The sequence below is a fragment of the Bacillus sp. EB106-06-01-XG163 genome, from assembly GCF_058791615.1.
Genome location: NZ_JBYTDS010000001.1, coordinates 403,701 through 461,371, shown reverse-complemented (window position 1 = coordinate 461,371; position 57,671 = coordinate 403,701). Strand labels below are relative to the sequence as shown.

General features: G+C 46.7%; 56 protein-coding genes, 1 riboswitch and 1 other annotated feature (2 of these 58 cut by a window edge). Of the genes, 51 read left to right on the top strand and 5 right to left on the bottom strand.

The annotated features are described in order from the left end of the window. A protein-coding gene (gene pyc / locus AC3WTF_RS01855; RefSeq protein WP_007409683.1) for a pyruvate carboxylase crosses the window boundary here: on the top strand, nt 1-1,900 show its 3' portion. Its footprint begins 1,547 nt before the window's first position; only the last 1,900 of its 3,447 coding nucleotides appear in the window; its start codon lies off the left edge, out of view; its stop codon occupies nt 1,898-1,900. A gap of 98 nt (nt 1,901-1,998) precedes the next feature. Here pyc and ctaA read toward each other — a convergent pair whose 3' ends face one another. Further along, a complete protein-coding gene (ctaA, locus tag AC3WTF_RS01850) occupies nt 1,999-2,925 on the bottom strand; it encodes a heme A synthase CtaA (protein WP_007409684.1) in 927 nt (308 codons plus the stop codon). A gap of 343 nt (nt 2,926-3,268) precedes the next feature. Between ctaA and cyoE the strand changes: the two genes are divergently transcribed. From cyoE to ctaG, 6 genes are all read left to right on the top strand, one after another. Then, complete coding sequence (gene cyoE / locus AC3WTF_RS01845) at nt 3,269-4,186, top strand: heme o synthase (protein ID WP_003154486.1); 918 nt, start codon at nt 3,269-3,271, stop codon at nt 4,184-4,186. Between the two features lie 217 nt (nt 4,187-4,403). Next, nucleotides 4,404-5,474 (top strand): cytochrome c oxidase subunit II, encoded by a 1,071-nt coding sequence (coxB, locus tag AC3WTF_RS01840; protein WP_327992457.1) that lies wholly within the window; start codon nt 4,404-4,406, stop codon nt 5,472-5,474. A gap of 31 nt (nt 5,475-5,505) precedes the next feature. Further along, nucleotides 5,506-7,374 (top strand): cytochrome c oxidase subunit I, encoded by a 1,869-nt coding sequence (ctaD, locus tag AC3WTF_RS01835; RefSeq protein WP_007611227.1) that lies wholly within the window; start codon nt 5,506-5,508, stop codon nt 7,372-7,374. Beyond that, on the top strand, nt 7,374-7,997 hold the full coding sequence (gene ctaE / locus AC3WTF_RS01830; RefSeq protein WP_003154482.1) for a cytochrome c oxidase subunit III: 624 nt from the start codon (nt 7,374-7,376) through the stop codon (nt 7,995-7,997). The genes ctaD and ctaE overlap by 1 nt, the downstream gene beginning before the upstream one ends. 2 nt (nt 7,998-7,999) lie before the next feature. After that, nucleotides 8,000-8,332, top strand: a complete 333-nt coding sequence (gene ctaF, locus AC3WTF_RS01825) for a cytochrome c oxidase subunit IVB (RefSeq protein ID WP_007409686.1) — start codon at nt 8,000-8,002, stop codon at nt 8,330-8,332. A 24-nt stretch (nt 8,333-8,356) separates the two neighbouring features. Next, nucleotides 8,357-9,241, top strand: a complete 885-nt coding sequence (gene ctaG, locus AC3WTF_RS01820) for a cytochrome c oxidase assembly factor CtaG (RefSeq protein WP_492314165.1) — start codon at nt 8,357-8,359, stop codon at nt 9,239-9,241. A gap of 33 nt (nt 9,242-9,274) precedes the next feature. Here ctaG and AC3WTF_RS01815 read toward each other — a convergent pair whose 3' ends face one another. After that, entirely contained in the window at nt 9,275-9,634 is a 360-nt protein-coding gene (locus AC3WTF_RS01815; RefSeq protein WP_047935686.1) for a YugN family protein, read from the bottom strand. A 140-nt stretch (nt 9,635-9,774) separates the two neighbouring features. On the opposite strand from AC3WTF_RS01815, the gene AC3WTF_RS01810 reads away from it, so the two are divergent. From AC3WTF_RS01810 to coaD, 9 genes are all read left to right on the top strand, one after another. Further along, the gene (locus AC3WTF_RS01810) at nt 9,775-10,218 is read left to right on the top strand and encodes a CBS domain-containing protein (RefSeq protein WP_017417724.1); all 444 of its coding nucleotides are present in this window, start codon (nt 9,775-9,777) and stop codon (nt 10,216-10,218) included. Nucleotides 10,219-10,302: 84 nt separating this feature from the next. Continuing rightward, nucleotides 10,303-11,343: a CAP domain-containing protein gene (locus AC3WTF_RS01805; RefSeq protein ID WP_007409690.1), complete on the top strand. Its 1,041-nt coding sequence runs from the start codon at nt 10,303-10,305 to the stop codon at nt 11,341-11,343. A gap of 164 nt (nt 11,344-11,507) precedes the next feature. Continuing rightward, complete coding sequence (locus tag AC3WTF_RS01800; protein WP_007409691.1) at nt 11,508-11,918, top strand: YlbD family protein; 411 nt, start codon at nt 11,508-11,510, stop codon at nt 11,916-11,918. A gap of 15 nt (nt 11,919-11,933) precedes the next feature. After that, a complete protein-coding gene (locus AC3WTF_RS01795; RefSeq protein ID WP_003154475.1) occupies nt 11,934-12,173 on the top strand; it encodes a YlbE-like family protein in 240 nt (79 codons plus the stop codon). 70 nt (nt 12,174-12,243) lie between these two features. After that, nucleotides 12,244-12,693, top strand: a complete 450-nt coding sequence (ricF, locus tag AC3WTF_RS01790; protein WP_003154472.1) for a regulatory iron-sulfur-containing complex subunit RicF — start codon at nt 12,244-12,246, stop codon at nt 12,691-12,693. A 58-nt stretch (nt 12,694-12,751) separates the two neighbouring features. Next, entirely contained in the window at nt 12,752-13,024 is a 273-nt protein-coding gene (locus tag AC3WTF_RS01785; RefSeq protein WP_003154470.1) for a YlbG family protein, read from the top strand. Between the two features lie 90 nt (nt 13,025-13,114). After that, nucleotides 13,115-13,324, top strand: coding sequence for a hypothetical protein (locus tag AC3WTF_RS01780; RefSeq protein ID WP_007409692.1), 210 nt, complete (start codon nt 13,115-13,117; stop codon nt 13,322-13,324). After that, the gene (rsmD, locus tag AC3WTF_RS01775; protein WP_007409693.1) at nt 13,324-13,878 is read left to right on the top strand and encodes a 16S rRNA (guanine(966)-N(2))-methyltransferase RsmD; all 555 of its coding nucleotides are present in this window, start codon (nt 13,324-13,326) and stop codon (nt 13,876-13,878) included. Before AC3WTF_RS01780 ends, rsmD begins: the two co-directional genes overlap by 1 nt. Nucleotides 13,879-13,882: 4 nt before the next feature. Beyond that, entirely contained in the window at nt 13,883-14,365 is a 483-nt protein-coding gene (gene coaD / locus AC3WTF_RS01770; protein ID WP_007409694.1) for a pantetheine-phosphate adenylyltransferase, read from the top strand. Between the two features lie 18 nt (nt 14,366-14,383). Here coaD and ylbJ read toward each other — a convergent pair whose 3' ends face one another. Beyond that, nucleotides 14,384-15,610, bottom strand: coding sequence for a sporulation integral membrane protein YlbJ (ylbJ, locus tag AC3WTF_RS01765; protein WP_003154466.1), 1,227 nt, complete (start codon nt 15,608-15,610; stop codon nt 14,384-14,386). Nucleotides 15,611-15,789: 179 nt separating this feature from the next. Here ylbJ and AC3WTF_RS01760 point away from each other — a divergent pair, with 179 nt between their 5' ends. Next, on the top strand, nt 15,790-16,569 hold the full coding sequence (locus AC3WTF_RS01760; protein ID WP_014304961.1) for a patatin family protein: 780 nt from the start codon (nt 15,790-15,792) through the stop codon (nt 16,567-16,569). A gap of 5 nt (nt 16,570-16,574) precedes the next feature. Then, entirely contained in the window at nt 16,575-17,597 is a 1,023-nt protein-coding gene (locus AC3WTF_RS01755; protein ID WP_007409697.1) for a SepM family pheromone-processing serine protease, read from the top strand. 18 nt (nt 17,598-17,615) lie between these two features. Here the strand turns inward: AC3WTF_RS01755 and AC3WTF_RS01750 are convergent, their stop codons facing one another. Next, nucleotides 17,616-18,863, bottom strand: a complete 1,248-nt coding sequence (locus AC3WTF_RS01750; RefSeq protein WP_007409698.1) for a nucleotidyltransferase — start codon at nt 18,861-18,863, stop codon at nt 17,616-17,618. Nucleotides 18,864-19,071: 208 nt separating this feature from the next. Here AC3WTF_RS01750 and AC3WTF_RS01745 point away from each other — a divergent pair, with 208 nt between their 5' ends. The 3 genes from AC3WTF_RS01745 to gerR all read left to right on the top strand — a co-directional run bounded on the left by AC3WTF_RS01745 (nt 19,072) and on the right by gerR (nt 20,524). Beyond that, nucleotides 19,072-19,590: a YceD family protein gene (locus AC3WTF_RS01745; protein WP_007409699.1), complete on the top strand. Its 519-nt coding sequence runs from the start codon at nt 19,072-19,074 to the stop codon at nt 19,588-19,590. A gap of 21 nt (nt 19,591-19,611) precedes the next feature. After that, on the top strand, nt 19,612-19,791 hold the full coding sequence (gene rpmF, locus AC3WTF_RS01740) for a 50S ribosomal protein L32 (RefSeq protein ID WP_003154457.1): 180 nt from the start codon (nt 19,612-19,614) through the stop codon (nt 19,789-19,791). 157 nt (nt 19,792-19,948) lie between these two features. Then, nucleotides 19,949-20,524, top strand: a complete 576-nt coding sequence (gene gerR, locus AC3WTF_RS01735; RefSeq protein WP_003154450.1) for a sporulation-specific transcriptional regulator GerR — start codon at nt 19,949-19,951, stop codon at nt 20,522-20,524. 39 nt (nt 20,525-20,563) lie between these two features. On the opposite strand, the gene AC3WTF_RS01730 is transcribed toward gerR, so the two are convergent. Next, on the bottom strand, nt 20,564-21,046 hold the full coding sequence (locus tag AC3WTF_RS01730) for an N-acetyltransferase (RefSeq protein WP_007409700.1): 483 nt from the start codon (nt 21,044-21,046) through the stop codon (nt 20,564-20,566). Between the two features lie 162 nt (nt 21,047-21,208). On the opposite strand from AC3WTF_RS01730, the gene AC3WTF_RS01725 reads away from it, so the two are divergent. The 30 genes from AC3WTF_RS01725 to ileS all read left to right on the top strand — a co-directional run. Next, complete coding sequence (locus AC3WTF_RS01725; protein WP_032866078.1) at nt 21,209-22,090, top strand: 2-dehydropantoate 2-reductase; 882 nt, start codon at nt 21,209-21,211, stop codon at nt 22,088-22,090. Between the two features lie 86 nt (nt 22,091-22,176). Then, the gene (gene bshC / locus AC3WTF_RS01720) at nt 22,177-23,796 is read left to right on the top strand and encodes a bacillithiol biosynthesis cysteine-adding enzyme BshC (protein WP_492314164.1); all 1,620 of its coding nucleotides are present in this window, start codon (nt 22,177-22,179) and stop codon (nt 23,794-23,796) included. Between the two features lie 125 nt (nt 23,797-23,921). Further along, on the top strand, nt 23,922-24,353 hold the full coding sequence (mraZ, locus tag AC3WTF_RS01715) for a division/cell wall cluster transcriptional repressor MraZ (RefSeq protein WP_007409703.1): 432 nt from the start codon (nt 23,922-23,924) through the stop codon (nt 24,351-24,353). A gap of 69 nt (nt 24,354-24,422) precedes the next feature. Then, a complete protein-coding gene (gene rsmH, locus AC3WTF_RS01710) occupies nt 24,423-25,358 on the top strand; it encodes a 16S rRNA (cytosine(1402)-N(4))-methyltransferase RsmH (RefSeq protein WP_020955783.1) in 936 nt (311 codons plus the stop codon). 39 nt (nt 25,359-25,397) lie between these two features. Further along, nucleotides 25,398-25,751, top strand: a complete 354-nt coding sequence (gene ftsL, locus AC3WTF_RS01705; RefSeq protein ID WP_003154442.1) for a cell division protein FtsL — start codon at nt 25,398-25,400, stop codon at nt 25,749-25,751. A gap of 6 nt (nt 25,752-25,757) precedes the next feature. Beyond that, a complete protein-coding gene (gene pbpB, locus AC3WTF_RS01700) occupies nt 25,758-27,902 on the top strand; it encodes a penicillin-binding protein 2B (RefSeq protein ID WP_492314163.1) in 2,145 nt (714 codons plus the stop codon). Nucleotides 27,903-28,015: 113 nt separating this feature from the next. Beyond that, nucleotides 28,016-29,935: a stage V sporulation protein D gene (locus AC3WTF_RS01695; RefSeq protein ID WP_007409706.1), complete on the top strand. Its 1,920-nt coding sequence runs from the start codon at nt 28,016-28,018 to the stop codon at nt 29,933-29,935. Nucleotides 29,936-30,130: 195 nt separating this feature from the next. Continuing rightward, on the top strand, nt 30,131-31,603 hold the full coding sequence (locus AC3WTF_RS01690) for a UDP-N-acetylmuramoyl-L-alanyl-D-glutamate--2,6-diaminopimelate ligase (protein ID WP_003154436.1): 1,473 nt from the start codon (nt 30,131-30,133) through the stop codon (nt 31,601-31,603). A 107-nt stretch (nt 31,604-31,710) separates the two neighbouring features. After that, nucleotides 31,711-32,685: a phospho-N-acetylmuramoyl-pentapeptide-transferase gene (gene mraY / locus AC3WTF_RS01685; protein WP_007409707.1), complete on the top strand. Its 975-nt coding sequence runs from the start codon at nt 31,711-31,713 to the stop codon at nt 32,683-32,685. Continuing rightward, nucleotides 32,686-34,041, top strand: coding sequence for a UDP-N-acetylmuramoyl-L-alanine--D-glutamate ligase (murD, locus tag AC3WTF_RS01680; protein ID WP_015417422.1), 1,356 nt, complete (start codon nt 32,686-32,688; stop codon nt 34,039-34,041). A 58-nt stretch (nt 34,042-34,099) separates the two neighbouring features. Further along, nucleotides 34,100-35,200, top strand: coding sequence for a stage V sporulation protein E (spoVE, locus tag AC3WTF_RS01675; protein ID WP_041482433.1), 1,101 nt, complete (start codon nt 34,100-34,102; stop codon nt 35,198-35,200). 116 nt (nt 35,201-35,316) lie between these two features. Continuing rightward, the gene (gene murG, locus AC3WTF_RS01670) at nt 35,317-36,408 is read left to right on the top strand and encodes an undecaprenyldiphospho-muramoylpentapeptide beta-N-acetylglucosaminyltransferase (protein ID WP_020955787.1); all 1,092 of its coding nucleotides are present in this window, start codon (nt 35,317-35,319) and stop codon (nt 36,406-36,408) included. 25 nt (nt 36,409-36,433) lie between these two features. Further along, the gene (gene murB, locus AC3WTF_RS01665; RefSeq protein WP_007409709.1) at nt 36,434-37,345 is read left to right on the top strand and encodes a UDP-N-acetylmuramate dehydrogenase; all 912 of its coding nucleotides are present in this window, start codon (nt 36,434-36,436) and stop codon (nt 37,343-37,345) included. Between the two features lie 128 nt (nt 37,346-37,473). After that, a complete protein-coding gene (locus AC3WTF_RS01660; protein ID WP_020955788.1) occupies nt 37,474-38,262 on the top strand; it encodes a cell division protein FtsQ/DivIB in 789 nt (262 codons plus the stop codon). Between the two features lie 549 nt (nt 38,263-38,811). Then, a complete protein-coding gene (gene ftsA / locus AC3WTF_RS01655) occupies nt 38,812-40,125 on the top strand; it encodes a cell division protein FtsA (protein ID WP_003154425.1) in 1,314 nt (437 codons plus the stop codon). A gap of 35 nt (nt 40,126-40,160) precedes the next feature. Next, a complete protein-coding gene (gene ftsZ / locus AC3WTF_RS01650; RefSeq protein WP_003154424.1) occupies nt 40,161-41,309 on the top strand; it encodes a cell division protein FtsZ in 1,149 nt (382 codons plus the stop codon). A 271-nt stretch (nt 41,310-41,580) separates the two neighbouring features. Further along, the gene (locus AC3WTF_RS01645) at nt 41,581-45,876 is read left to right on the top strand and encodes a S8 family peptidase (protein ID WP_020955789.1); all 4,296 of its coding nucleotides are present in this window, start codon (nt 41,581-41,583) and stop codon (nt 45,874-45,876) included. A gap of 216 nt (nt 45,877-46,092) precedes the next feature. Then, complete coding sequence (spoIIGA, locus tag AC3WTF_RS01640; protein ID WP_007409713.1) at nt 46,093-47,022, top strand: sigma-E processing peptidase SpoIIGA; 930 nt, start codon at nt 46,093-46,095, stop codon at nt 47,020-47,022. 57 nt (nt 47,023-47,079) lie between these two features. Then, nucleotides 47,080-47,799, top strand: coding sequence for an RNA polymerase sporulation sigma factor SigE (gene sigE / locus AC3WTF_RS01635; protein ID WP_007409714.1), 720 nt, complete (start codon nt 47,080-47,082; stop codon nt 47,797-47,799). A gap of 140 nt (nt 47,800-47,939) precedes the next feature. Next, nucleotides 47,940-48,722 carry an RNA polymerase sporulation sigma factor SigG gene (gene sigG, locus AC3WTF_RS01630; RefSeq protein ID WP_003154420.1) on the top strand — a complete coding sequence of 261 codons (783 nt, stop codon included), beginning with the start codon at nt 47,940-47,942 and terminating at the stop codon, nt 48,720-48,722. Between the two features lie 128 nt (nt 48,723-48,850). Beyond that, nucleotides 48,851-49,648, top strand: a complete 798-nt coding sequence (locus tag AC3WTF_RS01625) for an ABC transporter ATP-binding protein (RefSeq protein ID WP_007611292.1) — start codon at nt 48,851-48,853, stop codon at nt 49,646-49,648. A 4-nt stretch (nt 49,649-49,652) separates the two neighbouring features. Continuing rightward, nucleotides 49,653-49,757, top strand: a riboswitch (TPP riboswitch). Between the two features lie 76 nt (nt 49,758-49,833). Next, nucleotides 49,834-51,114: an acetylornithine deacetylase gene (locus AC3WTF_RS01620; protein ID WP_492314162.1), complete on the top strand. Its 1,281-nt coding sequence runs from the start codon at nt 49,834-49,836 to the stop codon at nt 51,112-51,114. 60 nt (nt 51,115-51,174) lie between these two features. Beyond that, nucleotides 51,175-51,426 (top strand): YlmC/YmxH family sporulation protein, encoded by a 252-nt coding sequence (locus AC3WTF_RS01615; RefSeq protein ID WP_003154415.1) that lies wholly within the window; start codon nt 51,175-51,177, stop codon nt 51,424-51,426. Nucleotides 51,427-51,580: 154 nt separating this feature from the next. After that, a complete protein-coding gene (gene pgeF, locus AC3WTF_RS01610) occupies nt 51,581-52,417 on the top strand; it encodes a peptidoglycan editing factor PgeF (protein ID WP_014304972.1) in 837 nt (278 codons plus the stop codon). 4 nt (nt 52,418-52,421) lie between these two features. Then, nucleotides 52,422-53,114 (top strand): YggS family pyridoxal phosphate-dependent enzyme, encoded by a 693-nt coding sequence (locus AC3WTF_RS01605; protein WP_012117511.1) that lies wholly within the window; start codon nt 52,422-52,424, stop codon nt 53,112-53,114. After that, the gene (gene sepF / locus AC3WTF_RS01600; protein ID WP_007409719.1) at nt 53,111-53,569 is read left to right on the top strand and encodes a cell division protein SepF; all 459 of its coding nucleotides are present in this window, start codon (nt 53,111-53,113) and stop codon (nt 53,567-53,569) included. The genes AC3WTF_RS01605 and sepF overlap by 4 nt, the downstream gene beginning before the upstream one ends. 6 nt (nt 53,570-53,575) lie before the next feature. Then, nucleotides 53,576-53,854, top strand: coding sequence for a YggT family protein (locus AC3WTF_RS01595; RefSeq protein ID WP_003154408.1), 279 nt, complete (start codon nt 53,576-53,578; stop codon nt 53,852-53,854). A gap of 61 nt (nt 53,855-53,915) precedes the next feature. Continuing rightward, nucleotides 53,916-54,686 carry a YlmH family RNA-binding protein gene (locus AC3WTF_RS01590; RefSeq protein WP_007409722.1) on the top strand — a complete coding sequence of 257 codons (771 nt, stop codon included), beginning with the start codon at nt 53,916-53,918 and terminating at the stop codon, nt 54,684-54,686. Between the two features lie 94 nt (nt 54,687-54,780). Continuing rightward, complete coding sequence (gene divIVA, locus AC3WTF_RS01585; RefSeq protein ID WP_003154406.1) at nt 54,781-55,275, top strand: septum site-determining protein DivIVA; 495 nt, start codon at nt 54,781-54,783, stop codon at nt 55,273-55,275. A 61-nt stretch (nt 55,276-55,336) separates the two neighbouring features. Further along, nucleotides 55,337-55,565 (top strand) — a binding site (T-box leader). A 51-nt stretch (nt 55,566-55,616) separates the two neighbouring features. After that, a protein-coding gene (gene ileS, locus AC3WTF_RS01580) for an isoleucine--tRNA ligase (protein ID WP_020955792.1) crosses the window boundary here: on the top strand, nt 55,617-57,671 show its 5' portion. The gene runs 711 nt beyond the window's last position; only the first 2,055 of its 2,766 coding nucleotides appear in the window; it begins with the start codon at nt 55,617-55,619; the stop codon falls past the right edge of the window.

The window sequence follows — 57,671 nt, the reverse complement described above, 5'->3', positions numbered from 1 at the left end:
TGATGAAAGAGGCGCTGAGGGGCTTGCAGACTGGGTGAAAGAGCAAAAATCCGTGCTCCTGACCGATACAACGTTCAGGGATGCCCATCAGTCCCTGCTTGCAACCCGGATCAGATCCAATGATTTGAAAAAAATCGCGAATCCTACGGCTGCCCTGTGGCCTGAACTGTTCAGCCTTGAAATGTGGGGAGGCGCGACATTTGATGTAGCGTACCGTTTCTTAAAAGAAGACCCTTGGAAGCGCCTTGAAGATCTTCGCAAGGAAGTGCCGAACACATTGTTCCAGATGCTGCTTCGTTCATCAAATGCCGTCGGTTATACAAACTATCCGGACAATGTCATCCAAAAATTTGTCCGGCAGTCAGCGGAGTCAGGTATTGACGTATTCCGGATCTTTGACAGCCTGAACTGGGTAAAAGGGATGACGCTGGCCATCGATGCCGTCCGTGAAACCGGAAAAGTGGCGGAGGCTGCGATTTGTTACACGGGAGATATTCTTGATAAGACCCGGACGAAATATGATTTGCAATATTATCTTTCTATGGCGAAAGAGCTTGAGGCGTCTGGTGCGCACATTCTCGGCATTAAAGACATGGCTGGTCTTTTGAAACCTCAAGCCGCATACGAACTTGTCTCAGCGCTGAAGGAAACGATTGATATTCCCGTTCATCTTCACACGCATGATACGAGCGGCAATGGCGTCTTTCTCTATGCCAAAGCTGTTGAAGCGGGTGTGGACATCGTGGATGTCGCCGTCAGCTCAATGGCGGGTCTGACTTCACAGCCGAGCGCAAGCGGATTTTATCATGCCCTTGAAGGAAACAGCCGCCGTCCTGAAATGGATGTCCGGCAGGTGGAAAGACTGTCGCAATACTGGGAATCCGTCCGTCAGTATTACAGTGAATTTGAAAGCGGGATGAAGTCTCCGCATACTGAGATTTATAATCATGAAATGCCGGGCGGCCAGTACAGCAATCTGCAGCAGCAGGCAAAAGGAGTCGGCCTCGGTGATCGCTGGAATGAGGTGAAAGACATGTACAGCGTCGTCAACCGCATGTTCGGCGACGTCGTGAAAGTAACACCTTCTTCCAAAGTCGTCGGAGATATGGCGCTTTACATGGTGCAAAACAATTTAACAGAACAAGATGTTTATGATAAAGGCGAAACGCTTGATTTTCCGGATTCAGTCGTTGAGCTCTTTAAAGGGCAGATCGGCCAGCCGCACGGCGGATTTCCGGAAAAACTGCAAAAGCTCGTTCTGAAAGGGCAGACGCCGATCACGGTAAGACCGGGTGAGCTGCTTGAACCGGTATCTTTTGAAGGCATTAAAGAAGAATGGAAAGAAACACATCATATGGAATTGAGTGATCAGGACGCAATCGCGTATGCTCTTTATCCGAAGGTGTTTACTGAATATGTTAAAACGGCGGAACGCTTCGGTGATATTTCCGTATTAGACACACCGACTTTCTTCTACGGCATGACACTCGGTGAAGAAATCGAAGTGGAAATCGAGCGCGGAAAAACGCTGATCGTGAAGCTTGTATCTATCGGTGAACCGCAGCCAGATGCGACACGTGTCGTTTATTTCGAATTGAACGGCCAGCCGCGCGAGGTGGTCATTAAAGATGAAAGCATTAAATCATCCGTACAGGAAAAATTAAAAGCAGATCGGACAAACCCAAGCCACATTGCGGCATCCATGCCGGGAACCGTCATTAAATTGTTAACGGAAACCGGGGCAAAGGTGAATAAAGGCGATCATCTGATGATTAATGAAGCGATGAAAATGGAGACGACGGTACAGGCGCCGTTCTCCGGGACGATACAGCAGATTCATGTGAAAAACGGTGAACCGATTCAGACAGGCGATTTACTGATCGAAATTGAAAAAGCGTAAAAAATGAACATAAAAAAACCTGATCCGCCCTCGTGTGCGATCAGGTTTTTTAGATGTAAAAAGGCCGAAGCTCTAATGCTTCGGCCTTTTCATGTGCCTCAGATGTACCGCTGTTTTGATTCATAGCGGAAGCGGGCGATTAATAATAAGAAATAGCATAAGACGCCGAACAGGCCGGCAATAAAGAGCGAATGGGCAAGTGCAAAGCCGGTGGCCATTTCTGAATAAACAACCATGATTCCGGAGAGCGCCTGTAATACAACAAAGGCAAGAGCCGCTATCCAGCCCCCAAGAATCTGTTTTTGGTCTTTGTAGGAGCGCACCGCATGTGCAAAAGCGACAAGAATCCATACGAACAGAAGCAGCGCTGCCGTTCTGTGGCCCATCTGCACCCATTCCTGAAAATGGGACGGAAGCCCGTGATTCAGCCTGCTGCAAAGCGGAACGTCAGGGCAGGCAAGGCTTGATTTCGTATGGCGCACATAAGCTCCCGTATAAACGACGATATACGTGTAAATCGAAAGGCCGATCATATGAAACTGCATTTTCCTGCCGATTCTGAGCGGCTTGACGAGCTTTTTGTCTGATTTATCAGCTTCGAATATGAGCAGCGTCAAAATCAGAACAGAAGCGAAAGAAATCAGCGATATGCCGAAATGAAGCGCCATAACGAGCGCATTTGATCCGAAAACAACCGCTAATGCGCCGAGAAGCGCCTGTAAAAATAAAAAGATAATGGACATAATGGCGAGAAAGGTTGTTTCACGGAAAACAGGCGTGACTTTTCTCCATGCCCAAAAAGCGAGACTCAGCACGAGAACGATTGAGACACCGCTTGCGAGTCTGTGGCTCCATTCAATGATAGAAGCGGCGTTAAGCTCCGGGAAAAACCGGCCGTGGCAAAGCGGCCACTGCCTTCCGCATCCGAGACCCGATCCTGTCTTTGTGACAAGAGCGCCGCCGATCAGCACGACGAGCATAACGAATGTCGTCAGCACGCCGAGCGCTTTCAAAGCTTTATTCATTTTACATTCACCTTCTTAACAAACTGGACAAAATGATATACGTACCAAGTGTAAGCGAATATGTGTTTTGTGGCAATTCTCAATTCTGTTTGTTCACAAAAATATAATAGAATCAGGACTTCTTAGATAATGGGGTTGATTATTCCAGATGGGTCTGATAGAAATAAAGTAACCGCTTTATTATGAAACCGGCGGATTTGGTAAAATTCATAAAAAGTTCACAAATAAATTCCTGTTTCTCGTTTAATATTTAAGAGGATGTTTTTTTACAGGTCATTATCTTGTATGATAGAGTTGCAGGTCTTAAAAAACCTGCTTTAGGTTTGTAAGGGAGGTTTACGTTATGGCTAATTCCAGAATTTTAAACGATACAGCTATAGACGGACAGATTGAAGAGACGACGGCATGGAAGGATTTCCTTTCGCTTATCAAAATAGGAATCGTCAATTCGAATTTAATTACGACTTTTACCGGCATGTGGCTTGCGTTACATATATCCGGTCTGAGTTTTTTAGGCAATTTAAACACCGTGCTTCTTACATTAATAGGATCTTCTTTGATCATCGCCGGTTCTTGTGCGGTTAACAACTATTACGACCGTGATATTGATCATTTAATGGAACGCACGAAAGTAAGACCGACGGTAACCGGAAAGATTCAGCCGAATCAAGCGCTGTGGTCAGGAATTTTACTCATTGCTTTAGGACTTATCATGCTTTTGATGACCACCGTGATGGCAGCAGTCATCGGTTTTATCGGCGTGTTTACGTACGTTGTTCTTTATACAATGTGGACGAAACGCCGTTATACGATTAATACGGTTGTCGGAAGTGTATCAGGCGCCGTGCCGCCGTTAATCGGCTGGACAGCGGTTGAAGGGCACATCGGTGTTGTCGCGTGGGTTTTATTCATGATTTTATTCATCTGGCAGATTCCGCACTTTTTAGCGCTTGCGATTAAAAAGACGGAAGATTACCGAGCTGCGAATATTCCGATGCTTCCGGTAGTGCACGGCTTTGAAGTGACGAAAAGACAGATTATCGTCTGGGTCGCATGCCTGCTGCCGCTTCCGTTTTTCCTCGGCAGTCTCGGTCTTCCGATCGTCATTCTCGGCACTTTGCTGAATGTCGGATGGCTTGTTCTCGGACTGATGGGATTCCGCATGAAAAACATCATGAAGTGGGCAACTCTTATGTTTGTCTATTCGCTTAATTACATGACCATTTATTTTGTAGCGATGGTGGTCTTTACGCTGTTTTAATTGAATAATGAGCTTGTTTGATCGCCAAAACAAACAATGACAACTAGTAAACGCCGCCTTGACCTTTTGTTTAATCAGGCGGCTTTGCTTTTATACATAGATGGAATTTTAAGTAAAAAATCTCATATTTTAAGAAATGAGGAAAAGAAGTATTTCGGCTGGAAGCAGATTTACTGCTTGTGCATCTCGTACTGATTCAAAAAAGGGGTTGGGTGAAATGTTAAAGCGTTGGCGTCTTTTATCATTATTAGCCTTAGTGCCGCTTTTATTGAGCGGCTGTGGAAAACCGTTTCTGTCCACACTCAAGCCTGCCGGCGAAGTGGCTGATAAACAATATGATCTGACGGTGCTCAGCACACTTATCATGGTTGTCGTCGTTGCGGTCGTAGCAGTTATTTTCTTTTACGTCATTGTGAGATTCAGACGGTCGCGTATAGGGGAAGACACGATACCGAAACAGGTGGAGGGGAACCGTTTTTTAGAAATCACCTGGACCGTTATTCCGATCCTGCTTCTGATTATTCTTGTCATTCCGGTTGTCATCGATACATTGGCGCTGGCGGATACGTCGCCGATGGATAAGAAAAACCGTAAAGCAGAGGATGCGCTCGTGATTAATGTAAGGGCGAATTTATACTGGTGGGAATTCGAGTATCCTGATTACGGGTTTGTGACAAGTCAGGAGCTGATCGTTCCCACAGATGAACGCGTCTATTTCAAGCTGAAGTCCTCAGATGTGAAACACTCTTTCTGGATTCCGTCAGCCGGGGGAAAAATCGATACGAATACGGATAATGACAATACTTTCTTTCTGACCTTCGATTCTAAACGCAGCAAAGAAGCGGGAGAATATTTCTTCGGGAAATGCGCAGAGCTGTGCGGACCTTCACATGCGCTGATGGATTTCAAAGTGAAACCGCTGCCGTCAAAAGAATTTAAACAATGGACGAAAGCGATGAAAAATTATAAGCATACAACAGATTCCGGTTTAGCCGCGCAAGGAGAAGAGCTGTTTAAGGAAAAAAACTGCCTGAGCTGTCATGCGGTTGAGCCCAATGATAAACGGGCTGAAGCGGCAAGAACGGCTCCGAACCTCGCTACCTTCGGTGAACGGGTCAAAGTGGCCGGCATTAAGGATGCGGATAAAGAGAATATAAAAGCCTGGCTGAAAAATCCGGACAGCATTAAACCGGGCAATAAAATGACAGGCACTTATCCGAAGCTCTCGGACGCTGAAACGGATGCGCTGTATGAATATTTAAAAGGGCTGAAAGCGGAGAACAAGTGAGGACAGGGAGATATCAGGGGGGAGGTCGTAAATGATGAATACGCTTACAGGACAGCAAAGAAAAAGCTCTTTGCTTTGGGATTATTTGACGACGGTTGACCATAAGAAAATCGCGATTTTATATATGATCGCCGGGGGATTTTTCTTCGTCGTCGGCGGACTTGAGGCCATGCTTATCAGGATTCAGCTCTTGAGGCCGGGGAACGATTTTATGGGTGCTCAGCAGTTTAATGAAATTATGACGATGCACGGCACGACAATGATCTTCCTGGCGGCGATGCCGCTGTTATTCGGGCTGATGAACGCGGTTGTGCCGCTTCAGATCGGGGCGCGTGACGTATCGTTCCCATTTTTGAATGCGCTCGGATTTTGGCTGTTTTTCTTCGGAGGCATCTTTTTGAATCTGAGCTGGTTTTTAGGAGGCGCTCCTGATGCAGGATGGACGTCGTACGCGTCGCTTGCGCTGAATTCGAAAGGGCACGGCATAGACTTTTTCGTGCTCGGCCTACAAATATCAGGCTTAGGTACGCTGATTGCGGGGATCAATTTTCTCGCCACGATTATTAATATGAGGGCGCCGGGTTTGACGTATATGAGACTGCCGCTGTTTACGTGGACGACATTTGTGGCGTCGGCACTCATTTTATTCGCATTTCCTCCGCTCACCGTCGGTTTGGCGCTGATGATGCTGGATCGTTTGTTCGGAACGAATTTCTTTAATCCTGAATTGGGCGGCAATACGATAATCTGGGAGCATCTGTTTTGGATTTTCGGGCATCCGGAAGTATACATTTTGATTCTTCCAGCCTTTGGGATTTTTTCAGAAATCATTCCCGTATTTGCGAGGAAACGTCTGTTCGGTTATTCGTCTATGGTCTTTGCGATCGTGCTGATCGGCTTTCTCGGGTTCATGGTTTGGGTTCACCATATGTTTACGACGGGACTCGGACCGATCGCTAATGCGATATTTGCGGTTGCGACGATGGCGATCGCGGTGCCTACGGGCATTAAAATTTTCAACTGGCTTTTGACCATCTGGGGAGGAAATGTCAAATTCACGACGCCTATGCTGTATGCCGTCGCCTTTATTCCTTCTTTCGTACTCGGAGGAGTCACGGGTGTCATGCTGGCGGCCGCAGCGGCAGATTATCAGTTCCACGATACGTATTTTGTCGTAGCGCATTTCCACTATGTCATTATCGGCGGCGTTGTGTTCGGCATCCTGGCGGGCGTGCATTTCTGGTGGCCGAAAATGTTCGGGAAGGTGCTTCATGAAACGATGGGGAAAATTTCGTTCGTCTTATTTTTTATCGGGTTTCATCTTACCTTCTTCATTCAGCATTTCCTCGGTTTGATGGGAATGCCGCGGCGCGTTTACACATATCTGCCCGGCCAGGGGCTTGATACCGGCAACCTGATCAGTTCAATCGGCGCGTTTTTCATGGCGGGCGCGGCTGCTTTACTCGTCGTCAATATTATTTATACCTCAATAAAGGGGAAATACGTCGGGAACGACCCGTGGCTGGACGGTCGTACGCTTGAATGGGCGGTCTCTTCGCCGCCGCCGGAATATAATTTTAAACAGCTTCCGTTTGTCCGGGGACTTGACCCGCTGTGGATTGAAAAGCAGGCCGGAAATGAAGGGATGGCGCCTGCAGAGCCTGTAGAGGACATTCATATGCCGAACGGCTCCATCATGCCGTTTATCATATCTTTCGGGCTGTTTGTCGCAGCGTTCGGGTTTTTATACCACTCCGATTATTCATGGGGGCTTCCGGTTATCTTCATAGGGCTCGGCATCACATTCTTTACCATGCTGCTTCGCTCTGTGGTCGATGATTACGGCTATCATATTCACAAAGAAGATCTGCCGAATGATGATAAAGGGGTGAAGGCGTAATGCAGCTGCAGGAAAAAATGACGGCTGAAACCTTTCCGGCTTCTCCTGAAAAAGCAACGCTGGAGGGGAAAAATAAGTTTTTGGGATTTTGGCTGTTTCTCGGCGGGGAAACGGTTCTGTTCGCCTCGCTATTTGCAACATTCCTTGCTTTACGGGAATCTAAAGCCGGAGGGCCGTCAACGGCTGAGATGTTTGAGCTGCCGATCGTATTTATCGCGACGATGCTTCTTTTAACGAGCAGCTTAACGAGTGTGTATGCGATGTATCATATGAAAAATTTCTCCTTTAAAAAAATGCAGGTGTGGCTTTTGGTTACCGTTTTATTGGGAGCAGGATTTTTAGGGGTAGAAATCTATGAATTTATGCATTACACTCACGAATTCGGCTTTACCATTACAAGCTCTGCGCTCGGCTCAGCGTTTTACACGCTCGTCGGCACACACGGAGCACACGTGGCGTTCGGGCTGTTGTGGATCAGCGCGCTCATGATCCGGAATGCAAAAAGAGGGCTCAGCCTTTATAATGCGCCGAAATATTATGTGGCCAGCTTATATTGGCATTTTATCGATGTCGTGTGGGTCTTTATCTTTACCGTTGTATATTTGATGGGGATGGTGGGATAACGATGGACGATAACAAAAACAGAGGGACTGTCAGTACGGATCTCGAATATCGAAAAAAGAAAAATGCCGAGGAGATGAAATATCAGGTCATATCCTTCGGTTTGATGATCGGCCTTACGCTTGTCGCGTTTTTGACGGTGGCTGCTGACGGCATTGCCGGATGGTTTACGATGCCGTTTCTGATCCTGCTTGCGGTCATCCAGGTCATCTTTCAGCTGTTTTACTTTATGCATATGAGCCAGAAGGGGCATGAAGCGCCGTCATTATTTCTGTATTCGGGAATATTTGTCGCGTTTATCACCGTGCTTGCATTTGTCACGATTATTTGGTGGTAATCGGGACGGCGGGGAGTGAGAGATTTGATTAATTTGGAAATGTTCGGGTTTCGCGCAATGTGGAGCCCGTATCTGTTTTGTATAACTGCCGTGATAACAGGTGTTTACTTTTACTGGTGCAGCCGGCATAAAGGACGTGTGTCCGCTAAGGAGAAGGTGCTGTTTGTGCTTTCCGCGCTATTTTTTTACGCGGCTGCGGGAAGTCCGGTTGATTTATTGGGCCATGTGATGTTCAGCGCCCATATGGCGCAGATGGCGGTTCTGTTTTTAGTCGTACCGCCGCTGTTGATTTCCGGAATTCCCGGCTGGGCATGGAAAAAACTGATCTTCCGTCCTGTCGTAAAGCCGCTGTTTTCGTTCTTTTCAATGCCGCTTATCGCATTAGTGCTGTTTAACGGTATTTTTTCAATGTATCACATTCCGTTTATATTTGATTTCGTCAAAACGGATTCGCTGTATCACACGCTGATGAACGGACTCATCTTTGTAACGGCGTTTTTTATGTGGTGGCCGCTTGTGCATAAGGTGGACGGTCTGCCCCGTCTCAGCGGTTTAATGAAGCTGGGGTATATTATGGGAGACGGGATTTTGTTAACGCCGGCCTGCGCGCTCATTATGTTCAGCGGGGCGCCCATGTATGCCACGTATACAGATCCGGCGGCTTGGGCCGAAGCAATGAAGCTTTGCGTTCCTTTAGATTTGCTGGAGGAGATCCCTTTATCCGGGCCGGAGATGTTTAACACGCTACCTCCTTTGGAAGATCAGCAGCTTGGGGCAGTGCTGATGAAAATCATTCAAGAGGCGGTCTACGGAACATATTTGGCTGTCATCTTTTTTCAGTGGGTCAGAACGGAACGGGAAAAAGATACGCTGTCAGAGCCGCCGTATATCGAGCATACCGTCTCATAAAAAAAGTACAGCAGAATATGCTGTACTTTTTTATTACATTTGCACTGTTTTTAATGACTCTTCCAATTCAAGCAGTAAAGCTTTGCTTTCAGCGACGACATGTTCCGGAAATTCTTCAGCGCTGCCGTATTCTACGCCGTGCGGATAATAATGCTTTCCTAAAAGAGGGGCCTTCAGCTGAATCACGGCCCGGCTGCCGCCGACATCGCCCTCTTTTGCCGTTCCTTGAATCCGCAGATAAAATGTCCCCTCAGGTACTGAAAACTTTTTGTCGTAAGTCACTCTTTCATAATCCCATTGTCCAGCCAGAATGACCCCTTTACCTTCCATCAGATCATTCAAGCGGCTGAGCTCCGCTGTTACCCCTTCAAGACCGCTGTTTTCAAACTTCAAACCTTCCCCCTCCTTTTAAAAATGCCCTTTCCTGACAATCATAGTATGAAAGCGTTACACTTTCAATGATTCATACGGTGAAAGTATGCAAAAAGAAAAATTTGACGACAATAGTAGCAGAAAAAAGGAGGAATTCCGCAATGACAAAGATCAATAAGCTCATGACGTCAGACTTGCAATATTGTACAGTATTAGATAATGTATATGAAGCTGCGGTGAAGATGAAAGACGCAGATGTCGGCGCCATTCCGATAGTGGATGAAGACGGCGCCACACTTGTCGGGATCGTGACAGACAGAGATCTCGTATTACGGGGAATTGCTTCAAAAAAGCCGAACTCTCAAAAAATAACCGACGCAATGACAGAGCGGGTTATCAGTGCAGAAGAAGACGCCTCTGTGGAGGAGGTGCTCCATTTGATGGCTGAACATCAGCTCAGAAGAATTCCCGTCACAAAGGATAAAAAACTGGTCGGCATTGTTACGCTCGGCGATCTTTCGTTGGCCGAGCAATCAAATGAGCAAGCAGGCCGAGTGCTGTCTGACATTTCTGAAGACGGCGGTCCGGAGGGGTTTATCCATTAAACATAAATCACGGACGATGCAAATAGGCTGTACTGTATAAGAGTAAACAAAAACAGAACGGTTTGAACATATGGGGGTGAGAGGTTGAAAAATATCGCAAGGGCTCTCGTTATCCTTTTGCTTATTTACGGAGCGTATGTTCTGTTTATACAATATGGATCGGCTCCTCAGAAAAAGACGGATCAGGAGGAGCCTCAGGTTTCCAATGAAGAAGAGAGCGGAAAACGGCTGAAAATGCCGTCATCCGGACTGCTTTCTCTCATGGGGAAATCTGCCGCCGATGTGAAAAAGAAACTTGGGGAACCGTCCCGGAAAGATCCTTCTGCCTACGATTACGAGTGGTGGGTGTACAACCAGGGGAAAGACCAATACGTACAAGTCGGTATTTTGAATGATAAAGCCGTGACTTTATACGCTTCGGGAAGCGGCATCAACGCAAAACCGTTTAAGATCGGCGAATCGACTGGCGAAGTTTTTAAAACGACGCAGGTTTCTCCTTTTGTCAATGTGACTGACAAGGGAAACACGTATCGGTTCGAGTTTTCTGAAGAAGATATCAATACCCGTCCCACCGTTAAGATAGGCGGAATGTATGTTCAGCTGTACATGGACAAATTTGACGGGAATCTGTCAAGCATCAGGGCATTTGATGCGGAAACACTTGTGAAACAAAGGCCGTATGAGGTCATGTACAGAGGAAAGCTGACAGAACCCGAGCCTGTTTCTGATAAAAAATGGAACGACATTGAACGAGCGAGTGAGCAGCAGATTCTCGATATTACAAATGTCATCCGCGTAAAACACGGACTTGCAAGGCTGAAATGGGACGAAGGCGCCGCAAAAGTGGCATTCGGTCACAGCAAGGACATGAAGGATAACAAGTATTTCTCTCACGTCTCAAAGAAATACGGGACTCTGAAGGACCGCTTGGAAAAAGGCGATGTGAAATACCGGGAGGCCGGTGAAAATATTGCCTACAACTATGTGGACGGTCCTGCAGCCGTTGAGGGCTGGCTGAACAGCGAAGGCCACAGAAAGGCGCTGTTAAGCCCGGATTATACGCACCTCGGTGTCGGCGTTGATCAGAAGTATTATACGCAAAACTTCATTAAGCCTTGGCAGTAAAAAACCGCAGAGGGGCGCGTCCCCCGCGGTTTTTTTATGTTTTTTCGCGAGCGGCGCTCCTGTTGAAAAAAATATACCTGCTTTTTTTCGCAATTTAGGCGAACATTAAGGCGCATGAACCGATACATTATAGCAGGCAAAACTTTTCGGAGGGGGTGAGAATTGTGGCGAATCAGCAATCACGGCAATCAATCGATGATTTTAAACAATTCGTAAAAAAGCATCCCAAACTGATCCAAAATGTTCGCAAGGAACAAAGAAGCTGGCAGGAAGTCTATGAAAACTGGGTTCTTCTGGGCGAGGATGATCCGATATGGGACCCTTTTAAAGACGAGGCCGTTCAGCCTTCTTCCGACGCGGAAACCAAACAGGAACCAGCTGAAAAAAACGATTTCGTTTCAAAAATGGTCACTGCCGTCAAAAAGATGGATATCAACCAAATGAATGAGCAGATCAATAAAATGAGCCAATCCATTTCATCATTGCAAAGCCTTTTAAGCCAATTTTCGGGGAGCAGCACGAAGCAGCCCCGGCAAGGCTCCGGACAACATCCTTTTTCGTTCAGAAAGGATTAAAGAAGGGGATCGTGTATGCGAAAAGAGGTTCAGGAATTCATATCCGCAGATGAGGAACGGAAACGGTTTATACGGCAGCGTCCCGTCTGGTACCGCAGACTTGCGAGAAAACCGGACGATCTCAATTCCTTTCAGCTTGACATGATGAATTTTTATGAAAAGACGATACCGCATCGGGTAAGCCAATTCTCAAACGGGATTCAAATGGCGCAGATGATGATGCAGATGGTTCACGCCATGCGTTCACAGGATTAAAAAGCGTTTAAACGCCGCATTTTCCAATTGGGTGGTTTCATGGTAAACTAGCAACTGGAGGTGCGTATTTATGTATGCAACAATTGAGTCCGTCAAGCTTCAAAGTGAAGCGGAGCAGCTTGCCGGCATGATTCTGCAGTCTGAGACGGCTGAAAATTACCGCGATTGTTACAAGCGTCTCCGTGAAGATGAAGAGGCAGGGCGGATCATTCGTTCTTTTATGAGCGTTAAAGAGCAGTATGAGGATGTGCAGCGCTTTGGCAAATACCATCCTGATTATAGAGAGATTTCCCGCAAAATGAGAGAAATGAAACGGGAACTGGATTTAAACGATAAGGTGGCCGAATTTAAAAAAGCGGAGACTGAGCTTCAGTCGCTGCTTGACGAGATCAGCATTGAACTCGGAACGGCCGTCTCGGAGCATGTAAAAGTTCCGACGGGGAATCCTTATTTTGACGGCCTGTCATCCTGCGGCGGCGGGTGCGGTTCCGGCGGCGGCTGCGGATGCAAAGTTTCCTGACGAGACGGCCGTCTCGTCTTTTACATAAAATGAACAGAAAGTCAGGCGGGTGATCATGATGGAAAATAAGCGCCAAGGCATAATCGTATATCTGCATTCCTTAAAACACAGCAAAATGCTGAGAAAATTCGGCAACGTTCATTATGTTTCCAAGCGGCTGAAATACGTTGTGCTGTATTGCGATATGGACCTAATCGAAAAAACAATGGAAAAGATTTCTTCTTATTCATATGTGAAGAAGGTAGAGCCTTCTTATAAACCTTTTTTAAAGCTGGAATTTGAATCAAAGCTTGATAAGGCGAAAGAGTACGATTATAAAGTCGGTATATAAAAAAATCCCCGCAGATACCTGCGGGGTCCTTCTATTCCTTAACAAGTTAAGGAGAAGGAAAAGGGAGAGGAGAAACCGGAGGAAGAACTTATGGGGAAACGTAAGTCTTCTCCGCGGTTGGCAACAACATCATTCATTGATGCTGTTACACGTAGTCTTGACAGGAATGTGAATATGTATACACGTTTTTCACGTTCATTGTTTGAAAGAATGCTTTATGATAAGATAGGGATTGTTTTGATACATAACGGCTCAGCCGATGAGAAACATCAAAGTTTTCAGAAAAAGTGGTGTGAATAATGAGAGTAATTTCCGGTTCAAGAAAAGGACGAGCCTTAAAGGCTGTGCCGGGCACATCAACAAGGCCGACGACGGATAAAGTAAAAGAGTCTATTTTTAATATGATCGGCCCGTATTTTGACGGAGGAACGGGGCTTGATTTGTTTGCGGGGAGCGGCGGTCTCGGGATTGAAGCGCTGTCGCGCGGATTTGACCGCTGTATCTTTGTGGATCGTGATTTCAAAGCCATCCAAACGGTAAAAGCGAATATCAAAGCGCTTGATCTGCTGTCTTCAGCGGAAGTATACCGCAATGATGCAGAGCGGGCCCTCTATGCCGCGGCGAAACGGGAAAAAGGTTTTGACGGAATTTTCTTAGATCCTCCGTATAAGGAACAAAAGCTGAAAGCGCTTATCGAAATGATTGATGAGCAGAACATGCTGAATGAAGACGGTTTTGTCGTAGCCGAGCATGATAAAGCCGTTGCGCTTCCTGAAGCCGTCGGCGCGCTTTCTGTAACAAGAAGGGAAATTTACGGGCTTACAGGAGTGACGATATACCGAAATAGGGGGTAATGATGTGGCAAGTATAGCTGTATGTCCCGGAAGTTTTGATCCCGTCACCTACGGACATCTGGACATTATCAGACGGGGGGCAAACGTGTTTGAGCAGGTGTACGTATGCGTGCTCAATAATTCTTCTAAGCAGCCGCTGTTTACAGTAGAGGAACGATGTGAGCTGTTAAGAGAAGTGACAAAAGACATACCGAATGTTACGGTCGAGACGTCACAGGGACTGTTAATCGACTATGCGAAAAAAAAGCGGGCGAAGGCGATTATCAGGGGGCTCAGAGCCGTTTCTGACTTCGAATATGAGATGCAGGGGACTTCCGTCAACCGCGTGCTCGACGAATCAATAGAAACTTTTTTTATGATGACGAACAATCAGTACTCTTTTTTAAGTTCAAGCATCGTAAAAGAAGTCGCAAAATATAACGGGCCTGTTTCAGAGTTTGTTCCTCCGGAAGTTGAACAGGCGCTGATGCAGAAATTTAAAGGATGAGAAGCGCTGATTGGCGTCTCATCCTTTTTTTGTCCGTGCTGACAGCCTGTAACAATAAATCAATGCGTATACGGCGAGAGCTGTCAGCGTGATGGCGGGACCGGTTTCAACAAGTGTATTCCATCCGCTGACGGCAGCAGATCCTGCGTCCTGATCGCGGAAAGGGAGGAATACGGACTGGTAAGGTTCGTCCAACGCAAGGTAAAGCGGCTTCCACAGTAAGAGAATAAAGAGTGCGGCATAAATGCCCTGAAGGATACGCGCCGCGAAAAACGGTTTAAAGCGGATATCTGTTTCCGATAAAATGCCGGCTACCTGGGCCTGTACGGAAAGGCCGCTGAACCCGAGAATAAAACTCACAATCATGGCTTTCGGCAGCAAGGCGGCATCAGCTTCACTGACCAGCTTGCTCCCAAGTGTAATTTCAAACATTCCGCTGATAAGAGGGATGTCCAGATTTGCCGGAAGATGAAAAAGCGAAAGCAGCGCGTTTGTAAATACAGAAAGCACATCCATGACTTGTACGATTGATAATAACCGGCTGAACACCGAAAACAATATAATAAAACCGCCCACCATCAGCAAGGTTTGTACAGAAGAGGTGACGGCGTCGCCCAAAATTTTTCCGAGCGGCCGCTTTTCCGAAAGCCGCGCCTTGTGGAGGGCCAGAAATGCTTCCTTCAGAGAAGGGAGAGCGATCGTCTTTTTACCGGTATACGCCGCTTCTTCTTTCCGTCCGTATGAACGCATCGTCAGGCCGACGGCGATGTTTCCGAGATAGTGAGCCGATGCCAGCAGAATGCCGAGAGACGCGTTATGAAAAAAGCCGACTGCCACAGCCGCAAATATAAATAACGGATTGGATGAATTGGTAAAAGAGACGAGGCGTTCAGCCTCTACTCTGGAGATTTGTTTATCCTGGCGCAGCCGTGCAGTCAGCTTCGCGCCGGCCGGATTGCCTGAAGCCATGCCCATAGCCAGTACAAATCCGCCGACTCCCGGCACTCTGAAAATGGGACGCATAAAGGGTTCGAGTAAAAGGCCGACAAATTTGACAATGCCGAATCCGATTAAAAGCTCAGATAGAATAAAAAACGGAAGCAATGAAGGAAAAACTACCTCCCACCACATGGAAAGACCGGTTTTGGAGGCTTCGAATGAGGCCTGAGGGTGTGAAATAACCGTAGCCGTCAAAAAAATGAAAAACAATGAAATCAAAAATGTATGAAACTTAGACAAATTCATTCTTACCTCCCCGATGCTAAAATTGCACACTGACATTTATATCATGATAAAATATAGAACAGACCTTAAAGGCGGCCGGGCAAGTACCTATTTGTCATCCTGTACTAATATACGAGCATAGGGGTTCAATTTAGACCATAGAATTCATGTATAGGATGTCTATTAGGGGGTTCGTCGCGTTGGCCAAACCTACAATCGGGTTAGCGTTAGGTTCGGGAGGGGCAAGAGGCATCGCTCATCTCGGAGTGTTATCCAGTTTACATAAGCATCAGATTCCAATTGATATGATTGCCGGCAGCAGCATGGGAGCGTTAGTCGGGAGCTTTTATGCGGCCGGGCATGACGTGGCCACGATGAAAAAAGTCGCCAAAGCATTTAAGCGGCGGCTGTACGCGGATTATACGATGCCGAGGCTCGGATTTTTAAAAGGAGACCGCATCAGGCAGCTCGTTCATGCCTATACGTACGGCAAGCCGATAGAAGAACTGCGGATCCCGCTCGGCATCGTGGCCTGCGACCTTCAGACCGGCGAAAAACTCGTTTTTACGAAAGGTTCAGTGTCCGAAGCCGTCCGCGCGAGCATCAGCATACCGGGCGTTTTCGTCCCGCAAAAAATGAACGGACGTATGTTAGTCGACGGCGCGGTGGTCGACAGAATCCCGGTTTCCGCCGTAAAAGATATGGGTGCTGATATCGTCATCGCCTCTGACGTATCCCGGGTGAAAAAAACGGAAAAGGCGGCACATATTTTTGATGTAATCATGCAAAGTATGGATATACTGCAAAATGAATTGGTCCGTCACCAGACCATTGCCGCAGACGTCATGATCCGCCCTTCTCTTGAATCATTCAGCTCAAGTTCTTTTGCCAACATTGATCATATGATCACAGCGGGCGAAGAAGCCGCAGACCGGATGATCGGCCGGATTAAACAAGAAATAGAGAACTGGGAGGGCTAACTCATATGAAAGCAAAACATTTTCGCTGGGTGTTTATCATCCTGATCTTATTAATCGCTGTTACATTTATTAAGCTTCCGTATTACATCACACAGCCGGGAGAAGCATCAGAGCTGAGACCGCTGATTAAGGTGGACGGAGGCTATCCTGAAAAAGGAAGCCTTTCCTTGATGACTGTCAAAGTAGGCCCCGCCAATCCGTATACATATCTTTGGGCGAAAGTGCATCCTTACGAAGAAATCGTCCCTGATGAAAGCATAAAAGAAGAGGGCGAATCGGACTCGGATTATATGAAGCGCCAGCTGCAAATGATGAAAAGCTCCCAAGAAAACGCGGTCATTGCCGCTTATCAAAAAGCCGGGAAACAGGTGAAATACTCATTTAACGGCATTTATGCCAGCTCAGTCGTCTCTGACATGCCGGCAAAAGGAAAAATAGAGGTCGGTGATAAAATCATCAGCGCGGACGGGAAAACATACGAATCCGCTGAAAAGCTGATTGATTATATCAGCAGCAAAAAAGCGGGGGAAAAAGTAACGTTTCACATTGAACGGGACACGAAAGAAAAGACCGTTGACATTGTGCTGAAATCATTCCCGGACGACCCGAAAAGAGCGGGAATCGGTGTCGCATTATATACGGACCGGAACGTGAAAGTGAAGCCGGATCTTCATTTCAGCATTGAAAACATCGGCGGGCCTTCTGCGGGTCTCATGATGTCTTTAGAAATTTACAACCAGCTGACAAAACCTGACGAAACAAAAGGCTATAATATAGCCGGAACGGGGACAATCGACGTGGACGGCAAAGTCGGACCGATCGGCGGAATCGATCAGAAAGTCGTCGCCGCAGACAAAGCGGGAAAAGATATTTTCTTTGCGCCGAATCAAAACGGAGCTGAAAATTCTGATTACAAAAATGCGGTAAAAACGGCGAAAGCAATCAAGTCCGATATGAAAATCGTCCCTGTCGACACCATGCAGGACGCACTTGACTATTTGGATCAGCTGAAAGTAAAAAGCACCTGATACAGACAGGTGCTTTTTTTACGCATTCAAAAAACACTTTTCGTCTTCATCATAGCGGATCGGCGCTTGTGAAAATTCCTGTTTCTCAAACAATGTGCGTTCAGGTTCGTTTATCGGCAGGCTGTAAACCCGTCCCGCCAGTATGTCCAGATCCAGAGCGGGATGAGAGAAAGAAGAGAGCTTGCTGACGAGAGGTGCGGTAAGCTCTTTTTTCTTTGCCGACAGGTACGCCTGTCCTTTTTTCGTCATTCCGAGAAGACGGATATAAGGAGCGCTTGAAGGCTGCAAGAGCCGATGCATGTCTTCTTTTTTCGTCCGTGTCAGAATGTGCGTGTTCATCCGCTGCAGCCTCGTCCACGTGTATCGTTTTGTTTTCAATCGTTCCATCATTTCGCGATAGGATCGGGCTTGTCTGATGGTGCGCAGAATTCTGTGCTCAAGGCCTTCTTCCACTTCATAGATTCGGCTCAATTCTTCAGCGGAAAGAGTGCTGAGGCTGTATTTTACATATGAAAAATAGTCTTCCGTGCTGTGCCATATTCCGTATGATTTTCTGTATGCCTCCAGCTCACGCGCAGACGCTTCCGGGAGAAAGCTCCTTGCGGCCGCCGTTCCTTTTTCTATCAGCGCTTTCCGGATGCTTGTTGCGCTGGCTATCCGGCTGTTATCTCCGGGAAGCTCGGCGTCATGATATTGGGAAGCGATTCTGGCTGTCGTATAAGGCTTCATAGCGGAACCGGAGGTGTGTATCGCTCTAACATAGTGAAAACCGAGAATATTGTTCGGCTTGGACAAATCGAGCATGTCCCGCCCTTTGAATATGTGTGAAAAAGCTTTTGAGGCGGCGGCCGGATAGCTGAGACCCTTTTTCAGCTCCTCTTTCAGAATCAGGCTGCAGTCATCTTCCTTTCGGCTGAACGCTTCAGACGCTTCAAGAAAGGATTCGATCCGCCCGTTTTCGCTGCCGAAAAACAAGCTGCTGCATCCTAAATGATGAAGAAGCGAAACGCTGCCGCGCGCGAATAATTCCGCTTTTTGTACGGCATATATATAAGGGAGCTCAATGACGATATCCACGCCGTTTTCCAGCGCCATTTTTGTCCGGGCCCACTTTGAGACGGCGGCCGGTTCCCCGCGCTGCAAAAAAGGGCCGCTCATCACCGCCGCCGCGACGCTGCTGTCCGTTTTGATTTTTGCTTGTTCCGCATGATAGCGGTGTCCATTATGAAAGGGATTATATTCAACAACCAGGCCGACTGCTTTCATATTTGTCCCGCCTTTCTTGCTATGTTTTGCTTCGTGTGGTACATTTGCAAATGAAGTGCATATTTTAGTCCGTTTCGTTTAGTGTATGCATAGCCTATCCGGCTGTCAACGATTGCATGACGGCGGCATTATGCTGTAAAGAAAAAATATTGACAAAAACATTCTGAAAAGCTATAATCATGTTTGTTGCTTTCCTGAGGTGATACAAATGAAATGGACGATTTATCAGCTTCATCAAATGGCGAAAAAGAGCTTTGAATTTGATGAAACAGTTGAGTTAAATGAGCTGACAAAATTGAATTCTGACATCCGCCGCATTTCTCCCGTCCGGGTGAAGGGCCGCGCGGAGATTGAATCCAAGCAAGTTTCGTTTGACTTTACGATTTCAGGCGAAATGGTTTTGCCGTGCTCAAGAACTTTAGTTGATGTGCCGTATCCATTTACAATCGCGACAAAAGAACTGTTTAGATTTCATAAGTCGGATGATATAGAAGATGAGGACGTTCATTTTGCTGAAGACGATACCGTCGACTTAACTCCGATCATAAAAGAAGAGATTCTTTTAGAAATTCCTATGCAAGTCTTTTGTGAAACTGAACAAAAAGAAGGAGCCGCTCCCCAAGTGGGGAAGGATTGGCAAGTGATTTCTGAGGAAGACAAGAAAAATCAAATCGACCCCAGACTTGCGGATCTGAAAAAGCTCTTAACACAAGATGATGAATCTTAACTCTTTAAGGAGGTGGGAATAATGGCTGTACCTTTTAGAAGAACTTCTAAAATGAAAAAAAGATTGCGCCGTACACATTTCAAACTAAATGTACCTGGTATGACAGAATGCCCGTCATGCGGAGAGATGAAATTGTCTCACCGTGTATGTAAAGCATGCGGATCATACAACGGCAAAGACATAAATGTTAAAAGCAATTAATGTATGAAGAAAAGCGCGGGAATCTTGGTTCCTGCGCTTTTCTTTTTTTTGCCCCTCCAGCCTGCTCCCGCCGAAAAAATTGTGAGCCCCAGTAGTCTATCTAATCTATCAGCGGCATATGTATGAGGTAAATGAGCAAATATGGAGGGAGATACGATTGACGATAACGAGACAAGACGCGTGGACGCAAGATGAAGATTTGCTGCTGGCAGAAGTGGTGCTCAGGCATATTCGGGAAGGCGGGACCCAGCTTTCCGCTTTTGAAGAAGTCGGCAGAGCGCTGACGAGAACGGCTGCCGCCTGCGGGTTCAGATGGAATTCTTATGTCAGAAAACAATATCAGTCAGGGATAGAACTGGCGAAAAAACAGCGGAAGGAATTAAGAAAGCAGATCGGGGTGCATTCCGCCAATCTGCCGGGAACCGTCAAACAGCCTCCGATCCGCAGGGCGGAAGGAGAAAAAGAGCTATCCATTGATGATGTCATTTTGTTTCTGCAGCAATTTAAAGAGTCGCCAGCCGCAGCGGATGTGCGTCATGAAAAAGAAAAACTCACAGAACAGCTGACCGCGCTGCAAAAAGAAGTCGAGGATCTGCGTGAGGAAAATGAAAGCTTGAGAAACAAGCTGGAGATGACGGAAGAAGATTATAAAGCGTTAATTGACATTATGGACAGAGCGAGAAGGATGGTCAATTCAAAAGAAGACGACAGAAAATCGGCGCAGAGCCTGTAAAATGAACCGGCCTGGGGGCGGCGCCCCGCCGGTTTTTTATTATGCCGTTTCTCCGGATGTCATTTCACCGTCCATATCGGGATGCCAAATATAAGGATTTTCTCCTTTATCACGCGCCATATCATATTTAACGGGCTCAAAATTCATCTTATCCCAGAAATCTGCTGATTTCATGCGTGAATTTGTCCTGATCGGCATTCTGAAGGATTTTGCAAAATCAACAAGCGCTTTTCCGTATCCGTTGTTTTGATAGCCCGGAAGAACCTCAAGCTTCCAAAGTTCCAAAAAGTCCTGACGGTGATCAAAATACGGATTCGCGCCTCCGTTTACCTGATATAAACTCATTCTCGCCACTAGTTTATCCCCGAAGTAAATCCCGTAAAAAGGCGAGGTGCTGTCATTTTCAATGATATTATCCTGAAGATCTTCAAGCATCGACAGCTCCTGCATCCCGTATTCCTTAAACCTTTTAAATTCTTCGAGTGTCTTAAAGTTGATGAGCAGTCGCTCTATTTTCAACACAAACTCCCCCTTTGTTGTGTTCTACCATTATTGTAAACGCTTTAATTGAAAATTCCAACTATAATATGCTTGCCAGTCTTTTTGCTCAAAACGAAATTGAAGTAATTTGCGGCGGCTTCTGCTATGATAATATGGAAAAATGCAGATATAGGGTGTGACAGTGTGAAAATCGGAATTATCGGCGGCGGAGCGGTAGGCCTTTTATGTGCTTACTACTTATCGTCCCGCCATCAGGTAACGGTCATTACGCGGCGGACGGAGCAGGCTGATGCGATTAACTCAGGCGGTATACGGCTTTTGAAAGACGGAATAGAATGTACGGCGGCATGCAGAGCGCAAACAGGCATCATTTCCGGATTCGACCTCTTAATCGCAGCCGTTAAACAGCACCAGCTAAGTGCTGTGTTGCGGGATCTTGAGACGATAAAAGGGACGAATGTGCTGTTTTTGCAAAACGGCATGGGACACATACACGACATTAAAGATTGGCATACGGATCATTCGCTTTATGTCGGCACTGTTGAGCACGGAGCAAAAAAGATATCAGATCATGCCGTTGAACATACGGGAGCGGGAGCCGTAAGATGGAGTGTATTCAGCGCATCCCGGCCGGAAACGCTCAAAAGCATCTTTTCCGGCATGCACCGGGATTTTCCCGTATATGATGAAAACGACTGGTATCGGCTTTTAACGGGAAAACTGATCATAAATGTATGCATCAACCCGTTAACTGCATTGCTGCGCGTGAAAAACGGAGAGCTGTTAAGAAATGACGCTTACAAAAAGTATATGAGAAACGTGTTTGAAGAAGCGGAGACAATACTTGGCCTCGCCGATAGAGAAAAAGCGTGGAACAAGGTTTGCGAAGTTTGCAGACTGACGGAAAAAAATCATTCTTCCATGCTCGTCGATATCATGGCAGGCAGGCGGACAGAGGCCGATGCGATTATCGGCTACCTTGTAAAAGAAGCGGAAAGCCGCGGATTGCCGGCCGTTCATCTCACGTTTTTACACCGCAGCATAAAAGCGTTAGAAAGAAACTGAAACAAAGTCTTTTGAGGTTTTCCGGTAACATGCTATACTCATTTCGGAAACCTAACTATTTATTGGAGAAAGGAAGTTCCAGACAGATGCAGCTAACTGAACTTTCCATCAAAAGTCAAAATAAGTTTGTGCAGCACTATATAGATGGAGAAAACATGTCTTCATTTTTTGATTATGATATTCATTCAGAGGACGTATGGCAAAAGCGGCTTCATGACCTGTCTTCGCGGCCGTTTGCCAGAGAGGAATTAGCGGATTATTTATCCTCCTATCACGAAAAATTTTACTCCGCCGCCATGCAGGCCTCCATCGAAAAACTGAGAGATCCAAAAAGCGCAGCGGTAGTAGGCGGCCAGCAGGCCGGTCTTTTAACGGGGCCTCTTTACACCATACATAAAATTATCTCCATTATCGTACTTGCCAGACAGCAGGAAGAGGCGTTGCAGATTCCTGTTGTTCCGATTTTCTGGGTGGCGGGTGAAGATCACGATCTGGAAGAAATCAATTTTGTGCATACGTCAACAGAGAATAAAGGTCCGGTGAAACAGAAACTGCCGCAGTCGTACTGGAAAAAAACATCGGCGGCTAAAACCGAGCTTGATCAGGAAAAATGCGCGGCTTGGATTGATGAAGTGTTCGCTGCTTTTGAGGAGACGGATCACACAAACACACTCCTTCAAAACGTGAAGCGATGTTTACGCTCATCAGAGACATTCACGGACTTTTTTGAGCTGTTGATCGCCGACTTGTTTCAAGAAGAAGGCCTTATTCTGATGAATTCGGGAGATCCGGGGATTAAAAAGCTGGAAACGGGTATGTTTCAGCAGATTTTAAAACACAATCATGAGCTTGCCAAAGCCGTGTCAGACCAGCAGCGTTTTATGCGGGAAGCCGGTTATCACCCGATTATTGAATCGGACAAAGATCAGGCCAATCTGTTTTACGAACATGAGGGAGAGCGTTTCTTAATTGAAAAAGAAAACGGCGTTTTTGTCATTAAGGAGCTTGACCTGAAGTGGACGAACGACGAGCTTCATACCCATATGGAAGAAAAACCGGAATGTTTCAGCAATAACGTTGTGACAAGGCCGCTTATGCAGGAGTTTCTCATCCCGACTCTGGCGTTTATCGCGGGACCGGGGGAGATCAATTATTGGGGTGAGCTGAAGCGGGCTTTCTCATTAATGGGCTTTCGCATGACTCCGGTAGTGCCGAGACTGAACATTACGATTCTTGAGCGCCATATTGAAAAGAAGCTTTCAGAACGGAATATCCCGCTTCAGGAAGCGATCGAACACGGCACCGGACACCTGAAAGACACTTATTTTGAAGAGCAGATTCCGGAAGAGTTTTCTTCTGTAATGGAACAGGCGAAGTCGCAGATTGAAGCTGTCCATAAACGCGCAAGGGACGAAGCGCTGAAGGTCGATTCAAGCCTTGAGCCGCTCTTACAGAAGAATGCCGCCTTCATTCAAGATCAGATCTTGTTTTTAGAACGGACGGTAACGAAAAGAATTGAAGAAAAAGAAGGCTTTGTGCTGCGTGACTATGAAAGAATCCAAAACAGCATCAGACCGCTCGGCGCTCCGCAGGAACGGATTTGGAATGTGATGTATTATCTGAACCGCTACGGTCCAAAATTCTTCACAACCTTCAAACATCTGCCATTTTCTTTTCAAAACCAACATCAGATTGTCAAACTTTGAAATAAAGTTTTAAAGAACCCTGAATAGTTCAGGGTTTTTTTTTATGTGTAAACAGTGTAAAATGAGGTTGTGGAGAGAAGTGGCGGATAGTGGTGAGTTTAGGGGAGAAAGTGGGGGTCCTTATCATGTTTATGGGTGAATACCGGCATACTGTTGATGCAAAGGGCCGCATGATCGTACCCGCAAAATTCAGAGAAGGCCTTGGTGAGCAATTTGTGCTGACCAGAGGACTGGACCAATGCCTTTTCGGCTATCCGATGAATGAATGGAAGCTGATTGAAGAAAAGCTGAAGGCTCTGCCGCTCACCAAAAAAGACGCCCGCGCATTTACCCGATTCTTTTTTTCCGGTGCGACCGAATGCGAACTGGACAAGCAGGGAAGGGTTAATATTGCGTCATCTCTTCTGAATTACGCAAAACTGGAAAAAGAATGTGTTGTCATCGGGGTTTCCAATCGAATTGAATTGTGGAGTAAGGTAATATGGGAACAATACACAGAAGAGCAAGAAGATTCATTCGCTGAAATTGCTGAAAACATGATTGGATTTGATATATAATGGATCTTCGTGCATCACAACAACAACTGACAATTCAATTCATTCCTGATAAAGGTGGGACCGACACAAATGTTTCAGCATAAGACAGTACTTCTTCGTGAAACCGTCGACGGTTTAAATATCAAACCGGACGGAACCTATGTGGACTGCACCCTTGGCGGCGCCGGGCACAGTACATATTTATTGCAGCAATTATCGGAAAAAGGACGCTTGATCGCCTTTGATCAAGATGACACGGCACTTGAAAACGCAAAGAAAACATTGTCCGAATACAAAGGACAGCTCATTCTGGTGAAAAGCAACTTTCGTTATTTAAAAGAGTGTTTACATGAACACGGCATTACGAGTGTCGACGGAATTTTATTTGATTTAGGAGTATCCTCTCCGCAGCTTGATACACCGGAACGGGGATTCAGCTATCATCATGACGCACCGCTGGACATGAGGATGGACCAGTCGGCCGCCCTTACGGCGAAAGAAGTCGTAAATGAATGGCGGTATGAGGACCTTGTGAGGATTTTCTTTAAATACGGAGAAGAAAAATTCAGCAAGCAGATCGCCCGAAAAATTGAAGAGGCAAGAGAAAAAACGCCTATTCAAACAACCGGCCAACTGGTCGATCTAATAAAGGACGCGATACCGGCTCCGGCAAGAAGAAGCGGAGGTCATCCGGCCAAACGTGTATTCCAAGCCATACGAATCGCCGTAAACGACGAGCTTCAAGTATTTGAAGAGGCCCTCTTGCAAGCGATAGAGGTGCTGAAGCCGGGCGGAAGGGTGTCTGTGATCACTTTTCACTCGCTGGAAGACAGAATGTGCAAGACGACATTCAAGGAAAAATCATCACTTCCCGAACTGCCTCCGGGTCTTCCTGTGATACCGGAAGAATTTGAACCGGAATTAAAGCTGATTACAAGAAAGCCCATTACGGCATCAAAAGAGGAGCTTGAAGAAAATAACCGCGCCCGGTCAGCGAAGCTCCGCATTGCGGAGAAACGAAAATAACGGGCAGCAAATGACAACATTAAAGGAGGTCATCAGCCTATGAGCAACTTAGCTTACCAGCAGGAAAAACAACAACGGCCAGTGATAAGTCCCGAAAAAAAGGTGATTGTCAAAAAGAGGGCTTCCATTACACTCGGGGAAAAGGTGCTGCTCGTCCTGTTTGCCATTGCCGTTCTCTCCACATCAATGTTTATCGTATCAAAGGCATACGCGGCGTACCAATCCAATATTGAGGTGCAAAAACTGGAGGAGAAAGTATCTGAGAAGAATAAGCAGATCGGTGATCTCGAAAAGACGGCTGCTGACTTAAGCCAGCCGCAGCGCCTGATGGATATCGCTAAAAAGCACGGTTTGAATCTGAAAGATAAAAAAGTGAAAAACATACAGGAATGATAGCCCATGCCGAAAAAAAATAAGTTTATGAACAGAGGAGCAGCGATACTCAGTATTTGTTTCGCTCTCTTTTTCTTTGTCATTCTCGGGAGAATGGCGTACATTCAATTAACCGGTAAAGCAAACGGTGTAGAACTTGCAACAAAAGCGACCGAGCAGCACGAAAAAAAGCGGACGATAGAAGCGAGCCGCGGCTCTATTCTTGACCGGAACGGCAAAGTGCTTGCAGAGGACACGGCGACATATAAGCTCATTGCCGTGCTTGATAAAAAAATGACGAGTGATCCGAAGCATCCTCAGCATGTCAAAGACAAAGAGAAAACGGCGGAAAAACTGGCGACCGTTATCAATCTTGATAAAAGCGAGATTCTGGACATCTTAAACAGGGATGGCGCGAAGCAGGTGGAATTCGGTTCAGCCGGCCGCGATATCTCTTATGCGAAAAAACAAAAGATCGAAAAAATGAATCTTCCGGGTATTTCTTTCTTAAGAGATACGAAGCGCTATTATCCGAACGGTGTATTTTTGTCAAATGTTCTCGGCTATGCCGATGTGAATGAAAAAACAAACGAGATACAAGGCTCTTTAGGGCTTGAAAAAATACTGAATAACTATCTGACGGAACGCGACGGATCCGTCACTTACGAAAGTGATAAATCCGGCTGGAAACTTCCGAACAGCAAAGAAAAAATCACCGCACCTAAAAACGGTGACAATGTATATTTAACCATTGATCAGAAAATTCAAACCTTTTTAGAAGACAGCATGACGAAAGTAGCGGAAAAATATAAACCGAAAAAAATTATGGCGGCTGTCGTAGAACCGAAAACAGGCAAAGTGCTTGCGATGGGGCAGCGTCCGAGTTTCGACCCGAATATCAGAAACGTCACCAATTATTACAACGACTTAGTGTCGTACGCGTATGAACCGGGATCGACGATGAAGATCTTTACGCTTGCTGCGGCGATTCAGGAAAATGTGTTTTCCGCAAACGAGAAATATAAATCAGGAACATATAAAGTGGGAGGCGGACCTGTTAAAGATTGGAACGATGGCGCCGGCTGGGGCATGACAAGCTTCCATGACGGCCTTATGAGGTCATCCAATGTTGCTTTTGCCAAACTGGCCAACGAAAAACTGGGGTTTGACCGGTTTAATGAGTACCTGCACAAATTCGGGCTCTATCAAAAAACAGGGGTTGATCTGCCCGGTGAAGTATCAAGTAAAATTAACTACAAATATGATTTTGACAAAGCGTCTACGGCTTACGGCCAAGCATCGGCGATAACGCCGATCCAGCAGCTTCAGGCCGTCACGGCGATTGCCAATAACGGCAAAATGATGAAACCTTACGTCATTGATCATATTGTCGACCCCGATACGAAAAAAGTCGTCAAGCAGACAAAACCAGAGCAAGTAGGCACGCCGATTTCAGCCGATACGGCGAAAAAAGTCCGGAATCTGCTCGGAGAAGTCGTGACGTCAGACATCGGAACGGGAAAACCTTATAAAATTGAAGGATTTGACGTCGCGGGTAAAACGGGAACCGCGCAAATCGCCGGGACGGGCGGATATTTAAAGGGAACGAGCAACTATGTGTTTTCATTCATGGGCATGGCGCCGAAAAATGATCCTAAGCTCGTCATCTATGTAGCCGTGCAGCAGCCGCAATTAAAAGCGGGGCAAAGCAGCTCTGATCCTGTCGCGGAAATCTTTAACCCGACGATGAAAAACAGCCTCCACTACATGAATATCGAACCGACGGAAAAAACAGATTCCGGTCAGGAAGAAACGAAAAGCCAAAAGATGCCTGACCTGACAGATAAGACGGTCAAGAGCGCTGAGAAGGAAGCGAAAAATGAACATCTCACACCGATTGTCATCGGCAGCGATGTTGCCGTAAAAGAGCAGTATCCGACAGCCGGAGAAGATGTGATCACCAATCAGAAAATCTTCTTAAAAACAGACGGAAAGATGACGATGCCGGATATGTCCGGATGGTCGAGACGGGAAGTGCTTCAATTCAGCAAAGTATCAGGCATTCACATCGATGTGAGCGGTGAAGGTTACGCTTCAAGCCAAAGTGTGAAAAAAGGCAAAGAACTGAAAGAAAATACCGTGATCAAGGTGAAATTTAAAAATCCTGATTAACGGGACAGAGAAGTCCGCGGATGCCCGCGGGCTTCTTTTTTATGCGCCGCCGTTCTATGTGTCCAAGCTGAGGCATAAATTGAAACAAGCCTAAATAAGGAGTGGACGGTCCCTTGCGCGTTTCAAATGTAACGGTTCGAAAACGTTTATTACTGGTTTTGCTTATTGGCGTAATCATTTTTTTGATCATTGACAGCAGATTAGGCTATGTCCAATTTGTGATGGGAGAAAAGCTGACTTCACTGGCTAAGGATTCCTGGAGCCGGAATTTGCCGTTTGAGCCTGAGCGGGGAGAGATTCTTGACCGAAACGGCGTGAAGCTGGCTACTAATAAAAGCGCGCCGACCGTCTTTGTCGTACCGCGCCAGATCCAAAATCCCATCAAAACGGGCAAGCTTCTCGCGTCAGTTTTAAATATGTCGGAAGAGAAGGTCTACAAACACATTACTAAGAAAACCTCCATAGAAAAAATCTCACCCGAGGGGCGGAAAATTTCCAATAAAAAAGCGAAAGAAATCAAAGCGCTCGACTTAAAAGGGGTTTATGTGGCTGAAGACAGCATCCGCCATTATCCGTACGGAAGCTTTTTGTCCCATGTTCTCGGTTTTGCCGGTATTGATAACCAGGGCCTTCTCGGTTTGGAGGCTTATTATGATGATGACTTAAAAGGTGTCAAGGGATCCGTAAAATTTTATACGGATGCCAAGGGGAAGAAAATGCCTGATGAAGCGGATGATTACACCCCTCCGAAAGACGGACTTGATATGAAACTGACGATTGACGCCAAGGTTCAGACGATTATAGAAAGAGAGCTCGACAATGCAGCGGCGAAATATAACCCGGACGGAATGATTGCGGTCGCAATGAATCCGAAAAACGGGGAAGTGCTCGGCATGTCAAGCCGTCCTGATTTTGATCCGGCTGACTATCAATCGGTGGATCCGTCTGTTTACAACCGGAACCTGCCGGTATGGAGCACATATGAACCGGGTTCGACCTTTAAGATTATTACGCTTGCGGCGGCTCTTCAAGAGCAAAAAGTAAACTTGCAAAGAGACCACTTTTATGACAAAGGATTTGCCGAGGTCGACGGCGCCCGCCTCCGATGCTGGAAAAAGGGCGGGCACGGTTCGCAATCTTATCTTGAAGTCGTTCAAAATTCCTGCAACCCCGGGTTTGTACAGCTGGGGGAACGGCTCGGAAAACAAAAGCTGTTTCAATATATTAAGGACTTCGGTTTTGGAAAGAAAACAGGCATTGATCTGCAAGGGGAAGGAACGGGGATCTTATTCCCGCTTGACAGAGTCGGCCCGGTCGAACAGGCGACAACCGCTTTCGGACAAGGGGTTTCCGTCACGCCGATTCAGCAGGTGGCAGCCGTTTCCGCAGCAATAAACGGCGGAACGCTTTATACTCCGTTTATCGCCAAAGAGTGGGTTGATCCCGTTACGAAAAAAACCGTTAAGAAACAATCGCCGATTGCGAAAAGGCAAGTTATTTCCCAGGAAACGTCAAAGCAGATCAGATATGCTTTAGAAAGCGTCGTCGCTCAGGGAACGGGGCGGAATGCCTTTGTGGAAGGATATCGCGTCGGCGGAAAAACTGGAACGGCACAAAAGGTAAAAGACGGCAAATATCTCGAAAACAACCATATCGTCTCCTTTATCGGTTTTGCGCCGGCTGATGACCCGAGCCTTGTCGTGTATGTCGCGGTTGATAATCCGAAAGGCACGATTCAATTCGGGGGAACCGTCGCCGCGCCGATTGTCGGAAATATGATGAGAGACAGTCTGCCTGAGCTCGGCGTGAAACCGCGAAAAAATCAAATCGAGAAAAAATATCAATGGAACGACACAAAAACAATAGAGGTTCCGAATGTTGTAGGGATGTCTGTCTCTGATCTTGAGTCGCTGCTTGTCAATTTGAATATTGACTCCTCAGGAAAAGGAAGCAAAATTGTGAAACAATCACCTGCAGCCGGAACGAAAGTAAAAGAAGGCTCAAAGATCCGTGTTTACTTGAGTGAAGAATGAGTCTTTTTGAGGCAGCCGATTGTTTTCGGCTGCCTCTTATCATAAAGAGAAAAAAAGAAGATAACTTTTAAGATTAACTGGATGTATCCTTTTATTTACGCTAAAATATGAACTGTATGTTTAAAAGCCATTCTGACTTTTATAAACGGTTATCATGATAAAAGAATGAATAGAATTTCTGAGAGGTTTGATACAATGAAACTTACAAAGCTGCTTACATATTTAATGGCCGAACCTGTTCAAAATGACTTTCATGACCCTGACATAACTTCAATTGAGATGGACTCCAGGGAAGTGAGAAAAGGGAGTCTTTTTGTGTGTATAAAAGGGTATACGGTAGACGGACATGATTTTGCCCAAAAAGCCGCAGAAAACGGCGCAGCGGCCATCGTTGCCGAGAAAGAGCTTGACGTCGATGTTCCTGTCATTATCGTCCGCCGGTCACAGCGGGCGCTCAGCGTTCTTTCTGACGCGTTTTACGGGCAGCCGACAAAGCAGCTTCAGCTTATCGGCATCACCGGCACAAACGGCAAAACATCAACGACGCACATGGTTGATGAGATTTTCAAAAAAGCGGGAAGACAGACCGGTTTAATCGGAACGATGTACATTAAAATCGGGGATGAGACATTCCCGGTCAAAAATACAACGCCCGAAAGCGTCACACTGCAAAAAACGTTCAAGAAAATGAATGATGAGCATGTTGACACAGCTATTATGGAAGTGTCTTCTCACGCTCTGTCACTCGGCAGGGTTCACGGCTGCGATTATGATATCGCCGTATTCACGAACCTGACGCAGGACCATTTAGATTATCACAAGACGATGGAAGACTACAGACAGGCTAAAAGCCTCCTGTTTTCCCAGCTGGGCGGCTCCTTTAACCACGAAAAGCCGAAGCGGGCCGTTTTAAACGCAGATGACAAAGCCAGTGCTTATTTTGAAAAAGTGACGGCGGCGCACATCCTTACATACGGAATCGAGAATGATGCCGATGTCATGGCGAAACAAATCGAGATCTCTGCGCAAGGCACAAGCTTTGAACTCGTTACGCCAAAAGGAACAAAGCAGATCACAGTTTCACTCGTCGGCCGCTTCAACGTGTATAACGTACTGGCTGCAGCGGCGACAGCGATCGCAGCGGGTCTGCCGTTTGATACGATCACAAGCGCTCTTGAAGAGCTGCAAGGTGTCAGAGGCCGGTTTGAACTGGTGAATCACAATCAGCCGTTTCCTGTGGTTGTCGATTACGCGCACACGCCTGACAGTCTGGAAAACGTCCTGAATACATGCAAAGACATGACAGAGGGCAAGCTTTTCGTCGTCGTCGGCTGCGGCGGAGACCGGGACAAAACGAAACGCCCGAAAATGGCGGAAATTGCGGTGCGGATTGCCGACGAACCGATTTTCACTTCAGATAACCCGAGAAGCGAGGACCCGCTGGCCATATTAAGAGATATGGAAAGAGGGGTAGAAGGCACTTACTATCACAGTATCGCAAACCGCGAGCAGGCTATCTTTTTTGCCATTGCCAACGCGAAAAAGGGAGATGTGGTTCTGATTGCCGGGAAAGGGCATGAAACCTATCAGCAGATCGGCAATGAAACATTCGACTTTGATGACGCCGAAGTAGCGGGAAGAGCTATTGTTGAGCTGAATAAAAAGTAAAACAGGAAAGAGTGTTAGAATGAGGGAAATGAAAAGAATTACGGGGACACAATGTGAATATGATAAATACGTATGTCGTTTGAACGAAACGGGAGGAGAAAAGAGCAATGCTTGAGCAAGTGATTTTATTTACAATAATAATGGGATTTTTAATCAGTGTTCTGATATCTCCGATTCTTATCCCGTTTTTAAGACGTTTAAAATTCGGCCAAAGTATCAGGGAAGAGGGGCCGAAATCACATATGAAAAAATCAGGGACGCCGACGATGGGCGGGGTCATGATTATTGTATCCATCGCCATTACGGCGATTGTCATGACGCAGAAATTTTCGCATCTGAGCGCGGAAATGTTTCTTCTGCTGTTTGTCACGATCGGATACGGCCTGCTCGGCTTTCTGGATGACTATATTAAAGTAGTAATGAAACGGAATCTCGGATTGACGTCGAAGCAGAAATTGATCGGCCAGATCATTATTGCCATTGTATTTTACGGAGTATATCATTATTGCCATTTTTCAACCGGCATCAGGGTGCCGGGCACACATCTGTCAATCGATCTCGGCTGGGGATACTTTATCCTCGTTCTCTTTATGCTTGTCGGAGGTTCAAATGCCGTCAACCTGACAGACGGTCTGGACGGTCTCTTGTCCGGTACCGCGGCTATCGCATTCGGCGCTTTCGCCATCCTTGCGTGGAACCAGTCACAATATGACGTTGCGATTTTCTCGGTTGCCGTTGTCGGCGCCGTTCTCGGTTTTCTTGTATTCAACGCCCATCCCGCCAAGGTATTTATGGGGGATACCGGTTCGCTTGCGCTCGGAGGAGCGATCGTGACCGTTGCCATTCTGACGAAGCTTGAAATTCTGCTCGTCATTATCGGCGGAGTATTTGTTATTGAGACCTTATCTGTTATCTTACAAGTCATCAGCTTTAAAACGACAGGAAAACGAATCTTTAAGATGAGTCCGCTTCACCACCATTACGAATTGGTCGGATGGTCTGAATGGAGAGTTGTCGTCACATTCTGGACTGCGGGACTGCTGCTTGCCGTTTTAGGAATTTACATCGAGGTGTGGTTATAAGTGGAAAACGAACTTTTTTTGCAAAAACAAAACTTTCTAGTCCTCGGACTGGCGAAAAGCGGATATGCGGCTGCGTCGATTCTTCATGAAAAAGGCATTAACGTCGTCGTGAATGATCAAAAAGCCTTTGAAGAGAACGAACCTGCCCAAAGGCTTGCAGAAAGAGGAATTGAAGTCATCTGCGGTGAGCATCCGACGTCACTTTTTGATCAGCATCACATTACCATTCTGATCAAAAATCCCGGAATCCCGTATGAAAATATCATGGTGGAGGAAGCGCAAAGAAGAGGCATCCCGGTCTGGACGGAAATCGAGCTTGCGTATTATATCACCAATGCAAAATTCATCGGCATTACAGGTTCAAACGGGAAAACAACAACGACGACCCTGATTTATGAAATGCTGAAAGCTGACTCGATAAAGGCGCTGATCGCAGGGAATATCGGCACTGTCGCCAGTGAAGTGGCTTATCATGCTGACGGTGATGAATGGATCGTCACAGAGCTTTCTTCGTTCCAGCTTATGGGGACTCATGCGTTCAGACCTGAAATCGGCCTGATTTTAAATGTGTTCGACGCTCATTTGGATTACCATCACAGCCGTGAAAACTATGAAAAAGCCAAGCAGAACGTGTATCTTCATCAGCTTGAGAGTGATACGGCCATCGTCAATCAAAGCGATGAAACAGTCGTGCGGCTTGCCGAAAGCGGAAAAGCCGGCACCGTTCCGTTTTCAGTTCACCAGGAACTGTCAAGCGGCGCATTCATTAAAGATGGAATGCTGATGTTCGGCGATGAAGCGATTCTGCCTGTTGATGACATCGTACTGCCGGGCGCGCACAATTTAGAAAATATATTGGCCGCTGTAGCCGCGGCAAAAACGGCGGGCGCGTCTAATAAAGCGATTCAGAAGGTGCTGACAAGCTTTACCGGTGTCAAACACCGTCTGCAGTATGTAACTGCGATCCAGAATCGTAGATTTTATAATGACAGCAAAGCGACGAATATTTTGGCCACAAGCAAAGCGCTCTCCGCGTTCAAAGCACCGGTTATTCTGCTTGCAGGCGGACTGGACCGCGGCAACGGTTTTGACGACCTGAAACCGTATATGGACAATGTCAAAGCGGTCCTGACGTTCGGACAGACAGCGCCGAAGATAGAAAAACTGGGCAATGAGCTGGGAATACAACATGTCAAACGTGTCGATAATGTTGAACAAGCAGTATCTGCGGCGTTTGCGCTCTCAAATGAAGGAGACGTCATCCTCTTGTCACCCGCGTGTGCAAGCTGGGATCAGTTCAAAACATTTGAAGAACGCGGTGACATGTTTATAGATGCCGTGCATATGCTTAAGTAAGGGCTTGTCTCTGTTCATCGGCAGCCCTAAATGACTTATGCTTGGGGTGTCGATTGCTTTGACTACTAAAAAAACAGCGCCTGATTTGTTATTAGTTATCATTACGTTATTGCTTTTAACAATAGGATTAATTATGGTCTACAGTGCAAGTGCGGTATGGGCGGATTATAAATTTGACGACTCGTTTTTCTTCGCGAAACGGCAGCTGCTGTTTGCGGGGATCGGCGTCATTGCCATGTTTTTCATTATGAATGTGGATTATTGGACATGGCGCACATGGTCGAAGCTGCTTCTGATCATTTGTTTTTTTCTGCTTGTGCTTGTGCTGATTCCGGGAGTCGGAATGGTGCGGAACGGTTCAAGAAGCTGGATCGGAGTGGGAGCGTTCAGCATTCAGCCTTCGGAGTTTATGAAACTCGCGATGATTGCGTTTCTGGCTAAATTTCTTTCTGAAAAACAGAAGAATATTACGTCATTCAGACGCGGATTCGTTCCCGCGCTCGGAATCGTGTTTTCTGCATTTATTATTATTATGTGCCAGCCAGACCTGGGAACGGGGACGGTAATGGTGGGCACGTGCATCGTGATGATTTTTGTTTCCGGTGCGCGAATCGCTCATTTTGCGTTACTCGGACTCATCGGTTTAAGCGGATTTGCGGCACTAGTTCTGTCCGCTCCTTATCGGATTAAACGGATTACCTCTTACTTAAACCCGTGGGAGGATCCGCTTGGAAGCGGATTTCAGATCATTCAGTCGCTCTATGCCGTAGGTCCGGGCGGTCTGTTCGGGATGGGGCTCGGTCAAAGCCGGCAAAAGTTTTTTTACCTGCCGGAGCCGCAAACCGATTTCATTTTTGCTATTTTATCTGAGGAACTCGGCTTTATCGGCGGTTCGCTCATATTGCTGCTGTTCAGTATTTTATTATGGCGGGGCGTCAGGATTGCCCTCGGCGCGCCGGATTTATACGGAAGCTTTGTCGCCATCGGTATTATTTCTATGATAGCTATTCAAGTCATGATTAATATCGGCGTTGTGACAGGGCTGATCCCGGTAACAGGAATTACGCTGCCGTTTTTAAGCTACGGAGGCTCATCACTGACGCTGATGCTCGCAGCGGTCGGCGTACTTTTAAATGTCAGCCGGTACTCGAGGTATTGATCTGTATCTTGCCTCATCACTCATGATTTATTCGTTATCTATAAAAAAACAGACAACATCAATAACCCTGTCCTAAAAAACAGGGTTATCGCTATGTGATTAAGGGGGACATACGAATGCGTATTGCAGTAAGCGGAGGCGGAACCGGAGGACATATTTATCCGGCCCTGGCCTTTATTAAAGAAGTTCAGCGCCGGCATCCGGATGTGGAATTTTTGTATATCGGAACAGAGAACGGTCTTGAGAAAAAAATTGTTGAACGGGAAAATATCCCGTTCCGCGCCATTGAAATTACAGGTTTCAAACGAAAACTTTCTTTTGAAAATGTAAAAACCGTCATGCGTTTCTTAAAAGGCGTGACGAAAAGCAAATCATATTTAAAAGAGTTTAAACCGGATGCCGTTATCGGTACAGGCGGCTATGTATGCGGTCCGGTTGTATACGCGGCGGCAAAAATGGGAATTCCGACGATCATTCATGAGCAAAACAGCCTGCCCGGCATCACAAATAAGTTTCTCTCGAAATATGTTAATAAGGTAGCAATTTGCTTTGAAGAGGCAAAATCGCATTTTCCTGCTGAAAAAGTTGTGTTTACGGGAAACCCGAGAGCCTCTGAAGTCGTCTCAATTAAGACAGGCCGCTCATTAACTGAGTTCGGGCTGAAAGACAATCAAAAAACGGTGCTCATTTTCGGCGGAAGCAGAGGCGCGGCTCCCATTAACCGTGCCGTTATAGATATGCAGGAAGAATTGAAAACGAGACCTTACCAAGTGCTTTATATTACCGGGGAAGTGCATTACGAGAAGGTAACGGCTGAGCTGAAAGGCGGAAAAGCCGCTGATAATATGGTGACAAAACCGTTTTTGCACCAAATGCCGGAGTACTTACAATCAATTGATGTCATTGTGGCCAGAGCCGGAGCGACGACGATTGCGGAAATCACCGCTCTCGGCATTCCGAGCGTGCTTATTCCGAGCCCGTATGTGACAGCCAATCACCAGGAAGTCAATGCGAAGGCGCTCAGCCAGCATGACGCTGCAATCGTACTGAAGGAAACCGAGCTCACCGGAGAAAAACTGATCGTTGCGCTGGACAAAATCGTCATGAATGAAGAAACCTTAAAAGACATGAGTGAGCGGACAAAATCACTCGGTGTTCCGGATGCGGCAGCCAGACTGTACAGTATCATGGAAGACATAAAAAAATAGAGCAAATGGAATGCGGAGGTTTATGATGGAGAACGTAATTCAGGAATTAAGAGACCGCGAAGTCGGCAAAGTGCTGGAACAAGAACCGCTCGCGAACCATACAACGATGAAAATCGGCGGTCCGGCGGACATTTTAATCATCCCCAACCGTGTGGAAGCGGTCAAAGATATTATGGATATTGTGAAGAAACATGATCTGCCATGGACGGTTATCGGACGCGGTTCAAATCTGCTCGTGCTTGATGAAGGCATAAGAGGAGTTGTCATCAAGCTGGGAGCGGGTCTGGATCATTTGGAGATTGACGGTGATCAGGTGACGGTCGGAGGCGGCTATTCGGTCGTCCGGCTTGCGACTTCCATGAGTAAAAAAGGAATGTCCGGTCTCGAATTTGCAGCGGGCATTCCCGGATCAATCGGCGGAGCCGTCTATATGAATGCCGGGGCGCACGGATCTGATATGAGTGAGATTCTTGTGAAAGCCCGTATCTTATTTGAAGACGGCACAATCGAATGGCTGACAAACGAAGAGATGGATTTCAGCTACAGAACGTCTGTTTTGCAGAAAAAACGCCCCGGCGTCTGTCTCGAGGCAGTTCTTCAGCTTGAGCAAAAGGAACGGGAAGCCATTACGGCGCAAATGCAGCAGAACAAAGATTACAGAAAAAACACTCAGCCGTATTCAAGCCCATGCGCCGGGAGCATATTCAGAAATCCGCTGCCGGATCATGCCGGAAACCTCGTTGAAAAAGCGGGATTAAAAGGACATCAGATCGGCGGAGCAAAAGTGTCCGAAATGCACGGGAATTTTATCGTCAATGCCGGCGGAGCGACTGCCAAGGACGTTCTCGACCTGATTGAATATGTGAAAAAGACAATCCGTGAGCAGTATGATGTTGACATGCATACAGAAGTTGAAATCATCGGAGGGAATCGTTAAAAGGTTCTCTGATTACGTGAGCTCATGTGATATACTTTTAACAAATGTCAAACGGCATCACAGCATGCCGTTTGTTTTTCAATCAGACGAATGTCAAGCTGTTTCATTCTTAGTGAGGTGGACAGGCAGTGAACCCAAATCATGAAAGAGAAAAAATTGTAAATATTGAAGAGCGGATTCCGAAAATCAAAGAGCAGCGGAAGCAAAAAGCAAACCGCCGGCTGATTTCATTCATTGTGCTCTTTTTTATGATGGTGCTGATCATCGTGTACTTGCAGATGCCGATCAGCAAAGTGTCTTCTGTCACCGTTTCCGGAAACGAAAACGTGTCTGTAAAAGAGATCAACGCGCTTTCTGATATACATAACGGACAAACCGAGTTCTGGAGTCTGAACAAGAAAAAAACAGAAGAAAAGATTGAGCAGAATAAGCTGGTGAAAAAGGCGGAACTTTCAAAAGTATTTCCTAACAAAGTCAGCATTCACATTGAAGAATACAAGACGATCGCGTATCTGCAGCGGCATGATGTATATTATGAAGTGCTCGAAAACGGCACTGTGCTGCCGAACGAAGTCACGCCGGATGACGCGGGCCCGATTTTGGTTGACTGGACAAACGCGAAAAAGCGGGTCAAAATGGCGGAGCAGCTTGATAAGCTTTCCGGTTCGCTTAAGCAGTCGATTTCTGAAATCTATTATACACCGGTAAAAATGGATCAGGACCGGATCAAGCTGTATATGAACGACGGGTATGTAGTTACCGCTTCTATTAAAACGTTTGCCGGCCGGATGAAGACCTATCCTTCTATCGTTTCCCAGCTGGACGGCGGGAAAAAGGGGATTATCCACTTAGAAGTCGCTACGTATTTTGAAGAATTTAACAAAGGTAAATCCGGCAAGAAAAAAGAAAATGATTAATAGTTCTAAAGAACTAATTTAAAGGTGATTCAAAAGAATCTATTGCGATCAGCGGGGCAGCCGATATAACCGATAGCGGAATCATTATGACTATGTTTGTTTTTGTCCGGTATATGGCTGCCGGACAAGCGGAAAATTCTCAATGCAATGGGCGTGTCTTCTGCAGTGAGCATTGCATTTGGAATTTTCCTCCTGTTTCTTCTTTTTTCGGATGTTTCTGGCAATATCTATAGCTTTTCTGGAGGTTCATCTTAGTGTAGACTAATGGAAAGCGGGTATATTTGCATCTGGTTTGCACAGTATGGCACCGTGACAGGAAATCTTACGGTAAGGTGGGCCGTCTCTAAAAAAAATAAAAAAAATACGATATAAAAGAGGATATACATAGAATATAACGAATAGTTTCATTAAACATAAATTGTGAGAAATCAGATAAGAATTTGTTGATGCTGTTGTTTTTGTTACACACTTGTAAAGCCACATTCATTGTATTGTTGTTCCGCAAATAATAGAATAGAATTTGATCGAAATGTGAGGAGGTGCCATAGAATGAACAACAATGAACTTTACGTCAGTCTTGACATCGGTACGTCCAATACAAAAGTGATCGTCGGAGAAATGACAGATGATTCCCTTAACATTATCGGAGTGGGAAATGTACCGTCTGAAGGGTTGAAAAAAGGCTCAATCGTTGATATAGATGAAACCGTTCATTCTATAAGAAAAGCGTTTGACCAAGCTGAAAGAATGGTAGGTTTTCCGCTGAAAAAAGCCATTGTCGGCGTTAATGGAAATTATATTCATATTCAAGATACGAACGGCGTTGTCGCTGTTTCCAGTGAAAACAAAGAAATTCACGTTGAAGACGTCCGCAGGGTAATGGAAGCGGCACAGGTCGTGTCAGTTCCGCATGAGCAGCTGATCGTAGACGTCGTTCCGAAACAGTTTATCGTTGACGGAAGAGACGAAATTACCGATCCGAAAAAAATGCTCGGCGTGCGCCTGGAAGTAGAAGGCACGCTGATTACCGGCTCCAAAACGATCTTACATAACTTACTTCGCTGTGTGGAGAGAGCGGGCGTTGAAATTACTGATATTTGCCTGCAGCCGCTTGCGGCCGGTTCGGCGGCTTTATCAAAAGACGAAAAAAACCTCGGAGTCGCCATGATTGATATCGGCGGCGGCTCGACGACGGTGGCGGTATTTGAACAGGGACACCTGAAGGAGACAGCCGTCATTCCGCTCGGAGGCGAAAACATCACGAAAGATGTATCGATCGGATTGCGCACTTCCACCGAAGAGGCTGAAAGAGTAAAAAAACAATTCGGACATGCATTCTACGATGAGGCTTCAGAAGATGAAGTATTTGAAGTCACCGTCATAGGAACGAATCAAAAGCAATCTTTTACACAGCAGGAAATTGCCAATATTATTGAAGCAAGAGTGGAAGAGATTCTTGAGATTGCCGCAGCCGAAATTGAGCATATGGGAATTACAGATCTGCCCGGCGGCTTTGTGCTGACCGGCGGACAGGCCGCAATGCCCGGAGTGCTTTCATTGGCACAGGAAGTGCTGAGGCACAATGTAAGGGTCGCAAGCCCGAATTATATCGGTGTAAGAGACCCTCAGTATATGACGGGTGTCGGCTTGATACAATTTGCCTGCCGAAATGCCAGAATTCAGGGAAGAAAAATAGGCTTTCATATGCCGGAAGAAGCCGTGCAGGAAATCGCGGTCTCTCACGAAGAAGAACATCATCAGCGGCCAGAGGCGCAGCAGCGTCCAAAAGCAAAACAAAAAACACAAGCCGAACACAACAAACCGAGCAAAATGAAAAAACTATTAAGCATGTTTTGGGAATAGATTGATAGTCATTCGGCAGATTAGGAGGATTTAGCATGTTGGATTTCGAAACAAACATAGACGGCTTAGCATCAATTAAAGTAATCGGAGTAGGAGGCGGCGGTAATAACGCGGTCAACCGAATGATTGAAAATGAAGTGCAGGGTGTAGAGTACATTGCGGTAAACACGGACGCGCAAGCTCTTAACCTGTCAAAAGCGGAAGTGAAAATGCAGATCGGGGAAAAGCTGACCCGCGGTCTCGGAGCGGGAGCGAATCCGGAAGTCGGCAAAAAAGCCGCTGAAGAAAGTAAGGAACAAATCGAAGAAGCGCTAAAAGGTGCTGACATGGTGTTCGTTACAGCCGGAATGGGAGGCGGTACCGGAACGGGAGCCGCACCGGTTATCGCGCAAATCGCAAAGGACTTAGGCGCTTTGACTGTCGGTGTCGTAACAAGACCGTTTACATTTGAAGGAAGAAAACGTCAGCTGCAGGCTGCAGGCGGTATCACGGCAATGAAAGAAGCCGTTGACACACTGATCGTTATTCCGAATGACCGCATTCTTGAAATTGTCGATAAAAACACACCGATGCTTGAAGCATTCCGTGAAGCTGATAACGTGCTTCGCCAAGGGGTGCAAGGTATCTCTGACCTCATCGCGACGCCTGGTTTAATCAACTTGGACTTTGCCGATGTCAAAACCATCATGTCCAACAAAGGTTCAGCATTGATGGGTATCGGGATCGCTACGGGCGAAAGCCGTGCTGCTGAAGCCGCCAAAAAGGCGATCTCCAGTCCGTTACTGGAAGCGGCAATCGACGGAGCGCAAGGTGTTTTGATGAACATTACGGGAGGTACAAACCTGAGCCTCTACGAAGTGCAGGAAGCAGCCGACATCGTCGCTTCTGCATCCGACCCTGATGTCAACATGATTTTCGGTTCAGTTATCAATGAAAATCTGAAAGATGAAATCGTCGTCACCGTTATTGCGACCGGTTTTATCGAACAGGAAAAAGATGACTCAAAACCGCAGCGTCCGACTTTAAACCAAGGATTGAAGTCTCAAAGCCAAAACGCTGCGAAACGTGAGCCGAAACGAGAAGAAACACAGCATCAAAACACGGTGAACCGCCATACATCACAGCCGGCGGATGATGCCCTCGACATTCCTACATTTTTAAGAAACCGCAACAAACGCGGCTGATGTAAAAAAGGACAAGACCACATGGTTTTGTCCTTTTTCTTTTGTGCACAGTCTTCCTTCCTATCCCCATGATCTATACAGTGAAAAAAGAAACTTTATACCTATGACGAATTGATTGTTTTTTAGTTTCATACGGCTTTCTACAGAATGCGACAATATCTGGATGGAAGATTGTCTACATTTAACGTACAGCATCGAAATGACAAACGATTCCAATTATGAAGGAGGGATACACATTTTATAGGGCGTTACCAAATAAGGGGGGATACGATTGAAGAAAAAAACAAGAAACAGATGGACAGGCTCCGTTTTAAGCGCGATTGTCGTCAGTTCCCTGTTGTTTCCGGGTGCAGCCGGAGCGAACAGCACACCGGGGGCAGTTTCTTTCACCAAAGATCTTTCTTCCTCTAAGAGCATTCAGCATAAGATTTCCGATTCAGTCAAGAAGCGTTTTGAAAAAAATGATAAAGTCACGTTTCTTATCAAATTTAAAGAGAAAGCCAATACGAAAAAAGCGGTCAAAGAAGCAGAAAAAAACGCCAAGTCTCAATCGCTTTCCGCAGCAAAAACCGAATATCAAAAGCGGTCAGCCGTCGTTTCTTCTTTAAAGCTGGCGGCTCATGATGCGCAGCAGAATCTGAAAACATATTTGGAAAAACAAAAAAAGAAAGGCAAGGCTGATCACATCCATTCCTATTATATTGTTAACGGAATGGCAGTCACTGCTTCGAAAGAGGTAATGGAAAAAGCCGCCTCATTTCCTGAAGTAGAAAAAGTTCTTCCGAATGAAAAACGTCAGCTTACTCAACGACAATCAAAAGCTCCTTTTCAAATGAAGAAAAAACAAAAAGAGATCAAAGCAAAGGAAGGCATCGAATGGAATATCAGCCAAATTGATGCGCCGCAGGCCTGGGCTTCAGGATACGACGGAACCGGCACGGTTGTCGCCTCCATTGATACGGGAGTTCAGTGGGATCATCCGGCGCTTAAAGAAAAATACCGGGGTTACGATCCTGAAAATCCCGCAGCGCCGAATCATGAAATGAACTGGTATGATGCCGTGTCCCATAAAGACGCTCCCTACGATGATCTTGAACACGGCACTCATGTAACAGGGACCATGACGGGTTCAGAACCTGACGGCTCAAATCAAATCGGTGTGGCTCCGGGGGCGAAATGGATCGCAGTAAAAGCATTTTCAGATGACGGAGGAACTGATGCCGATATTTTGGATGCCGGTGAATGGGTGCTCGCGCCTAAAGATAAAAACGGCACGCCGCATCCCGAGATGGCGCCGGATGTTGTCAATAATTCCTGGGCAGGCGGTTCGGGAATGGACGAGTGGTACCGAGATATGGTGAATGCGTGGAGAGCGGCAGGGATTTTTCCGGAATTCTCTGCGGGAAATGAAGACTTATTTACACCGGGAGGACCGGGTTCAATCGCAAATCCGGCCAATTATCCTGAAGCATTTGCGACAGGTGCGACTGACATCGACAAGAAACTCGCTGATTTCTCACTGCAAGGCCCCTCACCGTATCATGAAACAAAACCGGACATTTCGGCTCCGGGAGTGAATATCCGTTCTTCGATTCCTGGAGGAACATACGAAGGCGGGTGGGACGGAACTTCAATGGCCGGGCCGCATGTGGCGGCGACGGCGGCTTTGTTAAGGCAGGCGAACGCCTCTATTACGGTCGATGAAATGGAAGACGTTTTGACGCGCACCGCCGAAAAGCTGACAGATTCCGTTTTTCCGGAATCACCGAATAACGGTTACGGCCACGGTCTCGTTAACGCTTTTGATGCCGTTTCTGCCGTAACGGACGGAATCGGAAGCGTAGAAGGCAAGGTCTCTTCTGCGGGCGAAGATCACAATCCGCCCAGCTTTCACCATGAACCGGTCTCAGCGGCTTACAAAGGGGCACACCTTCCGTTAACGGTTACAGCAGAAGACGATGTAAGTGTAACTGAAGTCATCCTTTCCTATCAGTTTGATGAAGGAAAGTGGAAAACGACAGCCGCCGTTCAAAAAAGCGGTGATGAAAAAAAGGGAACATACCAGGCGGAGGTTCCGGATGTAACGGGAAGCAAGGTAAGTTATAAATGGACCATAAAAGATTTCGGAGGTCATTCTGTAGAATCTGATACGTACCGGGCTGACGTGAAACCGAGCATTACGGCGGGATACAAAGAGGATTTTGAATCACAGCCGGCGGGCTGGTCCAGTTACGGGACACACGACCAATGGGAATGGGGTATCCCGGGTTCAGGGCCCGGCGCCGCATTTTCCGGAGATAAAGTGTATGCGACGAATCTGTCCGGCCCTTATGCCGATTCAGCCAACATGAATTTGGTGATGCCTCCGATTCAAGTTCCGGAAACAGGACGGCTGTTTTTGCAATTTAAAAGCTGGCACAAGCTCGAAGAATTTTTTGATTACGGGTATGTGTTCGTTCTTCCGGAAGGAAAATCAAATTGGGAGCAGGCGGCCGTTTACAATGGTGACTCCGCAGGATGGAACGATGAAGAGGCAGATTTATCTGCGTATAAAGGCCAAAACATAAAGCTCATGTTTAATATGCAGTCAGACGAAGTACTCAATGAAGACGGATGGTATATCGATGATGTCCGGCTTTCAAGCAGCCCTCTCGGCAAGGCGGCTAAAAAAAGTAAACACAATAGACAAACACCTCCCGGCCACCTGAAGAAAAAAGCCGTCAGTCCGAAACAGGCCAAACCGGCAGTGAAATCACCCGGAAAAAGAGTAAAACGTGAAACAAACCTCCTCCCTCTCAGAGCGCAAATCAGTGTCGCCGAGACGGGGAAATCCGTATATTCCGACCCTGCAAGCGGAAGCTACAGCCTGTCGCATAAGGCGGGAAGCTATACGCTGAAAGCCGAGGCTTACGGATTTAAGTCCGCTTCGAAACAAGTTTCTATTCAATCAGACAAAACCGCACAGGCAGACTTTACACTGGAGCAAATGCCGTCCGGCACGCTAAAAGGAACCATCACCAGTCAGTCCACAGGCGAACCGGTAAAAGGGGCTGCGCTTTATGTGGCCGAGGATGCCGCAATTGAACCGGCGGTGACAAACGATAAAGGGGAATATTCGCTTAAGGCGTACGAAGGCTCCTACACAATCAAAGTAGCGGCAAAAGGCTTTTACAATAGCGAATTTTCCGTTGACATCAAAGGAGATGCTGAAAAAAACGTCAAGCTTAAGCCGTATATCGGTTATGAAGGGGAAATTGCCTATGATAACGGGATGGAAGAAGCCGCGCTGTCATATTTTAAAGCCGGCAGCAAATCTGCCGTAAAGATGACGCTTAAAGACGGAAAAGAACACGGTATGCTGACGGGAGGCCTTTTTAAATTTTGGGGCGCCGACTGGCCTGATCCGGGCGGTACCGAATTCCAAGCAGAAGTATATGATGCATCCGGCCCTGATGGAGCTCCGGGCAGCAAAATTGCCGGCCCGTTCCAAGCTGAAGCGCTTCGAAACGGCGAATGGACCAAAGTGGATCTCAGCTCAAAAGGAATCGCGGTCGGAAAGGATTTTTATCTTGTGTTCCGCCAGACGAAACCCGATCCTTATACACCTGCCCTGTCATCTGATGACGGCAGTCCGTACTCGAACAGAAACTGGCAATACCTCGACGGCCGCTGGTCTAAAACCGATAAATCAGACGGAAACTTTATGATCAGGGCTTTGGTCGACTACGAAGCTTCTGTGCCTGAAATAACGTCGCCTGAAGACCGGTCATTTACAAACAAGAGGTCAATCACGGTGAAAGGAACGGCTTCACCAAAAACCGCTGTCCGTCTTACCAATAACGGTAAAACCGCCGCAGAAACGAAAGCAGATGCAGACGGCAATTTCCAGGCCGGCGTCACACTCACTGAAGATGCCAATCGGCTGACGGCGGCATCTGTGACAGACAGCGGGTCAACCGATGAGTCACGCCCTGTCACGGTCATACTGGATGAGGATAAGCCGGATGTGACGATTGACAGTCCGGCAAACGGTGATAAAACAAATAAAGAAGCAGTGACCGTAAAAGGAAAAGTGCACGACGCCCATTTAGAATGGGTAAAGGTGAACGGAAAAAAAGCTGAAGTAAATAACGGTTCTTATCAAGCGAGAACCCTTCTGGAAAACGGCAGCAATGAGATCAAGGTCACGGCCTCAGATGAAGCGGGTAACAAAACAACGAAAAAGACGGTAATCGATGTCAATTACAATGCTCCCGTCATTTCCGGATTGGTTCCCGGAGCGGATAAGGAATTAAAAGCCGGAGAATCAGTGAAAATCGCTTTTTCAAGCGGAAAGAAATTAGACGCTTCCTTCGTTATCCGTCTGCCTCTGACAAACGCCCGGGCAGGGAGCCAAAACGCAACAGAGCTTCCGCTGAGAGAAATTTCTCCGGGACGATATGAGGGTTACTGGACGGCGACCTCTTCCATCAAAGCAAGCGGAGCAAAAATTGACGTTATCGCAAGAGATGACTACGGAAATGAAACGAGACAGACGGCTAAAGGAAAACTTTATATCAATGAGTAAAAACAGAGCGCTGCCAGATCACGGCAGCGCTTTTTTAGTTGAAACGGACAATAGGAAAGCAACCCTTTCGGCCCTCGACAAATAAAACGGTTATCCCTTAAAAATTGTACTTTACCCTCAACATTAATTGACAGACTTTCCCACAGAGCTTGCTTTATACTTATGAAACAAGAGAGAGAAACAGATAAGTAAGACAAAAGAGGAAAGGGGTCAGATGTGAAAATCTATCTGGATGTCATTTGGCTGTTGAACTTTTGTTTTGATTCTCTTTTGCTTTTATTGACCGCCTTTATTTTAAAACGCCAGGTAAAAAAAAGAAGAGTGGCCGCCGGCGGTTTCATCGGGTCAGCCATTGTGCTTCTGATGTTTACGCCTGTTTCTCCCTTTGTGGAGCATCCGGCGGGAAAAATGGCGTTTTCAGTAGTCATCGTGCTTACGGCTTTTGGCTTTAAACGGTTCCGATACTTTTTTCAAAATTTGTTCGCCTTTTATTTCGCGACTTTTCTCGTCGGCGGGGGAATGATCGGCGTACATTCCCTGCTGCAGACAGAATCAATTGTGCAGCAAGGGGTAATGGTCACAAGCCAGACCGGATTCGGCGACCCGATCAGCTGGATGTTTGTAGTTATCGGATTTCCGGCCATATGGTTTTTCTCGAAAAAGAGAATTGAAGACATCGAGACGAAGTCCATTCAGTACGATGAACTTGTCATGGTGCAGGCGGAATTCAGCGGACAGACAATCCGCGCGAAAGGATTGGTGGATTCCGGGAATCAGCTGTATGATCCGCTGACGAAAACGCCGGTCATGATCCTTCACATTGACAAATTCGCTCTGATTCTCAGCGAAAAGGAAACGGACCTCATCAAATCCGCCAGTCCGCTTGAAGTGATAGAGCAGCTTGATGATTCGTTCCGCCATGCGGATAAGCTGAGGCTGATTCCATACAGGGGCGTCGGCCAGGACAATCAATTTTTACTCTGTTTAAAGCCGGATTACGTCACGATTTTAACAAAAGACGAAATGATCGCTTGTGAAAAATGCCTGATCGGCATCAGCACAAAACCATTATCCGCGGACGGTGAATTTGACGGAATCGTTCATCCGAAGATGCTGACAGGGAAGGCTGTAAAACATGTTTCCTGACGAAAAGTCTGTTATTCATCATACTCAAAACGCGTTGTATTTAGAAGGGGGAGGAAGATGAAAAAACTTAAGCTGCGTCTGACATATTTGTGGTATAAATGGCTGATGAAACTCGGACTGAAAAGCGATGAAGTGTATTACATAGGAGGAAGCGAGGCGCTGCCGCCGCCTTTGTCTAAAGAAGAGGAGCAGGTGCTCTTATTAAAGCTGCCGAGCGGGGATCAGGCGGCGCGGGCCATCCTGATTGAGAGAAACTTACGTCTTGTCGTTTACATTGCCCGCAAATTCGAAAATACCGGCATCAACATCGAGGACTTAATCAGCATCGGCACCATCGGTTTGATCAAAGCGGTAAACACTTTTAATCCGGAAAAGAAAATCAAACTCGCCACCTACGCGTCGCGATGTATCGAAAACGAAATTTTAATGTACTTGCGCCGAAACAATAAAATCCGTTCAGAGGTGTCCTTTGATGAACCGCTGAATATTGATTGGGACGGAAACGAGCTGCTGCTTTCGGATGTGCTCGGCACAGATGATGATATTATTACAAAAGACATTGAAGCCAATGTGGATAAAAAACTTTTGAAAAAAGCGCTTGAGCAATTAAACGAAAGAGAAAAGCAGATTATGGAACTGCGTTTCGGGCTTGTCGGAGAAGAAGAAAAAACTCAAAAAGATGTAGCCGACATGATGGGGATTTCACAATCTTATATCTCCCGGCTCGAAAAGCGGATTATCAAAAGACTGAGAAAAGAGTTTAACAAAATGGTGTAAAATTTTTTCCATCTGACAGCCCTTACTGCCGCAAGGATTGCCGTCGCCGGATGTTTATTTCTGTAAAATGGCGGTGCATATTTTTCCCACCCGAGGAGATACTTAACGTTGTACAGCAGCTCCTAGTGGGAGGGAAAAACGTGTCAAGAAATAAAGTCGAAATTTGCGGGGTGGATACCTCCAAATTACCGGTGCTCAAGAATGAAGAGATGAGAAAGCTGTTTAGGCAATTACAGGATGAGGGCGATGATTCAGCGAGGGAAAAGCTTGTAAACGGCAATCTGCGCCTTGTCTTAAGCGTCATTCAGAGGTTTAACAACAGAGGAGAGTATGTTGATGACTTATTTCAGGTCGGCTGCATCGGACTAATGAAATCCATTGATAATTTTGACCTAAGCCATAATGTTAAGTTTTCAACATACGCTGTACCGATGATCATCGGAGAAATCCGCAGATATTTGCGGGATAACAATCCGATCCGCGTCTCGAGGTCGCTTCGCGATATCGCATATAAAGCGCTTCAAGTAAGAGAGCGGTTAATCAGTGAGACAAGCAGGGAGCCGACAGCAGAGGAAATCGCCAAAGTTCTTGAAGTGCCCCATGAAGAAATTGTGTTTGCCCTTGACGCCATCCAGGATCCGGTTTCACTGTTTGAGCCGATTTATAATGACGGCGGCGATCCGATTTACGTGATGGACCAGATCAGCGATGAGCGCAATAAGGATACACAATGGATTGAGGAGCTGGCTCTGAAAGAAGGCATGAGAAGACTGAACGAACGGGAAAAAATGATTTTGCGAAAGCGCTTTTTCCAAGGGAAAACCCAAATGGAAGTCGCTGAAGAAATCGGCATATCCCAAGCTCAGGTCTCAAGGCTTGAAAAGGCAGCCATTAAACAAATGAATAAGAATATCCATCAATAACGGAAAAAGCCTTTAAACCTTGTTTAAAGGCTTTTTTCATGCGATGGTTTACGTTTGCAAAAAAGTGATGTATTCTAATGTGTAAAAGTTTTTAGAAAATTTAAACAAAGTAAACGGGGGAAACTGCAATGATTTTACAGCTGGACAGTGTGTCATTAAAAAGAAACGGGAAATGGATTTTGAAAGATATCAACTGGCGCGTCGAGAAAAACGAAAATTGGGTGCTGTACGGATTAAACGGAGCCGGAAAAACGGCTTTGCTGAATATGTTATGCTCTTATTACTTCCCCACTTCAGGAGAGATGCAGGTGCTCGGCCATCAATTCGGCAAAACAGAGCTCGGTGACAGGCTCAGAAGGAAAATTGGCCTTGTTTCGGCAGGTCTTCAGCACAAATTATATGCCGCGGACTCCGCTTTTGAAATCGCCCTCAGCGGCGCGTACGCCTCAATCGGGCTGTACGAAACTCCGAGTGAGCAGGTAAGGGAAAAAGCGATCGGTCTTCTGAAGGATTTGGGTGCCATCGGTTACGCCGACAGACGGTATGAAACATTATCACAAGGGGAAAGACAGAGAGCGCTGATTGCGCGGGCGCTTATGGCTGATCCGGAACTGCTGATTTTGGACGAACCCGTGACGGGTCTTGATTTTATGGCAAGGGAGCAGCTGCTGGACACGATTACGTCGATCGCCGAAAAAGAAAATGCGCCGTCCATCCTTTATGTCACCCATCACGCTGAAGAAATTCTGCCGGTATTTGATCAGGCGCTGCTTTTAAAACAGGGCGAGGTGTTCGCCTCCGGGAAAATCAGGGACATGCTTTCTGACGAGCGGCTTACAGCGTTTTTCGATATGCCTGTCAATGTCTTATGGAACAATGGCCGCCCGTTTTTAACACGTGCAAAAGAGGCATCATCCGTAAAATAACATAAATTCACCCTGGGGGTGCTGCCATGCGGCTGAGAGAGACGTTGTCTCAACCCTTAAAGGACCGGATCCGGATCATGCCGGCGGAGGGAAGCGGTGAAAAAAGCGGAGGAAGACCCGTTTTTTACCCGTTTCATTTCATGAATGAAACGGTTTTTTTGATACAGCCAAAGGGGAGATTTCCAATGCATCAGATTGATATGCTGTTACACCAGGCGGAGAAACGGCGGCACGACTTCATACATATTGCTGAAAGATTGATAGCCTTTCCGACTCCGGCCCCGCCAGCAAGAAATACGGCAGAAGCCCAAAAGTGGGTGGCCGGCTTTTTAAAAGAAACGGGCTGCTCGGTCGATATGTGGGATGTGTATCCGGAAGACCCGAATGTAGTCGGTGTTTTAAAAGGGACAGATTCAAGCAGGCATCAAAGCCTGATTTTAAACGGACACATTGATGTGGCAGAAGCCGGGGGCGAAGACTGGCACTCTGACCCGTTTCAGCCGCACGTAAAAGATGGCATGCTGATCGGAAGGGGCGCCGCTGATATGAAAGGGGGTTTGGCGTGTGTTCTCTTCTCTCTGAAGCTGATCCATGATGCCGGCATTGAGCTTCCGGGCGACCTCATTGTACAGTCTGTAATCGGAGAAGAAGTCGGTGAGGCGGGGACGCTGGAATGCTGCAAACGCGGCTATCACGCGGATTTTGCGGTTGTCGCGGATACGAGCAGCCTGCATATTCAAGGGCAGGGCGGTGTCATCACCGGCTGGATAGAATTGAAAAGCAAACAAACATTTCATGACGGCATGAGGCGCAATATGATTCATGCGGGCGGAGGCACATTCGGAGCGAGCGCCATCGAAAAAATGGCGAAAATCATCGCTGCCTTGGGAGAGCTGGAGCGCCACTGGGCGGTAACGAAAAGCTATCCCGGTTTTGCGCCCGGCACCAATACGATCAACCCTGCCGTCATTGAAGGCGGAAGACACGCAGCGTTTGTCGCCGATGAATGCCGGTTATGGATCACCGTCCACTTTTATCCGAACGAAACGCACGAACAAGCAGCCGCAGAAATCGAAGACTATATTAATCGTGTCGCTGACAGTGATCTGTGGCTCAAAGAAAACAGGCCGGTGTTCAAATGGGGCGGATCTTCGATGATTGAAGACAGAGGAGAGGTGTTCCCGGCGCTGGAAATCGACCCGGATCATCCGGCAGTTTCTGTCTTGGCTGCATCACACTCAGCCGTCAGAAAACAGGAGCCCGTCATTGATGTTTCCCAAACCGTAACTGACGGAGGGTGGCTTTATCATGCCGGGATTCCGAGCGTCATATACGGTCCCGGCGATTTAAAAAACGCCCACTCCGTAAACGAGGAAGTGTCCGTTGATGAGCTTATGGACTATACGAAAATTATGCTGAGATTTATCCTCGCCTGGTGCAGCCGCAAAAAAGATTGCCCGATGTGACAAGGTTCAGCCCGGCCGTTCATATAATAGGAAAAAGAACGGGCAAAGGGCGTGATACGCATGATCAGCATATCTGAATTTCAAATAAAAGATGTGGTAAACGTGTCGAACGGAAAAAAACTCGGAAGCATCGGTGATATTGATATTAACGTGACAACGGGAAAAATTCAGGCGATTATTTTAGGCGGCAGCGGAAAAGTTCTCGGTTTTTTCGGAAAAGAAGAGGAAATGATCATTCCTTGGCGAAATATAGTTAAAATTGGGGAAGATGTCATCTTAGTGCGTGTAAACGAACCAAAGGGGGGAGCGTAATCCTCCCTTTACTTGTAAAAAGCCGGAAATCTCAATGTTTCCGGCACATTTATTTATCTCATTTTTCAATCAGCCGCTAAACGTATGCTTAAAATTGTGTTAAAATGAGTGGGAAATTACGCTTTTTTAATGTTTGTCGAAAGGTTGGATCTCCATGAATACATATCACCCGTTTAGTCTTACCACCCCCTCGGCACTCATGATAGAAGACTGGAACTGTGTGAATCAGCTTAACACAAAGGTCATCGCCGGATTCACAACGAAAAACGGCGGGGTCAGCAATCCTCCGTATGAGTCATTAAATACCGGATTGCACGTCCGGGACGAAGCTCATGATGTTGTGACAAACCGTGAAGTCATAGCGTCCTTATGCGGTACTGATCTGGATTCCTGGGTGTTCGCCGACCAGACACATGAAAACCGCGTCCGGCGCGTGACAGCCGGGGATAAAGGAAAAGGAGCGAGAGACTATTCTTCCGCATTCCGCGGGACGGACGGGCTCTACACGAAAGATGCGAATCTTTTTTTGGCCCTTTGTTTTGCGGACTGTGTGCCCTTGTATTTTTATGACCCGGTGAAATCCATTATCGGCGCTGCCCATGCCGGATGGAAGGGGACGGTCAAACAAATCGGACGCATCATGACGGAACGCTGGGTAAACGAAGAAGGCTCCCGTTTAACAGATATTCAGGCTGTCATCGGTCCGTCCATCAGCGCGGGAAGCTATACAGTCGACGACCGCGTCATCAATGAAGTGCGGGCGCTGCCTTTTACGGCTGAATCCGCCATATGCGAAACGGAAAAAGGCCAGTATCAGCTTGATTTAAAAGAGGTCAACCGTCTTCTTCTGATACATTGCGGCATTCCGGAAGAAAACATTTCAGTCAGCGGTTTATGCACCGAACGAGAGCGTGAACTATTCTTTTCACACCGCCGCGACAAAGGGAAAACGGGACGCATGATGTCCTTTATCGGAATGAAGGAGGCGTAAGATCTTGCGTGTTGCTGATCAATTACGACATATAAACGAAAGAATAAACGAAGCATGTAACAGATCGGGCCGAAGCCCCGAAGATGTTACCGTCATCGCGGTTACAAAATACGTATCAGCCGAAAGGGCTCAAGAGGCCGTTGATGCCGGTATTACAAGTCTGGGAGAAAACCGGGATGCCGAGCTTATCCATAAGCAGGAAGTCATCAAAGGCAGCCCGGAGTGGCACTTTATCGGCAGTCTTCAGTCCAGAAAGGTGAAGGCCGTCGTTGACCGTGTATCTTATATTCATTCCTTAGACAGACTGTCATTGGCAAAAGAGATTGAAAAACGGGCGCAGCATGCGGTTCGCTGTTTTGTGCAGGTGAATACTTCGCTTGAGCCGTCTAAGCACGGTTTAAAAACAGAGGAGGTCATCCCCTTTATCAGAGAGCTTTCTGAGTTTAGAAACATTTCTGTAGAGGGCCTGATGACGATGGCTCCCCTGACAGACGATACAGAAACGATCAGAGCCTGCTTCCGGCAATTGCGTGATCTGAGGGATCAGGTGCAAAAACTGAATCAGACAAACGCACCGTGCCGGGAACTGTCAATGGGCATGTCAAATGATTATGAAATCGCTGTTGAAGAGGGCGCAACTTTTATCAGAATCGGCTCTTCATTAGTCGGAAATGAACCGGGGGGTGTAAACAAATGAGCATGAAAAATAAACTGAAAAACTTTTTCTCAATGGATGAGGAGGAGTACGAGTACGAATACATTGAAACGGAGCAGGATCATCCGGAAGAGCATGAACAGCAGAAAGATAAACAGCCTGCTTACGCTCAGAAGCCGCAGGGCAAGCAGAACGTAGTAAGCTTGCAAAGTGTTCAGAAATCCTCTAAAGTGGTGTTGAGTGAACCGCGTGTATATGCGGAAGCGCAGGAAATCGCCGATCATTTAAAGAACAGGCGGGCGGTTGTCGTCAATCTGCAGCGCATCCAGCATGATCAGGCGAAAAGAATCGTCGACTTTTTAAGCGGTACCGTCTACGCCATCGGCGGCGACATTCAGAGAATCGGTTCAGATATTTTTCTGTGCACGCCTGATAATGTCGACGTTTCCGGCACGATTTCGGAGCTTATAAATGAAGACGAACATCAGAGGTGGTAAAGCAGGATGATTCTTTATCAAATTTTTTCCGTTCTGAGTTATTTAATTTACATCTACTCGTTTGCCCTGATCATCTATATCTTTATGTCATGGGTGCCGAGTACGAGAGAAACGGCGGTCGGACGGTTTCTCGCAGCGATTTGCGAACCGTATTTAGAGCCGTTCAGAAGGATCATTCCGCCCATTGCCATGCTGGATATATCCCCGATTGTAGCGATTATCGTGCTTCGGTTTGCCACGACGGGACTTTGGGGCCTATACCGCATGATCGCAATGTATACTTGAATGCGACAGTTTGATACGGGCTTGGCACCAGCCAAGCCTCTTTACATAGAAAGGAAAGAACATGAGCGATATTTACCAGCACTTCAGACAAGACGAGCGGCCTTTTATTGATCAGGCGCTTGAATGGAAACAGATTGTCCTGGACCAGTATCGGATGAAGCTGACTGATTTCTTAGATCCCAGAGAACAGGTCATTGTAAAAGCCGTTATCGGCGACGCCTGCGGTCTTGCGTTTTTCGGAGGATATGACAGAGCTGAGCGCAAACGCGCGATTTTATACCCTGAATATATGGAACCTGAACAGGATGATTTTGAGCTTCGGGCTTTTGACGTTCAATACGCTGAAAAATTCGTCAGCATTGACCACCGCTCTCTTCTCGGATCATTAATGGGGATCGGCTTAAAGCGGCAGAAATACGGCGATCTGATTTTCTCTGAGGAAGCCGTGCAGTTGATCGTCTCCGGTGAAATCGCCGATTTTGTCAGCACTCAGCTGACCAAGGCGGGCAAAGCGCCGGTAAAGCTTGAGAAAATCGAGCTTTCCGCTCTTCACATTCCCGCTTCAGATGTCGAAATAAGGGATGACACGGTTTCTTCATTGCGTCTCGACGCCGTCTGCGCTTCAATGAGCAGGCAATCCCGGCAGAAAGCGCAGGCGCTTGTGAAAAACGGGCTCGTTAAGGTGAATTGGAAAGCCATTGAAGATCCGTCTTATCAGGTTGCTGAAGGGGACATGCTCTCGATTCGCGGCTTCGGACGATGCAGTTTGGCGAAAGTTGACGGAAAAACGAAAAAAGACAAATGGAAAGTTACATTTGAACGGCAAAAATGAGTCGTTTTTTCAGTTTTTTTCTCCATCTGTGCCGTATTTGTTTTATAATGTGAACTAGATAACCGTACTGAAATGTAAAAATGGAGGTGGCAATATGCCATTAACGCCGAATGATATCCATAACAAAACGTTTACAAAAGGTTTTCGCGGATATGATGAAGATGAAGTAAATGAATTTTTAATGCAGGTCAGAAAAGATTACGAAATCGCACTCCGTAAAAAAACGGAGCTTGAGGCGAAAGTGAACGAGCTGGACGAAAAAATCGGCCACTTTGCCAATATCGAAGAAACGCTGAATAAATCAATTCTCGTAGCCCAGGAAGCCGCAGAAGACGTAAAGCGCAACTCGCAGAAAGAAGCGAAGCTGATCGTCCGTGAAGCAGAAAAAAATGCTGATCGCATCATCAATGAGTCGCTTTCCAAATCAAGAAAAATCGCAATGGAAATCGAAGAGCTGAAAAAACAGTCTAAAGTCTTCAGAACACGTTTCCAAATGCTGATTGAAGCGCAGCTCGACCTGCTGAAGAACGATGATTGGGATCATCTGCTGGAATACGAAGTCGACGCGGTATTTGAGGAAAAAGAATAATTTTCTGATTTTCTTGACATTCTCCGGCCCGTTCGAATATAATACGTTCATAAATTCAGATGAAAAGACGATTGAAAGGGACCGGCATGACTCAAAACAGGCTATAAAGCGACCCGGGGAAGGTGAAAGCCCGGGATGGCCGGAATCATGCAGATCAGCCCTTTAGTTTCCTTTCTGAACCGAGAGTAGGAAAGGACGTTCCATCACGTTACGATGTTCGAGAGGAAAAGACGGATGATCCGTTTTTTCTAAAAGGGTGGTACCGCGAGATAAGCTTTCTCGTCCCTTATGGGATGAGAGGGCTTTTTTTATTTTCTGAAAAATGTTGTGGAGGAATGAAAATGGATTACAAAGATACGCTGTTAATGCCGAAAACAGATTTTCCGATGCGCGGAAATCTGCCGAATCGTGAGCCGGACATGCAAAAAGACTGGGAGGAGCAGGACATTTACCGTCTTGTTCAAGAACGGACGAAAGACCGCCCGAAATTCGTACTGCATGACGGACCTCCTTATGCAAACGGAGACATCCACATGGGCCATGCCCTGAACAAAATCCTGAAAGACTTCATCGTCCGCTATAAATCAATGAGCGGCTACAACGCACCGTACGTGCCGGGCTGGGATACGCACGGACTGCCGATTGAAACGGCGCTGACGAAAAACAAAAAAGTAAACCGGAAAGAAATGTCCGTCGCTGATTTCCGCAAGCTTTGCGAAGATTATGCATGGCAGCAGATCGAAAGACAGCGCGAACAATTCAAGCGTCTCGGCGTCAGAGGCGATTGGGAAAACCCGTATGTCACGCTTCAGCCTGAATTTGAAGCGCAGCAGATCCGCGTTTTCGGCGAGATGGCGAAAAGAGGCTATATTTATAAAGGTCTGAAGCCGGTCAACTGGTCGCCTTCAAGTGAATCTGCCTTAGCAGAAGCGGAAATTGAATATCAGGACAAACGTTCCGCGTCTATTTATGTTGCGTTTAAGGTGAAAGACGGTAAAGGCGTTCTGGAAAACGGAGAAAGCTTCATCATCTGGACGACGACGCCGTGGACGATGCCTGCCAACCTCGGAATTTCCGTTCATCCTGATCTTGAGTACAATGTCATCAAGGTTGGAGACAAGCGTTATGTAGTGGCTGCTGAACTGATCGAAAACGTAGCGGAGGCATGCGGCTTTGAAAATCCTGAAGTTGTCGCATCATATAAAGGCAGAGAATTAGAATACATCACTGCAGAACATCCGCTGTACGGCAGAGATTCACTCGTCATGCTCGGTGACCACGTCACAACCGATGCCGGAACAGGCTGTGTTCATACTGCCCCGGGCCACGGGGAAGATGACTTTATCGTCGGCCAAAAGTACGGCTTAGAAGTACTGTGCCCTGTTGATGAAAAAGGAAACATGACCGACGAAGCGCCGGGCTTTGAAGGAATGTTTTACGATAAAGCCAATAAACCGATCACGGAGAAGCTTGAAGAAAACGGCGCGCTCTTGAAACTCGAGTTTATTACACACTCCTATCCGCATGACTGGAGAACGAAAAAACCGACCATCTTCAGAGCGACAGCGCAATGGTTTGCGTCAATTAAAGATTTCAGATCCGATCTGCTTGATGCCATCAAACAAACGAAGTGGGTGCCGGAGTGGGGCGAACAGCGCCTTTACAACATGGTGCGCGACCGCGGTGACTGGTGTATCTCAAGACAGCGCGTCTGGGGCGTTCCGATCCCGGTATTTTATGCAGAAAACGGTGAGCCGATCATCACTGACGAAACGATTGAACACGTGTCTGAGCTGTTCAAACAGCACGGCTCAAACGTCTGGTTTGAAAGAGAGGCAAAAGACCTTCTGCCGGAAGGATTTACACATCCGGGAAGCCCGAACGGAATCTTCACGAAAGAGCAAGACATTATGGATGTGTGGTTTGATTCAGGTTCTTCCCATCAGGCTGTTCTTGAAGAACGTGATGATCTTGTCCGTCCGGCTGATTTATACCTTGAAGGCTCTGACCAATACCGCGGCTGGTTTAACTCATCTCTTTCCACCGCTGTTGCAGTCACCGGCAAAGCGCCGTATAAAGGCGTATTAAGCCACGGATTTACACTTGATGCAAACGGCCGTAAAATGAGTAAATCACTCGGCAATACGATTGACCCGACAAAAATCGCAAAACAGCTTGGAGCTGAAATTCTGCGTTTATGGGTATCTTCCGTAAACTATCAGGCCGATCACCCGGTTTCTGAAGATATTCTGAAGCAGGTCGCGGAAGTATACCGGAAAGTCCGCAACACGTTCCGCTTCCTTCACGGCAACCTGTTCGATTTCAATCCAAGCGTCAATGCCGTTGATGTAAAAGATCTCCGCGAAGTGGATCAATATATGCTGATCAAGCTGAAT

What these genes read in the sequence shown, in the direction of transcription:
- bshC (WP_492314164.1), top strand. Translation starts at nt 22,177, where the DNA reads ATGCAGCTAACTGAACTTTCCATCAAAAGTCAAAATAAGTTTGTGCAG.
- ftsA (WP_003154425.1), top strand. Translation starts at nt 38,812, where the DNA reads ATGAACAACAATGAACTTTACGTCAGTCTTGACATCGGTACGTCCAAT.
- divIVA (WP_003154406.1), top strand. Translation starts at nt 54,781, where the DNA reads ATGCCATTAACGCCGAATGATATCCATAACAAAACGTTTACAAAAGGT.
- rsmD (WP_007409693.1), top strand. Translation starts at nt 13,324, where the DNA reads ATGAGAGTAATTTCCGGTTCAAGAAAAGGACGAGCCTTAAAGGCTGTG.
- AC3WTF_RS01620 (WP_492314162.1), top strand. Translation starts at nt 49,834, where the DNA reads ATGCATCAGATTGATATGCTGTTACACCAGGCGGAGAAACGGCGGCAC.
- ctaE (WP_003154482.1), top strand. Translation starts at nt 7,374, where the DNA reads ATGCAGCTGCAGGAAAAAATGACGGCTGAAACCTTTCCGGCTTCTCCT.
- sigE (WP_007409714.1), top strand. Translation starts at nt 47,080, where the DNA reads ATGAAAAAACTTAAGCTGCGTCTGACATATTTGTGGTATAAATGGCTG.
- mraZ (WP_007409703.1), top strand. Translation starts at nt 23,922, where the DNA reads ATGTTTATGGGTGAATACCGGCATACTGTTGATGCAAAGGGCCGCATG.
- ylbJ (WP_003154466.1), bottom strand. Translation starts at nt 15,610, where the DNA reads ATGAATTTGTCTAAGTTTCATACATTTTTGATTTCATTGTTTTTCATT.
- sepF (WP_007409719.1), top strand. Translation starts at nt 53,111, where the DNA reads ATGAGCATGAAAAATAAACTGAAAAACTTTTTCTCAATGGATGAGGAG.
- AC3WTF_RS01590 (WP_007409722.1), top strand. Translation starts at nt 53,916, where the DNA reads ATGAGCGATATTTACCAGCACTTCAGACAAGACGAGCGGCCTTTTATT.
- AC3WTF_RS01625 (WP_007611292.1), top strand. Translation starts at nt 48,851, where the DNA reads ATGATTTTACAGCTGGACAGTGTGTCATTAAAAAGAAACGGGAAATGG.
- ricF (WP_003154472.1), top strand. Translation starts at nt 12,244, where the DNA reads ATGTATGCAACAATTGAGTCCGTCAAGCTTCAAAGTGAAGCGGAGCAG.
- AC3WTF_RS01595 (WP_003154408.1), top strand. Translation starts at nt 53,576, where the DNA reads ATGATTCTTTATCAAATTTTTTCCGTTCTGAGTTATTTAATTTACATC.
- mraY (WP_007409707.1), top strand. Translation starts at nt 31,711, where the DNA reads ATGCTTGAGCAAGTGATTTTATTTACAATAATAATGGGATTTTTAATC.
- ftsZ (WP_003154424.1), top strand. Translation starts at nt 40,161, where the DNA reads ATGTTGGATTTCGAAACAAACATAGACGGCTTAGCATCAATTAAAGTA.
- coxB (WP_327992457.1), top strand. Translation starts at nt 4,404, where the DNA reads ATGTTAAAGCGTTGGCGTCTTTTATCATTATTAGCCTTAGTGCCGCTT.
- AC3WTF_RS01795 (WP_003154475.1), top strand. Translation starts at nt 11,934, where the DNA reads ATGCGAAAAGAGGTTCAGGAATTCATATCCGCAGATGAGGAACGGAAA.
- ctaF (WP_007409686.1), top strand. Translation starts at nt 8,000, where the DNA reads ATGGACGATAACAAAAACAGAGGGACTGTCAGTACGGATCTCGAATAT.
- ctaA (WP_007409684.1), bottom strand. Translation starts at nt 2,925, where the DNA reads ATGAATAAAGCTTTGAAAGCGCTCGGCGTGCTGACGACATTCGTTATG.
- AC3WTF_RS01745 (WP_007409699.1), top strand. Translation starts at nt 19,072, where the DNA reads ATGAAATGGACGATTTATCAGCTTCATCAAATGGCGAAAAAGAGCTTT.
- AC3WTF_RS01785 (WP_003154470.1), top strand. Translation starts at nt 12,752, where the DNA reads ATGGAAAATAAGCGCCAAGGCATAATCGTATATCTGCATTCCTTAAAA.
- ftsL (WP_003154442.1), top strand. Translation starts at nt 25,398, where the DNA reads ATGAGCAACTTAGCTTACCAGCAGGAAAAACAACAACGGCCAGTGATA.
- ctaD (WP_007611227.1), top strand. Translation starts at nt 5,506, where the DNA reads ATGATGAATACGCTTACAGGACAGCAAAGAAAAAGCTCTTTGCTTTGG.
- murG (WP_020955787.1), top strand. Translation starts at nt 35,317, where the DNA reads ATGCGTATTGCAGTAAGCGGAGGCGGAACCGGAGGACATATTTATCCG.
- AC3WTF_RS01690 (WP_003154436.1), top strand. Translation starts at nt 30,131, where the DNA reads ATGAAACTTACAAAGCTGCTTACATATTTAATGGCCGAACCTGTTCAA.
- pgeF (WP_014304972.1), top strand. Translation starts at nt 51,581, where the DNA reads ATGAATACATATCACCCGTTTAGTCTTACCACCCCCTCGGCACTCATG.
- AC3WTF_RS01750 (WP_007409698.1), bottom strand. Translation starts at nt 18,863, where the DNA reads ATGAAAGCAGTCGGCCTGGTTGTTGAATATAATCCCTTTCATAATGGA.
- murB (WP_007409709.1), top strand. Translation starts at nt 36,434, where the DNA reads ATGGAGAACGTAATTCAGGAATTAAGAGACCGCGAAGTCGGCAAAGTG.
- AC3WTF_RS01780 (WP_007409692.1), top strand. Translation starts at nt 13,115, where the DNA reads ATGGGGAAACGTAAGTCTTCTCCGCGGTTGGCAACAACATCATTCATT.
- rpmF (WP_003154457.1), top strand. Translation starts at nt 19,612, where the DNA reads ATGGCTGTACCTTTTAGAAGAACTTCTAAAATGAAAAAAAGATTGCGC.
- pbpB (WP_492314163.1), top strand. Translation starts at nt 25,758, where the DNA reads ATGCCGAAAAAAAATAAGTTTATGAACAGAGGAGCAGCGATACTCAGT.
- cyoE (WP_003154486.1), top strand. Translation starts at nt 3,269, where the DNA reads ATGGCTAATTCCAGAATTTTAAACGATACAGCTATAGACGGACAGATT.
- AC3WTF_RS01615 (WP_003154415.1), top strand. Translation starts at nt 51,175, where the DNA reads ATGATCAGCATATCTGAATTTCAAATAAAAGATGTGGTAAACGTGTCG.
- AC3WTF_RS01755 (WP_007409697.1), top strand. Translation starts at nt 16,575, where the DNA reads ATGAAAGCAAAACATTTTCGCTGGGTGTTTATCATCCTGATCTTATTA.
- rsmH (WP_020955783.1), top strand. Translation starts at nt 24,423, where the DNA reads ATGTTTCAGCATAAGACAGTACTTCTTCGTGAAACCGTCGACGGTTTA.
- AC3WTF_RS01810 (WP_017417724.1), top strand. Translation starts at nt 9,775, where the DNA reads ATGACAAAGATCAATAAGCTCATGACGTCAGACTTGCAATATTGTACA.